Raw genomic sequence first — 57671 nt, forward strand, 5'->3', positions numbered from 1 at the left:
ACAACCATAAACGCTCGTTAAAAGCGTCATTCTATATCGCCATACAAGACGATTGCGTAAGGAAAAATCCCTTTGATTTCAAGTTAAGTGAAGTCCTAGAAAATGATACCAAAGAGAAAGTTGCATTGACAGAGGAACAGGAACAAGCCTTACTCTCATTCATCAAGACGGACAATGTGTATCACAAGTATTATGATGATGTGCTGATACTGTTAAAAACAGGACTTCGTATCTCGGAACTGTGCGGACTGACAGTAGCCGATATTGATTTCAAGAATGAAGTTGTGATTATCGATCACCAGTTACTAAAGAGCAAGGAACAAGGCTATTATATTGAAACGCCTAAGACGAAAAGCGGAATAAGGCAAGTACCATTAAGCAGAGAAACGATACAGGCATTTCAACGGGTTATGAAGAAACGCCCAAAGGCAGAACCATTTGTGATAGACGGACGGGGCAATTTCCTATTTGTCAATCATAAGGACAAGCCAAAAGTTGCGATTGATTACAACGCCTTATTTGTCCGTATGGTAAAGAAATACAACAAGCACCACAAGGACAATCCCTTGCCACATATCACACCGCATACGCTACGCCATACGTTCTGCACAAGGCTGGCAAGCAAGAACATGAACCCAAAAGATTTACAGTATATCATGGGGCATTCAAACATTAGTATCACAATGAATTGGTACGCTCATGCGTCCATAGATACCGCAAAATCAGAGGTTCAGCGTCTATTCGCATAAGAAGTATTTACCACGATTTTAACCACGCTTGATAGCGAAAATATAAGAAGATAGACCTAGATATGTGAGGTTTACCACAAAAGAAAAATGCCCGTAGAGCCGATAAAATAAGGCTTTGCGGACATTTAAGAAGATATAAAAAGATAGTCAAAAAGACATATATAATTTAAGAAAAATTATGGATTTCTTTAATCCTGTTCATCCTGTTTGGCACTGTCTTTTCAGAACGAAGTGATCTCATGCTGTACCGCATAAAACAAAAACGGAAACTTGCATATGCAAACATATTAATCAGTTTATTGAAGAAAACAACTTTGCTGCAGTATTTACTATTTCTGCCGGTATCCTGCCGCTTCCGGATCTATCACGGACCGGTTATGCAGAGATTATAAAGCGAACTGACTTTTCACTGACCATGGCTAAGCAGCATGGAAGAAACTGCTATTATATATTCCAGGAAGAAGAGTACCAAAATTTCTTACGTATCCGCGAGATCACAAATGAGCTTCATTCAGCAGTAAATCATGGTTTCCGTGGATTCTCAATAATCTTCCAGCCAGTCATGGATATCCGACAGGATAAACTGACCGGAGCAGAGGTGCTGATACGCTTTGCTTCTAAAAAATTTGGACCGATCTCACCTGCTGAGTTCATACCACTTTTAGAGACAAGCGGACTGATTATTCCAACCGGACGCTGGTTCATGCGAGAAGCAATAACCGCCTGCCGGAAAATCCGGATGCAAATTCCTGATTTCAAAGTTAATATTAATGTATCCCAGGTGCAGATCACAAAATCAGATATTATTACAGACCTTATCAGCGAGATGGACGCTTCTGGTCTTCCACCTGCTGCAATTGCAATCGAACTGACAGAAAGTATTCTGCTCGAAAAAAATGAAAAGGCGCAAAACTTCCTGAAAAAATTAAAACAGGCTGGCTTGCAGTTAGCATTGGATGACTTTGGAACCGGTTATTCCAACTTTCATTATCTGAGTGAACTTCACCCTGATATTGTTAAGATTGATCGTGGTTTTACTTCCAAGGCAATCACAGACAAAAAGGAATATTATCTGTTAAATCAGTTTAGTAACATGATTCATAATCTCGGTCTGAAACTTTGTATTGAAGGTATTGAGACAGAAGACGAATTACAGAAGATGAAACTTCTGAAACCGGATTACTGCCAGGGATTCTACTGGGGACGGCCGTGTTCTTATGATGAGTTCAGGAAATATTTTGTGGATGTGAAAAGATAATTACATCATTAAAAAAGAGAAGCCAATTCCCAATCATTTGGGAACCAGCTTCTCTTTTTTCACTATTAAATTGCCCCGGTATTCTGTATCCAGACATCTCTCCTAGAATTTTCCGCCACCGCCTCCGGCAGTACTTCCGGAAGATGTTGTATGCGTACTGCTTCCGCCGCCACCACTGTGAGAATCATTTTTCTCTTTTTTTGTTTTTGTCATTGTATTATACAGGAATATGTCTCTGCTCTCAGTAAGATTCATACTTCCAGCTTTCACATAATTATTAGCTGCTGCCTGGAAACGTACTGTTTTCAGCTTTGATTTCATAGTGCCAACAACAATCAATGAAAGGACGATACCAGCTACTAATGAAATCGGAATCCAGATCCATGACATTGGTTTTTGTGGTTCATTATCGATATCATAAGGTTCTCCGGTTTTTGCCTGCGTAATAAAATCATCACACTCATCAGCAAATGTATCAAATGCTGCCGCAAAATCACCATCAGACAAATCACCCGTCATCTCTTCTCCTATGTACTGGATACCTGCATCCGTAAATGCTGTAATAGCATATCCGTAAGTTGCCATATACCAGTCATGATCTTCCATGCTGATCAGAAGTATTGTTCCATCCTTGTCCGGTCCATAACCATAATTATGAGACTCATAGAATCGTTCCGCATAATCAGATACCGTCAGTCCATCCAGTGTATCGGTTGTGACAACCGTCACATCTACCTTCTGTCGCGTACTGATCTCATCTAACTTACTGGTTAACAGCTCCCTCTCATCTGCAGACAGAAGCTCCGCATTGTCGATGACACGAGGATATTCATTCGCGAATTCTTCTGTTTTCTCCGCAAAAGCCGGAACTGCAAGACCTAGACAGAGGATGAGGATCGTCATAAACGATAAAATTTTTTTCTTCATTTCCCCACCTCCCTAAAACAGCCCGATCAGGTGCAAAAGCCATGCAGCACCATACGTTACAACTGAGAATACAGCTGCCAGCATCACTGTCCAGCGTGCTGCTGCACCTTTATCTACCGGCAGATCACCGACAAACTTTCCTGTCTGTCCATTCATTGCAAAGGTGTATTTGTTTCCGTTCCATGTGGTATTCAGAAGCCATACCGGATACAGTGCATACTTTGCTTTTCCGCCATGAAATTGTACACTGCTATTGTCTGTTGTTACTGTAGCATAACCTTTTACTGTCTCAGCGAAGGCTTCCTCTGTAGAATGTTTTACACGTTTATTGGCACGTTCAATACTTTGTTCGGCAGTTACATCATACTTATCAGCCAGATATCCTGCAAGATAAGCAGTCTGGAAATCCACCGCATCTGAAATATTGAATGGCTCGATAGATTCCATCAGATCGTCTGCCATCTTTGTAGATCCATCTACCGGAACATTTTCAAAACCAATACTTCCACCCCGGTGAACCATAAAATGACTTGTCTCAGTATAATCATAATCACTGTCGCTCCACATTCGCACCTTTGTTGCCCGATAGCGGACTGTGGCATCTACATTTGTATCAAAAAGCCAAAATGGAACGTAAATACCTTTGATCTCATCAATATGATTCTGATCCTTGAAAATCTTTGGCAGAAGACGTTTTCCGGTCAGATGCTTCTTCAATCCTTCTTTTGCTGCCTTTTTATCTAATTTGAACGGAATCACCAGATCCGGTTTTAATGCTCCCGAAAATTGTCCCATCATTACGATCGGATTATCACAGAATGGGCAGGTTGTTGCTGCCATGTTGGCATCTCCGACAATCTCGCCTCCACAGGACTTACACACATACGTGCGCAAACAATCTGTTTCACCTTCCTGCCACTCACTGCCTGCGGAAGTATCCCACTCCATGTCATCTGTCTGTTCATTCTGCAGCTCTGCATCATAACCTTTGAGTTCATCCATCTCGAACTCAGTATCACAGTACGGACACTTCATCTTCTGAATCTTACTGTCAAAGGCGATTGCACCGCCACAGCAAGGACATTTAAATTCCTGCAAGCCTGCCATAACTCATTCTCCTTTCTTCCATGCCGGGCTTCCGGCAGTTATTTTCCAACCGCTGTTCATCCGTTACTGTCTGTCGTTCTCATCAAAAATATCTCCACACTCCGGACAGAATCTTGGCGGATTCTTCGGATCTTCCGGTTCCCATCCGCACTTATCACAACGGTAAAGCGGTGTGCCTGCCGGCTTCTTTGCTCCACAGTTCGTACAGAATTTGCCTTTGTTTACTGCGCCACAGGAACACGTCCAGCCTTCGTCCTCTGCCGGTCTCTTTGTTCCACAGTTCGGACAGAAATTACCTGTTACTGTAGTACCACATGCACATTTCCATCCGCCTGCTGCCGGAGCTGCCTGCGGTGCCGGTGTCGGCTGTGGTGTCGGAGCTGCCTGCTGCTGTGCTGCCTGCTGAGCCTGCTGTTGCTGTCCCATAGCAAAAAGATTCTGTGCATTCATTCCACCACCTGCAGCATTCATTGCCATACCCATGCCCATGAATCCTGTCATAGCTCCTGCCTCGTTGCCCGCTGCAGTCTTCATCGCATCTGCCTGAGCACCGACAAGTGTAGCTGCTGCCATTGTAGGATCACGCATGATAGCTGTACGCTGTGCCTGTTTAATCAGTTCTGCATCCTCGTCCGGAAGAATAACTGATCCAAGAGCAATACTTACAACCTTCAGTCCACGAAGAGTTCCCCATTTCTCTGAAAGTGCAGTATTCATGGCATTTTCAAGATCTGTATTGTGTGTTACGATCTGATTTGGACGAAGTTCCATCTCTGACAGACGGCCAAATGCCGGCTGCAGGGCTGAGATAAATTCTGTCTTAAGAGTACTGTCAAGTTCTTCACGGGAATATTCCTGTTCTACATTTCCACATACATTTGAATAGAACAACAGTGGATCAACAATCTTATAAGAATATACACCTGAACAACGGATTGATACGTCAATATCCAATCCAATCTTGGAGTCTACTACACGGAACGGAATCGGATTCGCTGTACCAAAACGGTTTTCCAGAATTTCCTTTGTATTAAAGTAATAAATTCTCTGATCCTTACCTGTATCTCCGCCATAAGTAAAACGCTTGGCTACGGTTTTAAATGTCTCTTTAATGCTCTCACCGAGATTTCCCGAGAAAATGGATGGTTCTGTTGAGGTATCATATGTAAATTCACCAGGCTCTGCACAAACTTCTACAACCTTGCCCTGTTCTACTATGATCATACACTGTCCATCAGCCACGGCAATACCGGAACCGTTAGAAATGATATTGTCATTTCCTTTTGTATTAGAAGAACGACCTGTCGTTCTCTTCTGTCCCTTTGTAACGAGCACTTCTTTCGGCATAGATTCGCAATAGAAAAACTCTTTCCATTGATCCGCTAATGTTCCACCGAGTGCACCCATACCTGCTTTAATAAGTCCCATATTGACTCCTCCTTTTCCAACTTAGAATCTGTCTGCATTTTTAAATTCCATAGACATATCCAATGTGTTCTTTCCTTTTATTGTATTATAACAAAAAAGAAAGAATCTGTCTGTCCTCAAAAAATAGATTAGCTGCTTTTTTACACAAAAAGCAGCTAGTCTATTTTCCAGACTAACTGCTCCTGTTGAATTCTTTTATTAGTTTTGTTCTGTCTCTGAGATCTCTAATTTCTTCTTCTGAAATTCCATATTAGACAGTAAAATGTTCATTGCAAAACCTACAAGCAAAGCCCATCCGGAACCTTTGAATGCAAGCACTGCTGCCATTACTCCGGCAATACTTTTATCTGTACTCGTCTTACAATAATCCATACCGATTCTTGCACATACATATGCCTGGAATAACAAAGTGATCGCAGAACCCACGCCCATGATTGGTTTCATGAATGACACAATCGGCACTAAAATAACACTGATGAATGTTGCCATACGGAAAGAACTCATTCCACCGATCAGCGATTTCATCGCTTTCTTTCCTTCTTTATAACGCATTGCAACAGATACGGTCATACCAATCCAAAGCGGACCTGCCAGTGGTGGGAACGGTGCAAAAATTGCAAGGATCAGGTTTCTAAGACCACTGATCAGGTTTGATCTGCTTGAATTAAAGTCAATATATTCGTCACTTCTGCTGTCCTGTGCTTCCTCTACCAACGTCTGTGATGTAACAAAATCTCCAAACGCAAGTACATAACAGATTAACGCCAACGGAATTGCACTTATAAATTTTGAAATCGGTGGAAATCCGACTGCAAAAATACTGACTGTGTGGAAAATATTACTAAAGTCAGGAATTCGGATGAATGTTCCAAGTTCGAGAACCGGTTTTGACAATTCTCCAAGCAATACTCCTGCTAACATAGCAATCAGATATGGGAATAAGTTTCCATATTTTGCCATGATATCCAATATTTTATATTTTTCTCTGTTCTTTTCACAGAACGGTGAAAAACTCAAAAACGCAAGTAACAATGTACCGGAAAGTGTTGCGATTGGCGCAGTCATCAGCTGGCTTCCATCTGAGAGCTGTCCTTGCAATACTGTAATCGGTGCTGCAATCAGAATACCGCCTTTTATTGAATTCGGCACACCATTCACGAATTTATCTGCAAGCTTGGTAATTCCCATAAATATAAATACAAATGCAACAAGCAGCTGCAATGCAATCATTGCCTGAATACGCTCCGGTCCTTTTGGGAATCCATTTAAATATGCCAGTGTAAATGGTAATGTCGGTGTGATCCATCCCGGGACAACCGGATCTCCTAACCATCCATGAAGCATGTACATAAATACTTCAATGATGACGCAGCTCCATGCAAGTTCATACGGAAGTCCAAGATTATCCGTCAGATACGGAATCGAACTTAACGCAGTAGCGCCAAGGATCAGACCTTGAAAAAATTCTACATATTCTAATTTATAATGAATTCCCGGAATACGCCACTGAAATGGGCCGAGTGGAATATAGGGAAGTTCGTTGGCTTTTCTTGTTCTTTTCGGACTCATCTTTTAAGCTTCTCCTTCATTTTTCGATTTACAAGTGTCTATTTTTTAACAATTTAATCTCAAAAAAAGGACTGCATTCTTTTTGATGATAACATCTTTTGGAACAACAGTCCATTTTTTTCGTATGAATTGAGATTGTTACTATGTTACTTCCTATAATGCACTTTTTCCGAAGATTTTTTTGTGCTGTGCTACTAAGTAGAGAGAACTTAAAATAGCAAGGATTGCAAATACTAACAGCATGATCATGAGGCTGTATACTGCACTGGCCTCGCCTGATGATTTTGTAAGCTGTGCTGCCACTACTGGAATCAGGTAGCTTGCCGCACCCATAAATGTGTAATAAATACCAGTATTTCTTCCCTTCGGTCCTGGGTTAAATAACTGAACAACTGCAAGACCAGTCTGAAGAGCACCTCCTGCTGCGAAGAATCCCAACATTGCGATAGCGATGTAAATGATTGCCACCTGATGGATAAACAGTACACCCGCAAGTGCAACTGCTGTACAGATAGAATCAATAAGTACAACCTTCAGCGGATTCCATTTTAATTTTGCCATCATGAACGCCCAGAAAAGTACTGCACAGATAGATCCGATCGTATAAATAGAAGTCATACCTGCTGCCTGAATCTCGGAAAGTCCACATACGGAAAGTCCAAATGCTTTTGTATACTGCTGTGCGCCATACATGATCGCCATGCAGAGGAACGCATAAAACATGACAAGAAATACGATAAACTTGTTTGGCTTTACAAGCATTGCAGCCTTCGCTGCATCAATCTCTGCCTGCACTGCATTGTCGGATTTGTCTTTCTTTCCTTCTGACGCTTTCTTCTGATCATCATAAGCAAACGGTGCAATAATTGCAAGTACAAGACAAACAATCGACATCACAAGCGGAATAATAACATTTAATTTCCAGTTTCCGCTGCTTGCGTTATGAACAACCAGGAATGGATAAATCATACCGGAAACAGAAACAAAAAATTTGATTCCGATCAGTGCAGATCCAGGTGCTGCCGGATAAGCTTCCTGTACAGCAGGATATCCTGATGCATCCCAGAAACCGGATGTTGCAACTCCAGTAACAAAATGTCAATAGTTTTTTAATCATTTTTCTCAAAAAGGCAAAAAAATAGAACGTATAGTTTATTTCCATACGCTCTATCTCACATTTCATATTAAATTTTGAATTCTACAAATTTTTTATATTTCGTTGTCAATATGTTTTCTACTCTAACGCCCCTTTTACTTTTTTGTGGGAAATGCACCGCTCCTCCCGATTGGCAAGTGCCTTCACCCTGCCTTCTAACAGAAGTTCCCTTCCTTTTTCATTTCTTGTATACACACAGTCATAATTTCCGATATACGGATGCATGCATTTTGCAAAACGTTCCGCATCCTCCTTCTTTTTCGAAAAACAATTTGGAATGGCATAGAAACCATTCAGTCCTTTGTGTCCCTTCTTTTTCACAAGTATGTAACGCTGGTTGTCGATCACATCAAAAAATTCATTGACACACTGTGCGAACAACGCTTTATCCCTGCCGCTTCCACCGGACAGATAAATAATATGGTTATCCGGTCCGTTTGATTCTGTCTCAACTTTACAGTGTGTTTCTTCCAGAAGCTGTTGCTCCTCTAATGCTTTGCGGATTCCATTTCCAAATGCCTTTAATCTTTTTAGCGGACTTCCCAACATGAAAATTTTCGGGAAACGTATCATAATTCCAGCCAGTCCGGCAGCAATGAAGAAGTAACAGGTTCCGGCCAGGATACCATTTTGGGACGCTGCAGCAACAATACCTGCCCCAATTGCCCCGATCAGACACAGAATTCCTGACAGGATCATTGTAAGAATCGCATCCCAGAAAACAACACTTGTGACAAATTTGTCTTTTACTTCTGTCTCATCCACAATATCCATTTTGTCATAGACTGCAAGTGCACTGTTCCAACGTTCTTTTAACGTATCGCGCTGCCCCGACATTTTCAGCATTTGTCTGTTAATCCTGTCAATATTCGTTTTATTAAATGGCGTTTTAATAACTGACAACCGTTTCATTCCATTTTCAATCGTATTTTCTGTATAATGCAGACCGAGAAAATGTTCCATCCTTCGCTCCAGCATACTGTAATCTTCACTGATCTGATTGTCATCTGCCTTTAGCACTTCGTTCCACGGTCTTAAACAGACTAAATGCCAGATGTTACTTGTTTTTTCCGGATGTTCTTTCATCACACGGATGGCACGCCCTCTCATCTGGTTGCTTAACATAAATGAGCCTACAAAGCTTGCAAGGATCAGGGAATTGATACAAGGAGAATCCCATCCTTCCCCTAACAGCGATTTTGTACCGATCAGCACCTGCATATAGCCTTTTGAGAAAATATCTGTTACCGCCCCTGTGAGAAAATGTGCATTTCCAACCGCTGTCACTTTAAGATAATCTGTTTCAGAAAGATTTCCGATCCTGCTGAATGTAACTTTTCCGCTCATTCCGATCGCCTGCTCTAATGCTTCTCTTGCCTCTGCCGGAATGATCACAATCGTTCCACAAAGCACCCCAAAACGGATTTGTTCGTTTTTCTTTTCATTGTCACGACGGAGCATCTCAAAAAACGGAAGCACTCCAAGTGAGTTAACATCATATTCTGTATTTCCAATTGCTTTTTCATATTCTTTCCGGATGTAATCTGTCAAAACAAGCAGCCTCAAATCCTGACCGGATGCCTCATATTCATGGAACACAATATCACGGATGCTGTTACATTTTCCAAGGGAATTTGTGAGCATTTTTTCCACTGCCGCACTTTTCGTCATGACGACTTTTTTCTTTTCTATCAGACCGTCGGATTTTAAATCAGCAATTAGCAATTCACGATATGTCTTGTCACACAGGTATGAATCCACATCATCATACAAGAATCCCTGTAACAGACGCTCCATCCATTGCACATTCATGTCCGGTAATTTTTTTGCCCCCAAAAGCCTCTGTAATCTGGACGGAATTGCAATATTTTTGCTCTGTAAATAAATCAACAGTGATGCCAGATATGCCGGATTATCCAGAAGCAGATCATCTGAGAGCTGTCCACTGAACCCCTTATGGCTTCTTACGTACGTAAGGAACTGAGTATCCCGCATGATTTTTTCTGTCATTGCTTTACTGCGTTCTTCAAAACGTCTGACTTCCTTCTCTTCTTCTTTTGTTGGATAGTTGAAGTAAACATAATCCTGATGCGGACAGAGGCTTCCCTCTTTTACGAGCTCCGGTATCGTAATCTCTTCATCGATCTCTCCACACATATTCATGTACCGCGTCCACATAGCCGGTGTGGAATCATATGGTGGTGTTGCTGTCAAAGCGATGATTTTAAGGTTATTCACCTGTTTTTTGAATTCTTCTAATGCTTTCCACCATTCACTTCGCAAGTGGTGGCATTCATCCAGACAGAGTACTTCGATCCCAGCCTCTTTCATCGTCCCAACCAGATCAAAACCGCTGTAATCTACTTCCTTTGTCTCTGTTTTCGCCGGGCACTCGTCTGTGCCTGTGCCACTATCCTCACCTGCATCTTCCTGTATTCCCTGAAATCTTGTCATGGCACTGTGTAATGCCTGATAGGTTGCAACCGTGATCGCCTTTGGCTGTTTTAAATTCTGTGAAAGATAATCTTCCCCCTGTATGCCCTCACATAAAAAAGCTTCCTCAATCCTTGCGATCCACTGCTCCCGGATCGTAATGGATGGTGCCAAAATCAGTGCTTTTCCGTTCATCCTGCGGATCAGTTCAATTCCCAATGTCGTTTTCCCGGATCCGGGTGCCGCTACAATATGTATTTTTCCATCTGCCATGTACCTGTCTGCGTGTTCCAAAACCCTTGCCTGATACCTTCTCCATGTTCCTTTAAACTCTAAAATACCTTCGTAATTCATAATCATCCATTTTTCTCTGCTTATTCCACTTTTTCTGTGGTCTGTAACTATTATATACAACTGCCAATTTTCTTACAAGAAAGATTCCGTGTCCAATAAGAAGTATGCCTATGTTGGGATATTTAAATCATTCTGCATCCTCAAAGCAAATGAATTTAAATAGAATTTCAGGTGTGCCTGTGATAAAATATTAATAAGTTTAACAACTGAAATTTGACTGTATCATTTTGTTCATCAAATTTATTATTCATAAGGTGTCTATTTTGATCCTAAGAAGAAATGAATTTTAGGTCTTGTATATTCATCAAACTGATCTTCTGTCTCTGTATCAAATGAACAAGACAAACTGATAGGCGCATCCTGATCATAGAAACGGAAACTCTTATAAAATGTCCCATTTAGAAATTCATCTTTAAATTGTTGTGGAATAGCCTGATAAGATAATATCTCAGGATTAGATACGGATACATTTAAATTCTCAAAAGACTTTTGTAATGTCGCAAAATCTTTTTCTGCCTGCATTAAATTCTCTTCTAAACTCTTATTAATATCCACACCTTCTGCATATGAGATATTGGTGATAGTACCACTATTATTGACTTGAACATGAACATAACAATCAGTAGCACCTGAATCTCTTAAATATCCCATAACAGTATAACTTGATCTACTACGTGATTCATTTGGATTGTCTGCATGTACTCTTACACATACAGGTTCTAATGCCTTTTTTACTATTTCTACTTGTTTTGCAGAAGCTGCAATTCTTTGATCCATTGCCTGCTTTCCTTTTATATATTGAGGTATATAAGTACCGACTACAATAAGTATTGGGATAACTGCAAAGGCAATGAGTTGTTTTTTTATATCAGGAATAGGGATTCTATAAGCATGTGCCATGTTCTCGGCATTACTTCCTGCTTCAGATAACATATCTATAGATGTAGAGACTGTACTTACTGCACCAGCCACCTGCATAGCACTTCCTATATTCTTTGCAGTATCATTATCACTTTCTTTAAGGAATCGACCAACAGCTTGTGACGCCAAAGCAGCAGATACCTCTTTAGAATAATCTGTTTCTGACTGTTTCACATTTAATCTACCTATAAGAGATTTCCATTTCTTACCGTTCATTCCAAACTTAGGGGCAAGTGCACAGAAACAGAATATAATAACATATATAATGACAAATCCTAATGCAGTAAACATCCCTGTAGGCTGAAAACCTTTGTTTTGGAATACTAAATCATCTATCATCTCTAATGGTACTATTAATGCACATTGTACAAATGAAAAGATGAGTGCAACCACTGCAATCTTTGGATATATACAATATCTTTGAATCATTTTTTTCTCTTTATTGTTAATCATGGATATCACCTCTGTTTCTAGTATAACTTATTTTTGAATGAAAAAAGAGCGATATTTTGCTCTTACTATATTTGTTTCTTAACTAAAAGGAAATTACGAATATTTTGATGTTTAATACCATACTCAAGTTTGATTGTATCATGGTTCATCCTTGACCCGTTAGAGGGCAACGCATTTAATCCGAACAGCTCATTTAAAATAATATTATTCCTTTATAATTCTACAAACTTGAATTTTGTCTGATTACCAATTATCTTTTGTAATTTATAGCTGCATCAAAAAGAATACCAATACACTCAAGAGTATCGTTACTATTCCCATTATGATAAACATCATGGAAGTAAAACTTTTTGAAATTGGTCTATCAACATAGCACTTTTTAGGATTGTTTGGATTATAATAAACTGTCATCTTACTGTTGATAGGCCACAACTGCTCTGCAAGTTGACGCAAATTTGCAATGGATCCAGTTTTTACATGTAGCCAGCCTTTTTCATCTTCATAGACTTCTGATTTCACCGGTACGGGTACTCCAGATATTTGCGTTGTTTTAATTCCACAAAATATTTTCTTTGTTTTATAACAAGTTCCATTCACAAAGTACTCCACGATTGGATACACCCTTCCATTTCCCGGAAACCCATATTGTTTAACAATACCGTCTGTCTGCTTTGTACACAATTGATTCTGTCTTTTTACAATGATATTGAAAGTAACTCCTAGTAAAACCAATATTAGACCAAGACCTCCAACTGTCATCAATTCTAACCATGCAATTTGTATTTCTGTCATAGTTTCATCACCTCAAATTCCAGTTTTCTTGATTCTGCAAACTTGAATTTGTAATTACATTCCATACATATTGGCATTCTTTACAATCACTCTATCTCCTTTTTCTAATTGTTCCTTAGAAACTCCTCTTAACCCAAGTCCAACATGTTCTGTTTTATATCCACAACCATTTGATTTTCGTTCTTTTGTATGTATATCGATGTTAGTAATTATAGTCTCTAATACACCTCCATTTGTTTTATAAACACACGCATTTTCTCCTTCTCTACACATTCCTGTTGATATGTTTCCTGTGACAACTGTTCCAACCCCCATAATTGTAAATACATCATCAATAATCAATTCAAAGTCTTCTTTTAAACATAATGGAACATCTAATCTGTTCATATACTCTTTTTCTCGCTCTTTTTTGCTTTTACCAAATAATCCCATAGTGTTTCTCCTTTATAACTTCTAATTTGTTGCTCAAATCATATCACATTTTCAAACATATCTCAATTCCAATTGTCTCTGCCCCCATCTATTGCATTGCCTTTCGGCTTGCTTCTGTAACCAGCATCCGGTTAATCTTTTCTTGCATGGTTTCCTTTGCATCTTCATTGAAATGATAGCGGACAACATATACTGTCTGCCCGATTTTCTTTGTAAATGTGTTTCCCTCTGTTTTTTTATTCATCATTTTTTCCATAATCATCTATTTCCTTTCTTTCCTGTGCCCGACAGAGAGAGGTTTGCTTCTGTCCCTGCCGGGAGTTTATCGGCACGCTGACAACGCAAGTGTCAACATAGGGTTTGAAACTTTTTTCGGGTAGTTATTTCTGTTTTCCAAAATACTATTGAAAAGTTTTTTGAATGTTCTTGTTGACACCTGTTAAAAAGTAGCTGAAACACCGGTAAATACAAAGGATTTTGGTGTCAACAAAAATGTCAACAAGCAGTAAATTTCCGGGTAATCAGTAGCCTTTCGGCATCAAAATCAGCCTTTCTCTCTGTCGGGCAGATCAAATGGCAGCTCCAACTGTTCTGCTTTCGTCAGCTTTGTAAATCCATCTTTATCCGGTTCGTTGCCACCCTCTTCTTCTGCTCCTTCCCTGATCCAGCTTCTCTGTCTGCCATATCCTTCCTTTGAAAATCTGTGGACTCCGGCTCTCTTCCAGCCAGTGATCTGCGTATCCATAATGGAACAGATCTCATTTGTCTCGAATTTTTTCGGCTCCCGGTCAAAATGGTCAAAGGCTTCTTTCCAGATCTGGACGGAACATACATGACTACCTTTATAAGCGTCCAGCCAGCCTTGTATCATTCCTGCCATCGTATCTTCCTGTGTGAACTGTTTTCGGTATTCACTGATCTCCTGCTCCATTTCCTTTGAGAACTTCAACAGGCTGCTCTTATTCTCCGTTGACCAGTAGATTTCCATTACTTCTGCCCACAACTGGTCAAAATAGGATCTGGCTTCTTTTTCATCATCGAGGATATGCTTCTCTGCCTTACTGCTGTCTATAGCAATCGGCAGGAACCGTCTTGCCCCGGTACGGTCAAAAGGAATGAACTGCCTTGTGTTCGTTGAACCTGCAAAGATACACTGACGCTTCCGGTCTTCCTCATATTTATCATAAGGGTTCCGGTAAGTGTCTTTCTGTCTGGTCAGGAATGACTTGATTTCCTCATTGCTCTTTGCACTGATTGCAGCAATCATCTCCGACATTTCCATAATCCAGTGTCCCCGGAGATGCTCGTATATCTTACTGTCATTCAACTGCTTCAGATCATCAGAAAACCAGTCATCGTTCAATGCAAGAAAACGGAAAAATGTGGATTTTCCGGCTCCCTGCTGACCTACCAGACAAAGCATTTCATCTGCTTTACAACCGGGGCGGTAGATTCTGCTTAATGCTTCCATCAGGAAGTGCTTCACAACCTCATAGACAAAATCCGAAGCATCTGCCCCCATATACCGTTGCAGAACATAACGGATTCTCTCCTGCCCGTCCCACTCCAGTTGTTCCAGATACTCACAGATCGGGTGATATGCCCGGCTGTTGGCTTCTATGCGAAGTGCCTTATCCATACATTTTTCACTTGTGAGTTTGTAATAGCGTTCAAAGAAATAGTAGAAATAAGTCCTGCCATCATCATCCAGCTTGCAGACTTCCTCATTCCACCAGAGTTTTTTTACAATATCAATCCTGCCTGTCAGCTTGTTGTATTTCATACTCTCACGCACAAGCGGATCATTTCTCAGCACAACCATATAATTTCCAACCGTTGCTTTCGCAGTTCCTTTCTGTGTATATTCCAGCATCTGTTTCACTTCATCGACTTTGCTTTTATCTACCATCCGGAACATTTCTTTCATGGCATCTTTCTGTTCTTTTGTGGCGATCTCCTTTATCTTCTCTTTCGCATTGCTCAATCCGCTCCACCTCCTTCCATTTTTCTTTTACAAGTGCTTCCTTATCTGCCCTGTCCCCAAAGAGCAGGATATCCAGATAATACTCAACAACTGACAACTCCCTGAGAGCAGTCATAAACTTTTCATGCCATTCTTCTGTCCGTGTTTTTGGTGCATACTGTTCTTTCCATTCCAGAAGCAGGCTCAGATAATCCAGATAGGCTCTCAGGCATCTCAGATGTTTTTTCTGCCAAAGTTCTTCTGGTGTCGGCTCTGGCTTTTTTGCTGAAACGCTTCTCCTGTTCTGCGGTGATCCCCTGTCCCTGCCGGAATAAGGAATCCCAAAATCATCTGCCAGCTTCATGGCTGCATCTTTCAATCCAATGTCAAACAGTTGTGCCGTAAAATCAATGGCATCTCCTGTACAGCCACACCCGAAACAATAATATCTCCGGTCAACTTTCATGCTGGGTGATTTGTCATTATGGAAAATGCAGCGGATCAGTCCGCTCCTGTTGGGCTTTAACCCATACCTCTCCGCAGCCTGCCGGACGGTCACATTCTGTTTTACTTCATCAAATAATCCCAATTCGTTTCCTCTCTTTCTTAAATCTGCTTCCCAAATCTGGGAAGCAAGTTTTCACAAAAAACAAAAAAGCACTTTGTCCTGTCCTTACGGAATCAACAAAATGCCCTTATAGTTCCAGATCACTGGAATGTGATCTTCCTTTATTCAGTTGTTTTCTCTCTGCCTCTTCTCTTTGAATCTTTGCTACGTTCAATGCAAGTTTTTCTCTGATTGACGGCTTCACTTCTTTTTTGATTTCTTCTACAACGGCTTTTTTCTTCTCTGGCTGTTTTAACTGACGGACAACCCTCACAACAGCTTTTTCCATCGCATATTCGATTTTTTTAATCAGACCGTCCAGCCTGTTTATCGCATATTCCTTTTCTTTTCGTGATGCCTTACGTTCCGGACTCTGAATCCATCTCTTAGAATCTTCCGCAAGACGAATGTCATCTTTTCTGGTAGCCCGCATTGTTTCCTCTGCGACTTTATCCACAGCCTTGTCATAGGCTTCACTGGATACTTCGTCAAGCAAGGTTTCCACATCTTCAATACGGAGGGTAAGCTGTTGCAGTTCCTCTCTCTGTTCTTCAATCAGCTCGCCCTGACTTAGAATCCGGTCAGAATTGGAAATGAAATTTTCTTTAAATTCTTTTTCCTGCTGTTCTATTTTTTCTTTCTGTGACTGGATAACCTTTTCATTTGCCCTGACATGGTTTGACTGCCTTGCAAGTTCCAGATGATTCGCATTGACCTTATCCCTCTGCTGATTGAGCATTTCCTGCTGAACCGCAATCTCTTCTTTCTGCTTCATTCGGATATAGTCCTGTTTCTCCAGATACTGCCTTCCTCCATAGGACGGTTCTTCGTCAATTTCCAGTCCATGACGTTTACAGATATCCAGGAACATTGTCCGGCAGGCAGAATCAAAAACAACCTTACGGTTATTTGTCTTTGATCTTTTCTTTTCCGGATTCGGAAGTTCAAAGCCAAGTTCTTCCAGTGCCGCTTCCTGTTTCGGTTCAATCTCCCCATACCGGTTCGTAGCATCGAATACATGACGCTCATGAATATGCGGAGTCGCTTCGTCCATGTGCAGTGACCAGTCAATGATATGCACATTAGAACCAAACCGCTCATCGAACTCTTTCTTGAATTCATCAAAAACCAAAACCAGCGTTTCCACAGAAGCGTGTTCATCTATCGTCCCAAGCTGATAGATACTTTCTTCCGGACAGGTCTTTTTATTTTTCAGAACATCTTCCACCCCTTTACATCTGTCGGGGTGTCTTGCTTTCTCATGACGTTTATTCTGGTTAATCACATAATCGCTGTAATGATCCACATAGTATGCCATCTCAATCTGGTTAAAAGAAAAATTATCCTCTTTTCCCCGGTCTGCCATTGTGGTATATCCCTGATAGCAGTCCCAGTAAATATTCTGACGGACACGTTCATTGTCAATATGCTCACTGTGTTCCGGGTCAAATCTCCGGTCATTGTGAAGCGGATTGTAAACACCGTCTTTCCCAGATCTGCCGTTATGCCTTGTGCCTTTCAATTCACATCTCTCCTTTTTTCAAGTTGTTTCCCCGGAGGGGATTGCAGCGAAGCTTCCAAAAGTCTCTGTCCCCGTTACAGACAGTACCCAGTACCATATGGCGAAACGCCATATCACTGGGCAATGGCTGCCGCCCTTAACCTGCTAAGGGCTTTGCCCCTTAACCCCAGCAAGATGCTGCCGCTCTTTGCAATCTGGGCACAAAGGACTTCCAGCCCTCTGTACTCCCAGCAGACAAAACGTAACTCCTGCCGCTGTCCCTTCAGCAGGATCTCCGTTCCGTCTGTTTTTCAAAAATCCTCTGCATCGGATTTTGTGAAAATATAAAAATGGGTAAAACAAAGGGCACTAACTTTTTACGGTTAATGCCCTTTCCTTTACTCATTCACTTTTCAGATAATTCCTGTATGTATCATTCTGATAATTGCTTCAGAACCATTTTAACATTCTTCCTAAGTTTCATTCCGTCCCTCAGTCCCAACCGGTAGAAAAATTCTTCTGTCTCTGCTCCACTGTTAAATATCTGGTCGCAATATTTTGTAATGGCCTCTTCCTGTTTCTGTGGAAGTGTGGCAATCACTTTTTTATATTCTTCCTCAACTTCATCTGGTTCTGTCACAGACGGCTGGCTCAGTTTCCAGTCTGCATACTCTTTTCCCATATGCTCCGTTATGGTCAGGTTGATAAATTCTTCAATCTCTTTTGTAATCTTCATTTAAGAATCCTATTCCTTTCTCCAGTGGTCTACTTCATCAATCTGATTTTGATTGTTTCCAGCCACACCACTGCCCAGCCAGAAAGCACAGCAGGATATAAAGTATAAAACCTGCCACAAGCATCCTGACCGCTTCTGTGCCTGTCTCCTGTCCGAATCCATACCCTAAAACTGCTGTAATGCAGATGATCCCCGACAGGATATGAAATACCGTTGCCGACAGCCATGTGAAGAACATAACCACCAGTTGTATCATTGTCAGGCATATACGCACTGGCAGTAATACGATTTTCACAATAATTCTTACAACAACCATGACTGTCCACCCCTTTCACTGTTTCAGATAACTACGATAGCTGTCTATCACAGAATCTGTCACACCGCTTTTGTAAATCTTTCGGATATCAACGATTTTTTCATCTTTCAAAAGTTTCAGCCAGTCCAGTAAATCTTTTCTGCTGTTTGCAAAATTACAACATCTTCCGTCTGCATATTCAATCCAGTATCTCATAAGTCCCTCCTACACATACACCAGTTCATTTAAAATAATTTCATCTACCCGGCTTCTTGCATTGTTTGCCCGGCGAACCCATTCCATCTGATCTCTGCTTTTCAATTCTTCCGTAATGCCTTCCTGCTCCATAATCTGTTCCATGAGGAAATCCCTGCGTTCCAAACACTGCTCATTCAGATCTGCGAGATACGTCCAGAGCTTACCACTCAATGTCAGATAGGAATACAAGCCACTCTTGTAATCTTTCAGATAGTTTCTGTGAAGACTTCCATAAAAACCAATCTCTCTTTTCTCTTCCGGCACAGCGATCAGCGGCAGATAGATTTCCCCGACAAGGATATAATCCAGACCATTGCTGTCATCGTGAACGATTCTTTCTAATTTACTCATGCTGATGCGACTCCTTTCTTCGGTTCTGCAGGTGGAAGCAGTGATACCGGAACGAACACACCCTTTGCAATATCTTCCTGACGGATTTCCTCTTTTTTTGCATCCATCTCAGCTTTCTTTTTTGCCTTTGTCCGTTCATAGTATTCTTGCTGCTTGCCATTTGCTTTCCTTTTCAAGTAATTCTGATGAAGCCTGTCTTTTCTGGCTTCCCGCTTCTTCATTTCTTCAATTTCTTCCGGTGTCATTTCCACCTCACCGAAATGTGGCGGTAAATATTTTCCAATAAAATTAAAATAGATTTCCACTTCCTGAGTTGTCTCAATGCTTCCTTTTCGGTCACGCTCATGAACCACAATCTTTTCTACAAATTCATTCAGCATGTAAGTGGTCAATTCCTCAAAGTTTTGGTATTTATCAACCAGCGCAATAAACTTCTCCGCTGATCTGCGACCTTCTTCATAACCTGATAATTCAGCTTCCATATCTGCAATTTCTGCCGACAAATCTTTCTGTTCTTTAGAATACTGTCCGTCAAGAATCGTATATCGTTCATCTGGCAGCTTGCCAAGAATATTGTCCTCATAGATTCTGCAGATCAGTTTTTCCAGTTCCTGCACACGCTTTTTTGCTTCTGCTAATCTGTTTTTCAATCTTGTGATCTCACTGGACTGCTGTGAAGTCTGTGCCTTTTTTACTGTCTCCAAAAATTCTTCACGATTCAACTGTGAATACTCCGCAACAGCCTTTAAAAGTTCCTTAATCAGCTCCATAACCACATCAGCATTAATTCTGTGCTGTGTCTGGCAGAGTGTTCCAACCGGAACTTTAGAATATGCCGAACAGGTATATTGTGGCACCCGCTTGCCATTATTTACCCGATGGACATACATTTTAGAACCGCAGTCTGCACAATACATCAGACCTGTCAGCGGATGGGCTTCTCCCCATCCATCTGGATACCTTCTCACATTGCTTCGGATTCTCTGCACATTGTCAAAAGTTTCCTGATCTATGATTGCTTCCTGCGTGTTCTCAAACACCGTCCAGTTATCCTCAGATACATAATGACTTTTCTTATCTTTGAAATGCTTTCTGGTCTTGAAGTTCACTGTATGACCAAGATACTCTCTTTTTTTCAGAATACCTGCAACAGTAGAAGAACCCCAGCCATAAGGATCTTTGATTTCTTCTACTCTGCCTTTCCATAATCCGGCATCTTTCTTTGCCATATGAACTGCTGGTATCTCAACTTTATCCTCTTTCAGTGCCCTGGCAATCTGATATGGTCCGTAACCGTCCATTGTCATGTGAAAGATTCTCCGTACAACTACAGCTGCTTCTTCATCAACAATCCATACATTCGGATCATCCTTGTCTTTCAGATACCCATACGGTGTTGTACTTGCCACATGCTTGCCGGATTTTCCTTTCGCCTTGAAAGTGGATTTTATCTTTTTGCTGGTATCCCTTGCATACCATTCATTCATGATATTTCGGAATGGAGTAAAATCATCATCCTCCCGGAAGCTATCTACATTCTCATTGACTGCAATCAGGCGGACATTCTTCTGTCGTAGCAACTCCATATATTGCCCGACTTTCAGATAATCTCTTCCCATTCGGCTCATATCTTTAATCAGAATCGTTCTGACTTTCCCTGACTCTACTTCTTTCATCATGGCAAGAAAGCCTGGACGATCAAATCTTGTACCGGAGATACCATCATCAGTAAAATGAACAAGATTGGTGAATCCATGTTCTTTTGCATATTGTTCCAGCAGTTTCTTTTGGTTCGAAATACTGTTGGATTCTCCGTTTAATTCATCATCACGACTAAGACGTTCATACAACGCTGTCATGAATCCCTGTTTCTCTGTCATAGTCAGATGTCCTCCTTCGTTTATTAAGTTCCTGTTCTCATCCCATATCCGTTCCTGTACCGGGTTCTAATGTTTCCGGGACGTATTAACCAGAAAAGACACGCTGAATGCCTATTCAGTTCTGGTATCACTACGGGCAGGCTGTTTCGTTTTCAAGGTTCGTGTAAGAAGTAAAAAAGTTCTTTACACTAAACGAAATGCTCAGAGGTCTTTTTACAGCCCCCTTACTGCATCTTTTTTGATTTCGTGTCATCTTTTTAAAGTTCCTTACACAATCTCTGTACTGACGAAACAAAATACGGACATGTTTTGAAATTGTTTTTTACAAAATACAATTTTGTTCTTTAAGGTAAAAAAATAAGCCTCAAGAGACTTTTTAATCATTTTGGAGCTCCAACTCTTTAAAATTGATTGATTAAGAAGTCTCTTCAAACTTACTACACCTGAAACAAATCCACATACAGAAGCAACTAATGCACTTTTTGTAAATAAGAATCCAAGGAAGCATAGAATATATAATGCTGCTCCACCGATCATTAATTTTTTACGTCCTACATGATCCGAAATCTCTCCACCGATCCAGACGCTGACGAATTTACCAAAGCCTGTCCATGCAACTGCTGTACTTACCGCTGCAAGACCTGCTGCATATGCTGCTGACTGTGGGTCTGTCATATTGAATCCCCACTGTTTTGCAAAGTTTACGTTGTTCTGACTTAAAATGATAGCCTGGATACCATGTGTTAAATAGCAAAAATATACACAAAGGATAGACCACAAATATTTCTTTGCTCTCATTCCATCATTCTCCTTTTGTGAATGTAATTATTTTGCCTGAGCCTTCTGAAATTCCTGATACTCAGCAAGTGGCATCTCTTTTCCAACAAACAGTTCGTAGTTAACTGCCCCCTGCTGCAGAAGCATTCCTGCGCCACCGATTGCTTTGCATCCTGCTTCTTCTGCTTCAAGGATCATCTTTGTCTTCTCTGGATTGTATACAGTATCTGCAACAACAAGATCCTTACGGAATAAAGATTTGTCAACCAGAGTTACATCCTCGTGTGGTTTCATTCCCATAATCGTTGTATTGATAAGAATATCACAAGTTTTGATCTCTTCTTCCAGTTTAGCCTTATCAGCAAGATCCTCTACAGTAACAACACAGTCCGGACACTTCTCTGCTAATTTAGCCTTTGTTCCTTCTGCTCTTTCGTAGAATTTATCTTTTATATTGAAAATGTTAACTTCTTTTGCTCCGTCCAATGCTAACTGAACCTGAATAGCTGTAGCGGCTCCACCGGCACCAAGGACAACAATCTTTTTATCTTTTACAGATACACCATTGATCTCGAGATTTTTAACAAATCCAACACCATCTGTAATGTATCCTGTGATCACACCATTATCATTTACAAATGCGTTACATGCTCCGATGATCTCTGCTGCCGGAGAAAGTTTGTCAACTAACTTTGCTGCAATATTTTTACATGGCATTGTAAAGTTACCAGCGCGCATGTTGAATAAACGAATTGCCTCAAATGCTTTTGGCATTTCTTCCTCTGTTACATCAAACGCCAGATATGCATAATCTAATCCGTCATGCTGGAAACTGAAGTTGTACATTGCCGGTGATCCTGAATGTCCAACCGGTGATCCAAATAATCCCATTAAGCCTGTGTGTCCAGAAATTCTTTTTTCCATGATTCTAATCCTCCTGATATAATTTCATTTATAAATTCAATGCAACCTCATATGCTTCTTTTGTGGCATCCAGTGCACGGCGTGCTCTTACTGCGTCACCTACCATGTGGACTTCTGGTACGATGTCTTTTAATTCTTCTGCAAAGTCATAAACTACGTTCTGTCCATCACGGTGTGTATAACGTGAGCTGAATCCCATAGAGAGAACAACTGTGTCGAATCCTCTTGCCTCGTAGATTGTCTCGTCTGATTTATCTGCTGCATTTTTGTAACTTACGCCATCTGAGAAGATCTCTGATACAGCTGCACTTGTAATCTGTTTGATGCCATATTTTTCAAATGCTTCCATAAGAAAAATTCTGTGCTCATGGATCACATCCGGTCCGATCGCGTCTCTCATTTCGATAATGGCTACTTCATGTCCCTGCTCTGCTAAGAAGTCTGCTGTCTCTGCACCTACCATACCGCCACCAACAACTAAGACATTATGTCCTACCGGGCGTGTTCCTTCCAGGCAGTCAACACCATAGACGATATCCGGATTTTCAATACCTTTGATAAATGGAAGTACTAAAGTCTCAGCTCCTGTTGCAAGGATCACTGCATCCGGTGTATCTTCTTTCAACATCTGTGCAGTTACTTTTGTATTCATCTTGATATTAACTCCGGCTTTTTCACATTTTACAATGTAACTTCTGATCATACCTGTGATATCACCTTTTCCTGGTGGATATGCAGCCAGTCTCATATTACCGCCAAGCTTATCTGTAGCTTCAAATAATGTTACATCATGTCCGCGTCTCTTCGCTGTAAATGCAGCACACATACCTGCCACACCACCACCGATCACGTAAACTTTTTTCGCCTTTTCAGCCTTCGGAAGTCTTTCTTTTTCATGTCCGAGTACTGGATTTACAAGACAACAGATTGGTTTACCTGCATACATATTGGCAACACAGCCCTGAAGACAGGCGATACATGGTGTAAGATCTTCCAGTCTTTCTTCCATTGCTTTCTGTGGTGTGTGCGGATCTGCAAGTGACTGACGTCCAAATGCTACTAAATCTGCATTTCCCATTTTAATGATCTGTTCTGCAAACTGTGGTTCTGTATATCTTCCGACTGTAATAACCGGAATAGAAACACATTTCTTGATATTTGCAACAAGCTCTGCTGAGAATCCGCCGTGAATTCCTGTCGGAGCCCACATATACTCATCTTTTAAATGTACTGCACGGGATACATGAAGACCATCAATTCCGCAATCTTCTAAATAAGAAGCAACTGCACACATATCGTGATTATCAAGTCCTCCAAACATGTCTTCTGTACTGTTAATACGTGCAAGAACAGCAATCTTTCCTTCTGTTTTCTTCTTTACTTCTTCAATAATGAGACGTGAAAATCTCATTCTGTTCTCAAAGTTTCCGCCAAATTCATCGACACGCTTATTTGTTCTTGGTGACATAAATGAATTTACAAGATAGCCGTGCGCCATATGGATCTCTACTGCATCTGCTCCACCTTTCATTGCACGTTCTGCTGCTTCACCATATCCTTTTACAAGCTCATACACTTTTTCTGTAGATACTTCTTCAGGAATGTCTCTTCCATCTGCTGATGCGATTGCTGTAGCAGCCTGGATCGGTGCTCCTGCATTCTTTGCATTTCCTTCCGTTCCTGCATTCTGAAGCTGGATAGATACCTTTGCACCTTCTTCATGGCAGGCATCTGTAATTTTCTTTAGGCTTTCAATGCTGTTGTCATCATAAAGGCATGGTTTCTTAGGACCGCCCTTCGCTCCTTTATGTACTACAGTCGCTTCAATTGTGATCAGACCAAACTGACCTTTCGCACGCTCACCATAGTAAGCCACAGATTCGTCACTCCATGTTCCGTCTGAATTTGCGAAATTATTTCCCATCGGTGGAACCACAAAACGATTTTTAACTGTCATAGGTCCAATCTGAATCGGAGAAAACATATTTTTGAATTTCATCATTTTACCTCTCTCTTTGGCATCATCTGTTTTTTCAAATTAGTCTACCAACTCTGGCCAAACTTCTTTTAATACTTTCTCTGTATTTTCATATGTATAAGCAGCTGCTTCTTTCAGTCCTTTTCCAAGAATTGCATCAGAAATAACTTCTACACCAACAACCTTCGGATCAACTCCTGCGTCTTTGATCATCTTAACAAATCCTGCTGTATCTTTTGCTCCTGTTCCCGGTGCAAGACGATCGTGCATAGACTCATCTCTTAAAATAGATGCTGCATATGGTCTTTCATAAGCATCATTGATCTGGATAGAAATAACTTTCTTGGCAATCTCCGGTGTAAGGATATCGTATGGCTGATCTGCTCTTACCCAGTGCCATGTATCAAGAATGAGCATTGCGTTGTCGCATCCAGAAGCTTTTACAACTTCCCATCCTTTCTTAAGATCCGGAATTCCGCTGTATGGCATCGGCTCAACACCAATGATGTATTTTCCTGCTCTCTGGCAAAGTTCTTTTAATTTCTGTGCTGTGTACTCAACAGAATAATTTTCCATCAGTCCACAGTTGATGTGGCCTACTCCAAAGAGTTCGCACATATGGAAACACATCTGCTCTTTGTATTTCTGCTCATAAGAACGATGTTCCTCACACCACTGAACAATGTACTCTACCTCTGTTACTTTCATATCATGTTTGTCAAGAATTGCAAGAATGTCTTCATCATGAAGTCCTTCATTCAATGCATCAACATAAGTCTCTGCGCGAAGACCGATTCCTTCATATCCTGCTTCCTTTGCAGCGATTACACGATCTTCAAATTTGCACTGATCTCCAAGTGTCCATGAACTTACTGTGATTGGGTTTTTCTTTGACATAATTCTTCCTCCATTGTAAAAATTGAATATAATCCATTGGATTTTCCTGTTCAATCTTGTTATTTTTTTCTGGTTTTATTATATCTGCTTGTTAAATAAATGACAAATTAGTAATTCTATCACAATCCATGCATTTTGTTTATAGATTTTATTTACACTTCGTGTTACGATATTATTATCAATAAGCATTATTGCGTATTTATCCCTCAAATAGAGTAACTGTTCAGAGCCAACCTCCAAAATGCTACGCATTTCGTCGGTGTGGCGTATCCGCCAAATAAAATTTCAAAAACAGTCTTAAAAATGCAAGCATTTTACATCTGTTTTATGAAATTTTGCTTGGCTCTGAACAGTTACCAAATAGATATAAAATGAACCAGATTAAATGGGAAGATACAAATTTTTATAAGGAAGGTATCAGACTTTATGAATCTCTATCATCTTAGATATTTTGTTACTCTCGCTCATTTAGAACACTACACAAAGGCTGCGGAGATCCTTTCTATCACTCAGCCAAGCTTAAGTCATGCAATCTCATCTCTGGAAAGTGAGCTCGGAGTAAAACTCTTTGAAAAAGATGGACGTAACGTTGTACTCACAAAATGTGGACAGGCTTTTCTTGTCGATGTGGAGCAGGCTTTGGATATGCTGGATTCAAGTATCAATAAACTGCAGATGACCGGATTTGGAGAAGGTCGCATCGATATTGTTCAACTCCGTACGCTCAGCAGTGCAGTTGTTCCGAACTTTGTGAAAGGTTTTTTAGATTCCACCCCTAACAAAAAGATTGATTTTCATTTTCACAGTTCGACCGGACTTACTTCCGACATGATCCAGGGATTAAAAGAGCGAAAATATGACATCGCATTTTGTTCCAAGATGGACAACGAACCTCTCGTTGAGTTTGTTCCGGTTGCAAAACAAGAGCTTGTACTGATCGTACCGGAAGGACATCCTTTGGACGGAAAAACTTCGATTAATCTAAAAGAATCGCTTACGTATCCACATATCGTTTTTTCTAAACGAAGCGGTTTAAGACATGTAATTGACAAGTTGTTTGAAAATTGTGGCGGATACCCACAGATTGCTTACTCGATGGAAGAAGATCAGGGGGTTGCCGGATTAGTCAGTGCCGGATTCGGCATCGCAGTTGTACCACGAATGCCGATTCTTTCCTCCTTGCCGGTTTCAATCATAGAGATTGCCACTCCGTCCTGGGAGAGACTCTTCTACATGGCAACTTTGAAGAATGTTTATCAGGCACCTGTTATTACGAACTTTAAGAATTATGTATTGGAACATGCTGAAATATAGAATGATAAGTTTTCTTCTATTTTACAGCATCGGTACGATCATATTTACCCAGAACCAGCTCACCGGCATCACAAGCACCATGGCCGGGATCATGTCTGCGACTGGGAAATCGTGAATCTTTGCGATCCGAAAACCAGTTGCAAGAAGCAGGAAGCCTCCGCATGCCTTGAAATCGGCAATCATATCCGGCGTGGTCAGCGGAAAGATAAGTTTTGCTGCTGCAAATATGATCAGAAAAATCACGCACTGCGGAATCGCAACTGCTACAATCACCATACCTAATGTTCCTCCAAAAATCATTGCAGTAAAGAAATCCAGAATCGACTTTGAAATCAAAATTGTATGATCTCCACTCATTCCGGAATCCAGTGAACCGTAAATTCCTGTCCCACTGGCACAAAACAATACGATGATCGTCACGAGCATTGACATATACTCTTCTCTGGACATAGATTTGTTCTTATTTGGGAAGAGTTTTCCCACTGGTTTCTCCATGCAGGTCGCTGCGCTATTAATCATTCCGCCCAGATTGACTGCCAGACCAATGGCAGTTCCAATGATTACTGCGAAAATAACAGCAGGCATATTCTTCATAAGCCCAATGGAACTGACACCCATTCCCATTGCGCAGACTCCAAAAATCTTAGTAAGCTCTGCATTAAACTTCACGGGCAATTTGTGCCCGAATAATGCCCCGATCACACCGCCGGCTGCAACCGACAAGGTATTGATAATAACTCCTATTGGCATATTCATTCCTCTACTTTCTAAAACACAGATGCGGTGTAAGGAATCTCCTACACCGCAAATTTTCAGTTTGATATTCAGTTTATCATAATACTTTTTATAATGTAAAGCTTTTATTTTCTGAAACGCCTTTCGTTTGACTTAACTGTTTGTAAACATCACGTCCATTGAAAAGTCCTTTATAATTCAAAAATCTGATTGTCCACCAGTGTATAATTACCACCATCCATGTTTTTACGAACAAATGGTACACCTTTTCTCACATAAAAAGTATTCTCTTTGATCAGTGCATCCGGATTTTCTGCCGGACTGATTGTTCCCCCAAGGTCATCAAAACTCACATTATTGCGGAACGTATTATGAATTGCTTCCTGCAGGCAGAACATCACGCATCCACCTTCATTCTGTCTGCTGTAATTATATTCATAAACTGTTCCGTCACCGGAATCTGCATCATATGCCATACCATCCTGATTCAGTCGTGTATCGGCACCTTCATTATATCGGAACAATGCATCCTTACATTTCCAAGGCCAGATAGCCGCTGCCACCTTTCCTAATCGATCCGCCGGTTCACTATAGATCCTGTCATTGATCTCGCAGGCAATGGAATCTGTCATATTATGTTCCACAAGCGGACGAAGTGCATACATGGCTGTAATACCGTCACCACCTGCCGCCTTTACATAATTATCGCAAATTCGTATATTCTCATGTCCATATTTCAGGAAGATTGCCTCATCCAGTTCTGCTCCCTGGAACTTCTCATGTGCATAAGTGTATCCGACAGCAATTCCCCAACGACTCACCTGATACACAAAGCACCCCTCAACTGTGACATCTTTATAACGGGCAACTCCTGTAACCTCTTCACATTCCGGACGAAGTGCCGTCATATAGATACCACCGTTATTCATATGCTTATCGTACACATTTCCATTCACATCATGAATCAGCAGATTGCGAAGTGTGATCCCGTGCCGTACTCCTTTATCCTTTGCAACAACAGCAACACCTGTACGGTTCATTTTATCTCCAAGTGAATAATACTCTCCGATAATTTCATCCGCTTCATTTGTAATCTCCAGATCTTCTATAATGATATACTCTGCATCATACAGCAGAACTGCGGAAGATACATATCCATGATACACATGGGTCGGTGAATCCAGTGGAGCCCCATAATTCTGATACCAGATTCCCTGTCCGCAAGCCTCAATACGCGGTGCATCTCCCTCTCCATAAGCTCCGATCACGATCGGTGCCTCTTCGCTTCCGCTATCAGTCACATGAAGATACTGTCCATAGAAAACACTTCCGCGTTCAAGCAATATCTGATCTCCCGGCTGCAGACTTCTATGGTTGATTGCAAAAAGACTGGCGAATGCGCTCTCGCTTGTCAGTCCATCGTTCAAATCATTCCCCATCTTCGAACTCACGTAATACGTCTTCGATAAGCTTGTCATATGCATCCTCCCGTAATCTTTTTTCGATGATCTGTTCTACTTCTTCATAAGTAAAGAAATCTCCAAAATATCTGCCAAACAGATCCATGTTTTGCTCGTAAAAAACTTTCTTCTCCTGCTCTGTAAAATTTGGACATAATCCAGTCTTCTGAACTGCCTCACCAGGCTGGACAAAATCCAGTTTCAGTCGTGTCAGTTCATACTGCAAATACGCCGGTGCTGAAAAGTAACGTGGTCCATAGAACAGTTTCTTCTCCTGCTCCATCGTTTTCAGCTTTTCATTATGGTTCTGTCTTCTTGCTTCAAGTCCTTCCATAGAAGGATCATCAAGCAATCCCATTTTATGTGCTAAAAGGAAGGCACCCTGCGCCTTCCTTAAACATTCCTGTTTTATACAATATTTCTGCTGCATTATTTTACCGCTCCTGTAATTCCGTTTGCAAAACTCTTCTGTAAGCACAAGAAGATGATTGCTGTTGGAAGTGTACAAATCAATACACCAAGCATGAGCATACCATAGTCAACGCTGTAACCACTCTTCAGGTTTGCTACGAGCATAGGCATTGTGATTGCCTTGCTGTCCTGTAAAATGATTGTTGGCCATAAGTAATTGTTCCATGCACTCATAAATGTTACTGTCATAGCTGCTCCATAAGTAGATTTCATGACAGGGATAAACATCTTAAAGAAGATCTGAACTTCGCTTAATCCCTCAAGTCTTGCCGCTTCGATAATATCATGCGGGAATGAACGAGCTGCCTGTCTGAACAGCATGATCATAAACGGAGTGGAAATTGTCGGAAGCGCAAGTGCGATCCATGTATTAACCAGTCCCCATGAAGTAAACATCTTAAACAGCGGAATCATAATCGCTACGAAAGGAAGCATCATTGCAAGAAGAAGAATACTCATTAAAGTATCTTTTCCTTTATCATGATAAATCTCGAATCCATATCCGGCAATTGAACACACAAGCAGTGCTACAAATGTAATAATGATTGCATTTCGGAATGAGTTATACATTGCAAGTCCAAGATTCTGCATACCTACCAATGTCTTAAAATTCTCTATCAGGTGAGTACCCGGATACAGTTTACCTCTTACAACATCGATACTTGCATTCGTTGCTCCGCAAAGCATGTAGTACAGAGGAAATGCGGACAGAAAACTTGCAATAATTAAAACTGCATAAGAAACTATTGATTTCAATTTAGTCACGTTTGTCACCTACTTTCATCTGAATTGCAGACAGAATTGCTACCATTATAAGAATACATACAGACAATGCTGCTGCATAATTAAATTTCGGTGTCTCTACAAAGGAAATATTGTAGATGTAGTGTGCCAATGTCATTGTTGACTTACCAGGTCCACCTGCTGTCAGGTTCATAGACTCGTCGAACAGCTGCAGTGTTCCTGAAGTTGACATAATCGCTGTCATAAGGATCGTTGGCTTCAGAAGCGGTATTGTGATCTTTATGAACTGTTTAAATGGTGTTGCTCCGTCAATGTAGCTTGCCTCATATACGGAATAATCGATATTCTGTAATCCTGCAAGATAGAATACCATATTGTATCCTGTCCATCTCCAGATCAGGGCAATAACGATTACCCAGCGAGCCGGCCATGTACTCTGGAACCAGTCAACAGAAGATAATCCAATTCCTGTAAGCACTCTGTTCACAACTCCGTCCGGCGCAAACAAAGACTTAAAGATCATGGAGTAAGATACAAGTGATGTTGCACACGGAAGGAAGATCAAAGTACGGAAAATACCTTTTCCTCTAATCTTCGGACTATTTAAAAGCTGTGCTAAGATCAGTGCTAAAACAAGCATGATCGGCACCTGGATCAAAAAGTAAAAGAAGGTATTAAACAAGCACTGCTGAAATGTTTTATCCTGGAAAACTCGGGTATAATTGGATAACCCTGTAAATGCTCCTCCTGTCTTTTTAAAGGAAAGTATAATTGCCTGTGCCATTGGATAAAAACAAAATACAAATATTAAAATCGCTGCAGGAAGAAGGAACGCCCATCCGGTAAGATTATACTTTTTTTCCAAAGTCAATTTTGTTTTCTTTTTTCCCATATTTTTCTCCTAAAACAGAACCGGGAACGCAATACTGCACTCCCGGTACGTCCTGTTTTTAATCTTTGATGATTACTCACCAATATTAAATTCTACTGTATCCTGAGCGTTCTTGATCTCGCTGTCAATGTCAGCGCCATTCTGAACAACATTTGTGATTGCATCTGTTAATGCACTTCTGACATCTGAGTAGTATGCACCATAATCGATTCCAGGAACCTTTCCGGCGAAGTCTACGATGTCTTTGTATACAGCCTGTCCAGCGTAGAAATCAGATGTCTCATTGTAAACATCAGACTCAGCTGCCGGTAAGTAACTTGCGATTGCTCCAGCGTTTGGAAGAAGATCATCATATAACTCTACGCTTCCGCCGAATGTTGTCTTAAGGAAGTCATATGCAAGGTCTGTGTTCTTGCAGTTAGAAGATACTGCCCAGCTTGCTCCACCACAGTTTGCGTAGTTTGTAGCACCATCAACATCATCAAGTTTAGGCATGTTTACGATTGACCATTTTCCGGCCTGATCGTCAGCTGCCTGAATAGAAGACATGATCCAGCATCCCTGGATAACACCAGCTGCTGTTCCCTTGTTCATAGAAGCAATGTACTGATCCCAGTCAGTATAATCAACCATGATTCCTTCATCGATGAGCTGTTTGTATGTCTCGATTGCTTTCTTAAGAGCTTTGTTATTAACTAAGTCAACTTTTCCGTCTACCATCGGAGAAGCACCTGCTGACTGAAGCATCTCAATAATGATCTCAGATCCGCCTGAGCTTGTAAGCATTGGAACATTGTTTGTCTCAACTACTTTTTTAGCTTTTTCAATGAAATCTGACCATGTTGTGTCTTTGAAATCATCTACTGTAAGTCCGGCTGCCTCAACCATATCTTTACGGATTGCCATGATTGTAGCACCGTTATCAAATGGTACACCATAGTTCTTTCCATCTACTGTAGAGTCAGCTAACTTTCCTGCAGAGAAGTCTGAGAAAGCGATTCCTGAATCTGTCAGGTCTGTAAAGATTCCCGGGTAATTTGTAACGTTTTTGTGGAAGGAATAATCCTGCATCAGGAAGATGTCCGGTAATGTGCTGTAATCATCAGCCTCAGCTGCTGTAATCAGAGCAGTCTCAATATCAGAGTAAACCTTCTCCTGGATATCCAGTTTGAAATCCGGATGGTCTTTCTGGTAGATTGCCTCTGCCTGTTTCATTGCGTAAACATTGAAGTTCGGGTCCCAGCACCATACGCTCAATGTTTCTTCCTGTGATGCGTCATTCTTTGCATCTGTGTTGCTGTCAGTCTTGCTTCCACATCCTGCAAGTACAGATACTGACATTGCTGCTACTAAAAGCGCGCTCAATACTTTCTTTTTCATAACTTTTACCTCCTTATACCTTAAAGTACTGCTTTATAAAATATGAAATGCATACCCTGCCTTTCATAAGTTACCTATATAATTACTACTCCACATCTTCTACCCAGCGCATCTCGCCTGGCTCAAGATCCAGTTCATATACACAATCCCCATTGATATATACATCTGTGTGTTGCGCTTCTGATGAGTTATTAATAACTGCGATCTTTTTGCTTTTTGGGAATACCGTTACTTCTGTATCAACATTTGTTACATAGTAACGCTTCATCTCTTTTTCCATACCTGCTGCATAGTAAATAGCACGAAGAAGAATTCTGCAGTTCTGTGGTGAATACGGAAGGCCTGCGAAGTATACGCTGTGTCCTTTACCATATTCATTCACAACCAGCTGGCTGTATTCTCCATCCATTGCAAGGATCTGATAGTTTTTACCCTGTGCATAGATACGGCTTGTTCCCTCGCCAAAATCTATTTTTCCCTCAATATCCTCTAAGATAAAGTGATCTGCATCCATCTCATTATACTTATCTGTATTGAGTGAGAAGCACATCTCACGATCTACACCAAGTACATCAGATAACTGGAAGAATCTTCCCTGATGCTGATATGCTGTTGGCTCACCGACTCCGATGAATCCGCCTCCCTCATCAACAAAACGGCGAATATTGGTTACAACAGCTTCATCGATCCAGTTTTCTGCTCCGCTGAATGCTGTATATGCATCACCTACATTAATGATTACTCCGATATCTTCCGGGATACCATTCTTCACATCATCAAAGGAAATGAATTCCACTTCGAACGGCATACCGCTTAAACACTCGAGCACACCCTCTGCTGAATAAGTCTCTCTGTGCCAGATTGCGTGATGTACCTGATTGGACATCCACTTTCTCTGACCTCCCCAGCAGTTAAGGATTGCAACCTTAAATGGTGCTACATAGGAAGGTGTTCCCTGCATATTTTCATGGATCTGACGGAACTCTGTGACAACATTCTGGATCTCATCAATAAATCCAGGCCAGTTGCTTGCGAGTTTTAAGTATCCGCCGTATCCGATTCTATCTAATGGTGAACGAAGAAGCGCACGTCTTGCCTTTCTCCAGTTGTCTCTTGCTTCCCCGATCGGATCTCCGCCTTCGCAGAACACATCCGGGAAGAAGTATGGTAAAAGACGTCCTTCTGTGTAATCAACACCCTTAATATCAGAGATCATACGAAGTGTTACACCACTTCCGACAGAACCTACAACTGCATCCAGTCCGATGCCTGCAAAGTACTTGCCATAAGGCTCTGTTCCGATCCAGTGATCTCCAAGGAACATCATTGCTTCCTTGCCATAAGAATGAACAATATCAACCAGTTCTTTAGCTAATGCACAAACTTCAATCTGCTGGAATTCAATAAAGTCGCGGAACTCTTTACTCGGCACACGGAACATACTGTTATGATATCCCTGATCTACGATATATTCCGGACGGAATTTATATCCTGCCCACTTTTCAAACTTCTCTAAAATATATGGACTTACGCTTGCGCTGTATCCAAACCACTCAACGTATTTCTCTCTCTTCTGATCATCAAAAGTTAATGTAAACTGATGGAAAAATGTTGTGAATCGAACAACATCGATATCCGGATTCTCTTCACACCATCTTTTTAGTTTTTCCTTTACGTACTTCTGTGTCTTTGGCTGTCTTACGTCATATGTCAGCTGATGCGGTGTATCCTGCCAATCATTTGTAATGAAGTTATACATGTGTACCGGATCCCAGATAAGGAATGCCAGGAAACTTACTGTATATTCATGATACGGTTTTGTCTGAATCTCAACCTCACCTGAAACTTCATCAAACTCCCATTTATCTGTAGGAACGATCTCTCCTGTTGTTCGATCAATGACTTCCCACCAACGTTTTGGATCATCCAATGTATTTACTTTCAGCTGCTCTGTGTGAAATCCTTCCATTAAGCGAATACGAAGTGTTTCACTTCTTGCTGTCACACGATTACTGATCAAATATTCCTGCTGAATCTCTTCCGGATTCGCACTTGCCCACTCATTATCTTTTCTTGTTGTATAATAAGTTGCATATTTCTTAACCGGTTCTGACAGAAGTGCTTCCGGCATCTCTGTACCATCACAGTCTCTCAAAGCATCTGCACCTAAAAGATTTTTCAATCGTATTGTCTCGTCAATGACATCTGCATCCGTCGGCAGAGTCAATCTTCCCGTCATCAATATGATCCCCCCCAAATAACTTTTATATTGTCTTCTGTTTGATGGCTAAAGTATAACAATTTCGACAAACGCTATCAATTTCTTTGTTGCTCGGTTTGTTATGTTTTTTGCTTTTTTATTACTAAAATACTGTTTCCTCTCGATTTTTTATGTATAATATGTTTAAGCAAGCTCTTTATTTTATCATATTTTCGTCTTTTTTACGAATCATTTTTAAAATTATTGTTGTTTTATGTTTTTTATATAAAATTCAATTAATTTCAGAAACTTGCGTAAGACACTAACATTTTTTTATGAGGTTATTTACTTATGAGTAATGAATTTATCAATCTTGGCTCTGCCAATAACGACAAGACAGACTTTCAGCTTCGCTATATTTCCATCTCCAAATATGAAGGCGACTGGCACTCCCTTCCGCATACGCACCAATTTTCAGAGCTTTTCTATGTTCTGCGCGGTGAAGGTGTCTTTTATATAGAAGATGAGAAAGTTTCCGTAAAAACGGATGATTTAATGATCATCAATCCCTATGTGGAACACACTGAGAAGACACTTTCGAATAACCCAATGGAATATATTGTTTTCGGTGTCGAAGGACTTGCCTTTTCTTTTATTCATCCGGATCAGGAGAATCCGAAAGGATACAGCTACTACAGCTACGGATCCGACAAAAATCAGTTTATCAATTTCGCGCAGCTGATGATGCATGAATTTCAGGATAAAAAACCAGGTTTCGAAAAAGTCTGTCATGGATTGTTGGAAGTTCTTCTGGTATATATTTCCAGAAAGCAAAATCTGTCCGTTATCACAAACTCTTCCTTTCAGCTTTCTAAAGAATGTGCACTTGCCAAACGCTATATTGATATAAATTATTCCAAAAATATTACTTTGGACTCTTTAGCCGAGATCACACATATCAATAAATTTTATCTGGCACATTCCTTTACAGAATGTATTGGGCAGTCTCCGATCAACTATCTGACAGACAGAAGGATCGAAGCGTGCAAAGAACTTTTAACGACCTCCAATTTCTCTGTTACACAGATTGCCTCCAGTGCAGGTTTTTCTTCACAGTCTTATTTTTCGCAGATTTTCAATAAGAAGGTGGGAATGTCGCCACGACAATATCGGAAATTATATTCAAACAAAAAGGAGCTGGAGTAATGACACTCCAGCTTTTCTGTTCAGATGTTTGTTCAACCTTGCTTTTTTTAATTTACAGTAACGCCTCTTTGTATGACTGAACATGAGGCTTCACTTCTCCGTCTATGTAACTATCAAGAAATTCTTTCATACAGTTACGGCTATAGCGATTACTATGAATAATCTGTGCAAAACGACTCAAAGTATTTGAAATCGTATCATTGACCAAAATATAATCATAACTATTGGCACATGAAATCTCTTCTTCTGCTATTTCCATTAAAGCATTCACTTCTTCTTCGGTATAAATTCCAGTACTAGACAGCCGGCTCTTTAATTCATCCCAAGATGGCGGCAAAATGTAAATCAGTGTAGCATCCGGACAAAGTGCACGAATCTTCATTGCTCCGATTGTATCCACGTCTAGAATTACATTTTTCCCTCTTGCACGCGCTTCCTCTACACTTTTCTTCGTTGTTCCGTAAGCATTACCATTCACGTATGTATATTCCAACATCTCACCCATACGAACCATTCGCTCAAATTCCGGTACAGACACAAACCAATAGTCTTTTCCGTCTATTTCATGCTTTCTCTGTCTTCTCGTTGTCACAGATACACTGACACACGCCTGTTCATGATCCTGCAAATACTCTCTCAAAACCGTCTTATTCCCCACACCAGACGGTCCCGAAACAACAATCAACTGTCCATATTCTGCAATCTTGTCCAAATATTCCTTTTTCATCGCCGTTTCTTCCTTCCTCTCAACCATATTTTCGTATGATTCATACTTTTTTATTATAAATTCAGACAATATATTGCGTCAAGCATATTTTTCATACAAATGAACGCAGTTTTACTTGTTGTCCTGTGATTTGTATTTCTGTTTCCATAACAAAAAAGAAGAGAACTCTCATTTTACTGGAGTTCTCTTCTTTTAGTCATTTACTATTTTTCTTTGATTTACTCACTCTCTTTTCCAAAATTCACAGCAAGTACGATCATATTGATTCCCTGCATTAAAACAGCAAATGCGATCATATATCCAACTGAGAACATAGTCAATACCGGATGAGTAAAGGCTATAATACTTACAATAATGGATAACACACCACAAACAATTGCTAAAATTGCTTTTCCCTTAGAATCTTTAAACTTCTTCACTCCGGCTACGATCTGGAAGATACCATAAACCAGGACGCTGGCCCCAACCAGATAAGTTGCCATGATATCTGTAAGAAATCTCTGTACGCCACTGAACAATAAAATGATACCGCCAAGTCCTTCCAGGACTCCAAGAATACATCCTCCGATATCTTTCTTCTCTTTTGACAATGAAAGTATCACAAGTTCAATACCATTCACGAAGAGAAGCATTCCAAGAATCCATCCGATTGCTAAAAAAGTCCTCATAGGTCGAACTACTGCATAAAAACCTAACAGCACTGTCAGGATTCCTGTGATTAATGTGATAATTTTAATTGTTTTATTCTCCTTCATTTTTGCTGCCCCTTTCATTTTTACATTTCTTTTTTTCTATGATAACACAATTTTTTATTTACTTGTTACCTTTTTATATTTTATTTCACAACCAAATACAAGCATTGAGAATATCAATATCGCAATCCAAATTCTTGCATTGCTCTCGTCTCCTGTTTTCGCATTTGTTGTGCTTTCGTCTTGTAAATGTTCCTCATCTTCAGGATGGTTCTCCTGCTCATTTTCGGAATTTCCTGTCACTTATGCTTTTACGCTGGTACTTCCCGCATAAGTTGCAGAATCTGTTGTCTCCTGAGCCAGAGATTTCCTTGGAACTGATAAAGTACAAATACATACAAGAACGAGCGACATAAAAAAGATTTTTAACAAGCTTTTTCTTGTATTACTCCACTCTTTTTTAATTTGCATGTACATCTACAATCTTTGTATAGAAATTAAGTGTACCGGTGTACTGTCCACCCCAGACAGAAAGATCTTTATTATATAACTGATTACGGTTCAGTCTTAATTTGTCAGTTGCTTCTTGACCTGCTCCCGTAAATAGATTAAATAAAAATCCATTTGCATACCATGTCCCATTTTGAATACTCTCATCGTTGTTATTCATAATCTCATAATTCAGAACACAATCTGAATGTGTATTATGTGTCAGGCAAAACGGATCAGTACTTTGAGTTGCTGTCGCATCTTTTACTAAAACAGCGATTCCACTTCCTGCCGCCAGATTATCTGCTTGTATACAAGATACTGTGATATCTTTGGTTGAATATGCATTTCCTTCTGTCCCAGGCTGCTGTATTTTTCCAAAATCAACCTTATCCGGAATTTCTATAACATAAGCTGCTTTATTTTCATTTTCCTCCACTGTTGCAGTCACTTGCGTATCTCCCGCTTTGTTAGTCTCACTATCCGGATTAAGCTCTTTTGCAAAAACACCTGTTGACATAACAGATACCATCATCGTTGCTGCCATAAATCCTGCTACTACTTTCTTTTTCATCATTCTACCTCCACGTTTTATTCTTTTACATATAATTTAAACTCTGCGCTTCCGCCGTTTAACGGACTTTTATCTTCTAATGAATAACACTTATATTCTATAACTGCCTGATACTCTCCGGCTTCCAGCTCCTGGTCAAGCGTAATATTCTCCAGACCTTCTCCCGGTTTTAACTCTTGTGATTCGAACAGTTTTGTTCCGTCTTCCAGTTTCAATACAATTACAAAAATGCAATCATTATCTGCCGGATTACCAATGCTTACTGTCTGCTCCTTTGTATTCGCCTTCATTACCATACTTGTATATCCCGGAATCAGGATTCCTTTTTCCTCGGAAGGTTCTTCCTCCTCGATATCCACATCCCAGGCTACTACTTCTGCAGACGAATTTCCGGTTTTCTGATTCTTTTGGTTCATAACATACCAGGTAATTCCTGCGGCTGCTATCACAGCCGCAATCAGAATTCCGATTATAATCTTTGTCTTTTTTTTCATCTTATTTTTTTGCTTTCTTTTTTCTCCAGTAAATAACTCCACCTGCTACACTACCTGCCACAACAACAATACAAAACAAAAGAATCACACTGCTGTTATCTCCTGTTTTTACTGTATCCTTAATATGATCAACTGCTTTGGAGATCTCACTCTTTTCAGCCAGTACAGCAAACGGAACCATCTCTTCTACATCTTTTGAGGCGATCATCTGTTTATCAATTTCAAGCTCTTCGATCTGATTATTTCGATAAACAAGAACCTTATATCCTTTTCCTCGATACTTTGACAAATCCAGTTTTACATTCAGATTTCCTTCGTATGCAGACGGCTGTCCATCTTCATATACCAACGTCGGTTCTGCTGAATAAAGAACCTGCTTATCTGTCTTCTGTGCATATTTCTTAAATGCCTGATAAATGTCATTCTTCTTGTCAAGCTCGTTCAACTGAAGTTTCGTATCTTTATGCATCATACCTTTTACGGTAAGTCCTCTTGATGCGTTCACTAATTCAACTTCCGTAATAAGCGAAGATAAGATTCTTGGATACCCCTGATTCTTTGTTGAATTCCATGTCCAACTACACAATTCTTCATTGCCTGCTACCAGAGTATTCAATTCCTCTTTAAAAGCATTGCTCTTCATCTCAGCCGCTGTTTTCGCTGTTCCCTGTTCTTCGTTTCCTGATAAGGTATCCTGGTAATATGTGTTATTTACAGCTCCTGCTGTTTCTTCTTTTGCGCCAAATACTGCTCCGGTTGTCCCACCTTCTATCGCAGTTTGTGCACTATATGCAATTTGAATGGAACCATTTTTATCCAGCTTTCCAACAATTCCTCCGGCAATTCCATTTTCCTTTGTTGACAGAGTGCCTATACTCATACAGTTCTCAATCGTTCCGCTGTTTACTACTGCAATTCCTCCAACAATTCCATCTGATGCACTTGCTGTTGCCTTTGCATAGTTCGCAGTATTTCGAATCACACCTTTATTCTCAACTGCAACGCCTCCTGCCATTGATGTGCCCTTAACAAATGTAGTTGTCTCCGTCAAATTTTTAGGCTCCTTCGTAAGTTGATCAGTAAATGAACCGCTGAGATTTGATCCACTGATACACTCATCAATCAATCCATAATTGACAATCGCAAGACCTGCTGCTTTCTCTCCTTCAATGTTTTGATAAAAAGCTCCGAAATTCTTTACACTTCCCCGTGCACCGATCGTATCAAAAAGTGCTGCATTTCCATCGGATGATTTGATATCGAATCGGTAGACATAATATCCTTGTCCGTCAAATGTACCATTATACGGATTGTCTGCTGAACCGATTGATTCTGTCATTGTTTCACCGTCTCCGAAAATTGTGTTCATCAGTTTGAAGTTTGCACGATTGTTCTTCTTAACAATTTCCGGAATTTCTTTAAATTCTTTAAATGTACGAATCTCGTAAGTTTCTTCTACAGGTTCTTTCTCATAATTCGAATAGGTTCCATCTTCCCAACGATAGACTGTGCCATGTGTATCATCCAGAACCGGATAAGCATCCGGAGTTTCTCCATTATCAATATTCTGATACCATACTTGAGAGCCGTCTGTCACCTCGTTATTTAAAAGATATGCCTCTTCACCACTCTTGAACTGTTCTGCTGTCTTTGCCTTTGCCAGTTCTTCATCATTCGCAATCTCAGCTTCTCCTAGGAAACCTTTTACCGGAAGTGTATCGAGATAATAATTATTCTTGATTCCATCTTTCTTCGCCGCACAGTATCCGGAAATTGCACCATAGATTTCCTTCCACTCTTCAGCAAGCACACTGCCATAATTGTAACAATCAGAAAGAATGAAATCCTCTTCACCCAATGCAACCTGTCCGGTGATTCCACCGCTGTAACCACGTCCTCCGTGATTTTCCACTTTATAATATGTGATCAATCCGTAATTTGCACAATCCTTGATTTTTGTGCTGCCTGCATATGTATCATCATCAGTTACAAAACCTACAATTCCACCGACTCCGTAGAAACTATAATCCAGTACGATCTTACCTGAATATGTACTCTCCTCTATAGAAGTTGCTGCATTGATCTCTCCGACAATTCCGCCGATATAGTATATCAATCCACTTCCAATATTTACATTTGAATTCACCCGCCTGATCACACTGTCGGAAGTTGTTCCTACAACACCACCTACTGCACTTGCCGCCTCTGCTGTTGTAACGATTGTTCCATTCAGTGTAAAGTTCTTAAGCGTCGCTTTCTTTGCCTCGTCTGTCTCGTTCGGGTCACTCATAAGGTTCTGGAAAAAGCCTATTGACTGATCATTTACTTTCGTCATACTGAAATCAGAAATCGTATGATTCTGTCCGTCGAAAATTCCTTTGAATTCTCCGATTGGTTTCCATTCATAGTTTTCATCCGCCGGATTCTTAAGTGAAATGTCAGATACCAGCGCTCCATGTGCATCTGGCTTTGCTTCCTGAATCTGTGTATGTTCACCGTCCCCATTTACAAGAGCGGCAAACCAAAACATCTGTCCACCATTACCAATCTCATAACTGCCTGTAGATTCATTATAATCTGCCGGCTGATATCCACCACATTTCGTACAGAATCCATTGTCATAGGAATGTTCCTTGCAGACTGCATTATAGTATAATGTAATATCCTTCTTCATCCGGACTCAATGTCGCGATCTGGTCTTTTGTCAACAACGTTTCTTCCGAAGTTACTTCTGATGGATTTTCTGTATTGTTATGTCTCTGCAATGTAAGGGATTCCAGAACAGTTGTACCTTCCGCCTTAAACCGAAGTGTTACCTCTTTTCCTGAAGGAACAATATTTCCCTGACATGTTGTCCCATCTTCCTGAACCATTTCTAACTCTGTATCTCCGACTCCATTCGTAGCAACATCAACTTTCGTCTTATAATAACCATCTTCTTGTGGGCGGTTCTTTAATATAACGGTATATGCCGAATATGCCCCCGCTGATTTATCCGGTTGAATTTTTTCTGCACTTAAAGTAGAACTTTCAAGACTGCTTCCCGGATACTGTCCTGTTGTATCAACCACATGGAAAATCGTATAGCTTGTCGCCCATGCATCATGATAATCAAAATCATAATCCGATAAAGCAATATATGTTTTTGTATCTTTTTTTGTAAGCAGGTATTCACTCAGATAATCACCAGGTATACTTGATAATGCACTGAATAGTCCTGTAGCGAATAAGCTCTGAAATTCCGCCGTATTTTTCGCGCAACTAAATTGATTCTGCCCATCGCTATAATTTTCTTTTGTTAAATTAATAAAATCACAAGATGGAATATGTTGATCTCTCGCCAAAGTAAGATCTATTTTCTCTTCAAATTGATAAAACCGCAAATTTTCAGGAACAGAATCGTCTGAATTCCAAGCCCAATCCTCTTCCGCATCGTGTGGCTGTGATGTATCGAAAATATAATAAATATCTATTCCCGATGGATTCTCCTCCGTTTTAGGTGTCGGCACAGCAATTCTGTGAAAATTAACAAACGGCGTAATTACATCAGCATTGGATTTCCAACCATACTCCTCAATAAGGTAAAGATAACCTTCGTTAAACGCATCGATAATCGGTTGCTCATTCTCATAGAACTCGCCTGTTAATTTCTCATGGTAATTTTCATTTTTCATACGTACAGATACCATGTCTTCTGGCTTTACAAATTCATCCAATTTCATCCGAATCGAACCAACCGTTGAATCCGAAACTAATATTTCTCTGTCAAGCATAGTATCCATAGCTTTGGCAACATCTTCATTCAACTTATTTAAATCATTCGTCCATGCAGCATAGCTCTCCCATTTACTTTCATCATCTGGATATTTCTCTTCAAAATAATCACCACGCTGTGCAATAAATTCCTGATACATCATCTCCATCTTAATGATTTCCATAAATTGTTTATCAATACTTGAAACTATGTAATTATATTGATCACCAGAAAATCCATAAGCCCTATATGCAAATTGTGCCGCAGCATCCGCATAATTTTTCTCATCACTTGGCTTATTCAACGCATTGATCATACTCCAAATCGATCTTTTGAATACACCATCTATCGTGTCATTACAAAATATAGCGTCCTTTTTTTTCTCATCGGTTGGATTTTCAAAGCTATTTCCAGCCGCTTTATAAACCTCAATAAAATTGTCATAAAGCTTTTGCTTACTCTTTTCGACAGCATTTATATCCGTCTTACCATCCATATACAGTTGCGCGGCTTTCATATAATCTTCGTAGGCGCTCAATGTATTTCCTACATTTCCGGCAGTTTCATATACATCTATATCTTTAGACCATTGCTGATTCAGCTCATTTTTCGCTTCTGTGTACTGTATTTTCTGAAGTGTATTCTCTATTTCTGCATCATACTCTTTAAGATGTTGATCAACGATCTTAACTTCATTAAGTATCTCATTACAAAGAGCCTGAATTTCTGCCAGTGTCTGTCCAGTGTTATTGCCTCCACAAATCCATTTATTAACAAATGAAGCTACTTTCTGAAATCCTTCACTCTCTGTCGCTCCGGCAATTCTGACAAGTGCTGATCCACAAGTAGTCAACCCTACTGTGTAAATACGATTGACAAATGTTTTCCGGTACTCACCCATAGATTATTTTGTTTAACTGCCGGTGCAGCAGTCTCTGCTTCTGCACTTACCGATAAAGGCATAATCGAAAATGCTACGCAAAGGCTTATTCCAATTGCAATAATCCTTTTCGAAATTCTTCTTTTCATCCGCATCCCGCTCCTTCCTTATTCCTGTCTCTGCCTGATGATTCGTTTTGTATCATTATTTATACCTTTTTATAATACCGCTCACACGGTTAATCAGCAATCTTTTTTGCTCAAATCTGCGCTTTTATTTAATGTTTCTTAGATAAATTGTTGTGAAGCTCAATTAAAGTGCATTTTATTTTCATTGATTATTGCATTTTAATTATTTCTATTGTATTTTCAAAACAACTATAGTAATATAAAATTATCACAATAAAGGAAGGTCTCATATGCGTTATAATGTTCCACTATATTTCGAACGAAAGAATATCAAAAGTTCAGATATTTTTTACCTTACCAGACAGAATCCTCACACAATCATTACGCTTTCCTCGGGAGAAAGCATTACGACTACAATCCCGATAAAAGAACTTATGCTTTACTTGCCGGAAGAAGATTTTCTAAATATCTCAAAGGGCATTGTTCTTCGAAAAAATCAAATTGTTCATATATCTGACGAAGGACTTTATACAATGACGGATGGTGCTGTCTTTCAAGGGAGAAAACGTAATCTGAGTCAGCACAAACAGATCCGTAAGGAACTTGGTTTAAATACGCAGAACCTTTCGGAGGTTTCAGAAGACAGCTCTCTTCAATTATTTGATCACTGTAGCTTTCTCAATGATATGCCACTTGCTTTTTGTATTATTGAACTTGTATTTGATGCGGAGGGACATGGTGTAGACTTTGTATTCCGTTACTGTAATGATGAAATGACTGTTGTTGAGGGCGTTCCCGTTTCAGAAATGTTGAATCGTTCTTTTTATGAAGTCTTTGAAAACGGGGATAAAAAATGGCTTGTCACTTATGCAGATGTAGCGTTAAACGGCAATAAACATATCCTGCATGATTATAGTCCGGAAATCGACAAGACTCTGACCATCTACTGTTTTCAACCAGCTCCGGGATATTGTGCATGTGTGTTGATTCCGTCTTAGCTTTCTGCTATTTGGCGCATACGATTACAAAACTATTTTTCTGTAAAGAAAAAGGCTGTGATTTCAAAATGTATTCTTTACATCCTGAAATCACAGTCTCTGATATGCAATTTTTTTGACTTTAGAGAAAAATTATGTATTATCGTTCAAATTGTAGCACAGGTACAACATATCTATAATTTTTTGTTTATCCGTCCCTCTAATGCCTAATGATTTTAAATCCACTGTTTCATCAGCTATTTCAGATAAGAACTTTTTCATATCCTCTGCTATTTCCGAACTGAGAACTTGCCTTGTATTGACTGTGATTAACTGTGCTAATCGGAACACATCGTTTTTATGTTTCTTTATATTTTTGCTGTCAACCTGCTCTCCATTCAACTTGCGTTCTTTTAAATCCAGCCACGCTTTCGCCTTAAATGGTATCAGGCAAGTCGGACTTAATACCGGAATGCCTTCAACCATCATTTGTCCAGTTTTTAGCAATTCATAATACGCTTCATTTAGAAGGATTGCCGACAAGCTGGAGATTTCATCGTCTATCGGAAGCGGTGTGAGAACTGCATCATCTTCCAATATAATAAAATCTGGATTTTTGGAAAATATTTCTATCATATATGGATATTCTTTGCTTTTCGGAGATGTGAAACGATAAAACTGTGCATTTCCGGTACTTTTATTCAAATGCTCATATCCTGCTTCTTTGACATACTCCCAAAACTGCCTGCCAAACTCCGCTGTTATGGATTCAACAATCAGTACAATATCTACATCTTTTGTAGCACGAAACGGTAATTCTTCGTTTTCCATAATCAAATCACACGCTGTCCCACCGATGATGACATATTGATTTTCAAAGCCCTGAAATCTTTCCTTAAATTTTGTAAATCCGCTGACCATTACTCCTTCAACCTTCTTTCCTGTAATTCATCTACTGCCTCTTCAATTCTCTCATCGTTTGTATCTGCAAAAGACAAAACAATGGAAATATCATCAGCACTGTTATCCTCTGAAAATTGTTTCGGGTTGTATGCCCATAATTCAAGTCTTATCTGTTTATCCGGGTCTATCAATTCATCAGTCAGCAAGGTTTTATCATAATCTTTCTCACTAATTGCATAGGTAACAACTCGACTTGGATTTAGCATTGTTTTTTCAGAAAGTGCCGTTTCCCCTGCAAAGACCATATTTTCTGTAACTTGCGTCTTATCTATATATCCTGTTTTTCGAACAGGAGTCGTCAAATATACTTTTGCTTTTTTAAATAATTCATCTCGCTTATATTTTGACTCAATAAACTTATTGACACCGTCTTTTGCTACAAGAAATAAATCCGTCGCTTCCAACTGTTTTACTGCTCTGGTCAGGGTCATTGCTGTAAATGGAAGCACTTTTCCGGCTTCTGAAATATACAATCGTTTTTTCTTACTGTACAGATAAAATAAAAACAACTGCTGCGTGGAGTAAACAAACTTACCCGTCAGCTTTTGGGGTTCTTTTTCATCAGAAAGCATTGTCCCAATGAAAGGAAGAAAGACTTGCTTATCAGTAATAAACGGTATATTATTTTCTATAAGGCTTTTTCTTCGATAATTTGATACCGTTGTAAGTTCAAATACAACTGGCACATTATCAATCTGCTGTATTTTTACAATTTGTTTTTTCAATGCCGGAAGTGTGGCAAGTTCTTCTGTTGGAGCAAGCATTATACAGCGTCTGTTTCCAATATATGCTGTATGAAAATCATAACTCCCTGCAATATAAACAGGCAAAGAATCCTGATGATTCCATGCTTCATATTTTATAGAAATCCCGAATACGCTTGTAAACATATTTCTCGTTCTCCTTTTAACTCATTTTCTTTCATTTTAACTTTGACAATGTTAAAAGTCAAGTTTTTGAGTTATTTTGATTTTTCTAAAATTCTTTTCTCTCACACCCTGTATTTTCCCCCTCCATCTTTTGTATATGTAAGAGGGTTCGTAGATTAGAGCAAGATCCACCCAGGTATTACCGTATCGCCATTTTATGGCTACGGCATACCTCCGGGTAAGTCTCTTGATGGGGATTCCGATTCCCCATACCCTCGTACAGACATCAAAGATATCTGTAGGCTCTCTATCAAAGATAGTGGCAGCACTTTATATAACTATAACTGGAAGGGACAGCCGGTTAAAAAGTGTAATCGCATATCCAGGATGTCTTATCAAAAAGGAAGGAGGACTATGGCACCAAAGAAGTACTGAAACTGGCAGGTGGTATGAATGGCAATCGTAAAACACATTAAAAGCAGAAATGCAAATTACTCAGCTGCTATCAATTATCTTCTGTTTGAACACAATGAAAAAACCGGGAAAAAGATTGTAGATGAATCCGGTCGAAGCATCCTGCGAAAAGAGTTTTACATGGATGGGTTTCATAGCAGCTCCTCCTTTAATCGTTCATGTATTCATAGTAATCGGATTCACTAGCAAACAAGATATATTTACCATCTACCAATCCCATGTAACCATCAACAGTGTTAAAACCTTTCATTGCCAACTCCTCCATTTCTTTGAATTTTATGATTTAATCTTCTTTGATGGTTACAGTGTATATCAATAGATGGGGTATAAAAACCCCTGCTATCTTTGGGTTTATGCAACACTTTTAAATATACGTTTTTGCGTCTTTAAATATCTCTGTAAATTCAGAATTGAATTGTCAGAAGATTTTTTCTCATCATCAGTTAATTCTACTGCATTATCACTGGCTAATTTAACAGTGTATTCATAAATACGATTTACCAGTACATCCAATTCTTCGGTAGTCAATTCAATCTTCAACATTTCATATCTTTTATCTTGTTTCAGCTCTTCTAAAGCATCCATTAGGCGATTGATAGATTTCATACTTAGTTCACCATTTCGAATATCTTCAATATAGGATCTTAAAGCTGCATGATATCTCTTCATTACCTTCGGTTCTCTGTTTTTAATTTTTTGATGAACAAAATTTCCTGCTACAATTGTCCCTGCAACAGCTGTTCCGATAATAATCACTTTCCTATTTTTCTTTGAAAATTCAATCACCTTAGTTACAACATTTTTGTTTTGTGCTACTTGTTCAATTTTTATTGGATCCAAGTGCTTTACAATCTGCCCTTTATTTGGACCAATTGCAACTCGAACAACTCCACCGAGTCTGCGATATTCTCCAGTTGCCAATTTTGTCATGATATCCATTGGAATATCAAATGCTTCTGTTACTACTGCCATAATCAAATTCTCCTCCTCTTTCATTTCATAATAGATTCCACATTTTGCGAGGTCTAATATCTCTTGTTGTTTACTGATGCTTCAAGTATAATAAAATTCATAGAGGAAATACACGCACAGCATGTGGACTTAACACCTGATAATCCTCATGTTCGGCGATATACGGGGAGGTTATTCTCATGGGGAAACAATCTACAAGAGAAAATAAGACAATTTATCAGATTTGTCGGGAAGAAGCCGGTCTTACCAGATCAGAAGCCAGCGAAAAAATGACTGCTGTTTCTGATTCTAAAATTGAAAAATTTGAATATGAAATGCAGGAACCTACACCTTACGATATTATCCAGATGGCAGACGCTTACGGGCGACCAGATCTCTGCAATTATTACTGCTCTCATAAATGCGAAATCGGTCATCGTTATGTCCCGGAAGTCGAAGTTTCTGACTTATCCAATATAATCCTGGAAACCATTGCCAGTCTGAATGAGATTAATCCTCTTACCACACGTCTGATCCAGATTGCCCGTGACGGTAAGATCAGCGATGATGAGATCAAGGATTTTGCTTTTATCAGTAACAAACTGGATGAGATTTCTCTGGCAATAGATTCTCTGAATCTCTGGGTTGATAAAACAGCCGGAGAGCAGGGACTAAACATCGAATTGCTCAGAGAAGAAAAAAAGAAACAAAAATAAGTATGAAAAAACAAGGCAGCGAACCTATTTATGGTCCACTGCCTCTTTCCTTTACATATGCTGTAACTGGTTTATGATGTATTCCGTTCTGCGGATAGCTTCTTCCACCTGATGTCTGGCATTATTGATTCGATCCTGCACCATCCAATCCACAACAAATCCATCAAAGAAGTAATCTGCAAAGGATAAGAAGTCTCCAGTATTGATGTTCAAATTACAAGCCATGTTCACATCATTTAATTCCCTACTAAAATTACGAAGATCATATTTCGCCTGTTCCATATTTTGTCTGGCCTGATCCATCTTGGAGTGTTTCAACATCGTAGAAAAGAATCCACCGCCAAACATATCCACCAAGCCCCAATTTTTTGCACTGTTCAGGTTTTCTTTTGCTATCCGAAGACTACTTAACGCTCGTTGTCCTGCTTCAATCGCTTCTCGTTTTTCTTTTTCTATATCATATCCCATAATATCCCCTCCGAATTTTTATGAATTAGATGTTATAAGTGCAATGATTCCACCTACGATCAATAGCGGAAATGCAATATAAATCAGTCCACCAACAACCATTCCTATCAAAATCACCGGGAAAAATACAACTGTACAGAGCAGCTTTAAGATTCCCCAGGATGCTTTTACACCAAATATAAAAAATTTTCCAATAAACCAGATTATGCATATAGCAAATAGTAACGATAACATATTCTACTCCTTCTGACTCCTGTTATGATTTGAATCATTCATTTTTTTGATTGTTTACTTGATATAAACTCAGATGTATTTCTCACACCGATTTTACTACTGAATTCTGGGTTCTTCTCTATTTTTTCAATCATCCGAATTAACCTTATTCGCTGTGCTGTATCCATCTGCTCACCTCATTCTAACAGTTCTGCCTTTTGATATTGTCAGTATAACCGGATAACTTTTCAAAATATATACCTAATACAAAGAATTAAACATATGTAATTCTCAATTTTCGAGGGTAGAGTAGGCGGATGAGAAATTTCATCCGCCCCTCATCAAACCTGCATGAGGTTCTCCCTCACACGGCTTTCCAACATTCTTCTTTCTACAGCATTACGTCATGCTCTAGCCATTTTCTTTAATCCTTTTTCGTAAATGCTATTTCTAACAAATCCCATTCTTGACATATGTTTACGCCTTTGGTGTTTCTTGTTATACCATCTTGTAAAGGTACAGATAATGTACCAGTCCAATGCCTGCATCCATTTTTCATTTGTTTTGGTGGAATAATAATTCTTCCAACCTGTGATTTTCGGATTTAGATTCTTTATTAAATCCTCTTCCTTTGCAATCAGCAGACTTCGACTGTTTACATTTCTTTTAATTTCTACTTTCATTTTCCTCATAGCTTTCCTGCTCGGATACTGATAAGTTTCTTTATACAATTGTCCTTTGCTTGTTTCCGTTGTCATTCTTCTGTGGTGCATTCCAAGAAAGTCAAATTCCTCTTTTCCGTTCCACATGCTGACAATCTTTGTTTTTACTGGGTGTAGCTTTAAATCCAGTTTTGTCATGATGTACTGCAATAAGTTCAGTGCGTGATTTGCACTTTTCTTATTCTTGCAGATGATTACTGTATCATCTGCGTACCTTACAAGAATACCGTGAGTAAGTCCATACTTTTCCCACAGTCTGTCCAGTGTATTTAAGTAGATGTTTGCCAATAACGGAGATATAACTGAACCTTGGCTTGTTCCCGGTTCAGAGATTGTCAGTACATTTCCGTATAATACTCCTGATACTAACCATTGTCTTATCAGCTTCAATATCTTCGATTCTGATTCCCTCTACACCACTGGAACCTTTGTTAGCTTTTACCCGTTTCCATGCCTCGAAAAGTACATCATCCCGATACACCTTATCGTACAGTGCATGAAATCTTCGGCTGTCACATTTCTTGGCTGTCAGATATAGTTTGTTTTGAAGTTGTCGAACTTTTTCTTTGGAGTTATTAGTCTGCATGACATTCTCTCACTCTTACCCTCTCTACAAACTTGAATGAAGTAAGGAACCTTCCCATAAACTGCGTTTTCTTGCACAGTCATTATCGGTACTATGTTCCTCTCCGACTCCCTCCCATCAGAAATACGATTTCGCCAAGCTTATACGCTTTCTTTTTACCTTTTGGTGATGGGTAGGGTCTCTCCAGTTCCGAACCACACTTTTCATACATACCGCTTCCTCTATACCGAGAGATTCTTCCGTGCTGCTTTCCAGTTTCTTCACACGTTCCATGATTTTCGCCCATATACCCAGGGCTCAACTTCTCTTTGCTCTCCTATCAGAGACCTTTTTAGCGATACGGCAGAATTCACTTAATGTTACGGCCTGCATGATTGCTCGCTCCTCTTGTCGAGGTTACTTTATCCACTCGCTTAGCACCCTGTATTACTACAACGCACCGAGTTTAGCTACACGGCTCACTGGCGATTACCGTGACCGGACTTTCACCGGCAAGTGTGGTCCAGCTTCGCTGGACACACGAAATAGAAAAAGCCCTTTGAGAAAAGGATTTCTCCTCTCTCAAAGGGCAAATTGAAAAACTTGAATTTATCGATTTCTTTATTATCTAATCTGTTAATAATCTATCCAACAGCATCTGCCTATTATTTATAAACATTTCTGTTACCTGGTAACTCTCTGTATCCTCATATTCGCACAGATGTATGCGTCCATTATCAAAACAATAGATATCTGCATCTGGTATTCCTAACAAAATTGGCGAATGCGTAACTATAATAAACTGTGCTCCCTCTTTTGCACATCTGTATATTTGCATCAACAATGTAAGCTGTCTCTGCGGCGATAATGCAGCTTCCGGCTCGTCAAAAAGATACAATCCATTTGGATTCATATTATTCTGTGCTAATGCAAGAAAACTCTCTCCATGTGATTTTTCATGATATTTAGCGGAAGGATGTGTAATATCTGCATATTCTTCTTCCTGCGTTGCAACATTATAAAAGCTTTCTGCCCTAAGAAAATATCCCCACTTTTCCTTCCGATAACCTTTGACAATTCTTATCGCATCACACAACTCTGAATGTGTATCATGCGTAGAAAAAACATAATTCTTCGTTCCACCCTCAGGATTAAAACCATGTGCTACGGCAAGTGCTTCCAATAAAGTTGATTTACCGCTGCCATTTTCCCCTACAAAAAAAGTAATTGGTTTGTTAAAATCAAGTTTTTCAATCCCCTTAAAAGCCTCGATTCTCTTTAAATAACTATCGTTATCAATTCTATTCCAATCGAATATTACCCCTTGTAAGAATTGATCATTCATCTAATCACCTTCCTGTAAAAGACACTTTCTAATCCACCAATCCTTCGTTCTAAAGAACTCGGTCAACTGGAATTTCTGGATGCGTATAATATGCGAAAAAAACTTAACTCCATCTTAAATATAGTGCTGAGTTTCACTGCCATTCTTTAACACCATTTTCACCACACCAAGCAATGCTGCAAACAAAACACCAGCAACCGGCCATACAATCCATGTAATATCCCAGCTCATCGTCCAGAAGCTCCATGCAAGGTAAATCGCTGTAGTCAAGCACCAATATACACCAGAAAACGTGTCAGTCTTTTTCTTAAACAGTTTTTCTTCTTTTGTATATTCGCCTTCCTGAAGAAGGGTATCGTAACTGCTTTTTACCATCCCAACACGAACCAACAGATTCACTCCTATTGCAAGTATGAATAGCAGCAATCCAACGGAAAGGCCACAGTAATAGTCAGACGCTTCCATGGATCCGGCAATAATTGTCGGAATCACTGCCAGTATACAAAGCACTACCCCAACAGCTGTTCCTCTGATAAAAATCGGTTCATAGGAATCTTTTTTTCTCGTACTATTCCAGATACACCATACTCTGTTTCAAAGCATTCTTTTTCAAAATGTTCCATATGTGATTCTCGCATTCCATATGTAATAAACAAAAAGACGGCTGCCGCAACCATTCCAAGCAAAAAAACACATCCAAATACTGTTGCCAGAGATTCCGAAACATGAAATACGCCATCTTCTGCCATTGTCACAAGAACAATCAATAATATTGGACTTGAGATACACATACTTGTTGCGTTTGCCACTACTTTGGATCCATTTCTTTTCATGTCAAGAAATTCATTTGCATTCTCCATAGTTACTTTTTTCAACGGTTCTGCATAGCTTTCAGTACTTTCGTGATAAGTGATATTTTCTGCTTTCATTTTATCTTTTAATAGGTAATCTGTACTAACACAAAATAGCTCCGACATCTGTAAAATTCTTTGCAAATCTGGAACAGCTCCTGCACTTTCCCACTTAGATACTGCCTGTCTGGATACGCCCAACTGATTGGCTAGTTCTTCCTGTGACCATCCATTCTTTTTTCTTTCCTCTGTAATCTTATCAGCTAAAACCATTTTTTTCTCCTTTTGCAGATTTTATGAGCTCAATATAACAGTTTTGCTGTTTGCATTCCACCATTTCAAGCTGTAAATCTGTCAACCAGCAGTTGCAAATCACAAAAGAACTCTATGAATTCCGATTGAGATTTCACCTGTTTTAAGAAATTTAATAACTGTTATATTTTGTTATTAAATTCTCCGCAAACCATTGAAAACACTGGATTGGTCGCAGGTGAGCTTTCCCTTATTGTTTCCCTTGTGTTATATCGTCCCACCAGTGTTTACGAACTCTGATAAGGGCAAATACAAGGGCACAAGAGGTCCGGTGGACCTCTGCTCTGTGCCGACCGAAGCGGCAGCGGAGACCAAAAAAATTATATAAAACAGTATAACACAAAATAAAAGTGACATGGTGAACTGATTGAAATGCTTCTGATTTTTGTAGCAAATAATTGATTGAACGATAAGGAGATAAGAAACGCTGAGAATAATTTCTTCTCAGCGTTTCCGACAACTATTTTCTTTCCTTTGACACCTTCTCACTTATTCTCTGATAGATTTCCTTTGTCTCTGCGTCATTTTCCCCATTTACAACTAATATTTTTCCATCTATGTTCATGACAACATATGAATGGCAGGAGGCATGAGTGTAGCGGATATAATCTCCGAAGATATCGTTTTTGAAGTTTCCCATAGCATACTTCAGGTTTCCAAGACCATTAGTTCTGTAACCATTATCGTTCTGCAATACATTTTCTTCATAAGAAATGCTGTCAATTTGCGAATACTCCACTGTATAATCATTCCATCCTTTTGCTTCAATGTTAAAATCACGATCATTACAACGAATCTGAATGCTTCCACAAAACAAAGTCCATATAGTAAACACAATAGTTGAAATTGCGATGATCAGATATATCACACTTTTTTTTGTATTATACTGAATTTTTAAGCCTTCTCCGGTTGCCAGCTTTTTCTTATAAAAAAGGTAGGAGTAGAGAATGCTAATGATTGCAGCTGCCATAATGCTTATAATATACACAACCAGTGCAGCCATGCTTTCCCCAAAAAGTCCACAAAGCATACATAAAATACCTGATGCCATCCATAATTTGCCGCTGAATCTATGTGTTGCATTCCAGTTTTCTTCATCCATTAAAGACCATACAACTCTTATTCCTATGGTATTATTCTGTTTCACTTTTGGCAAATAATTTCCAATAACCATAAACAGCAGTCCAGTTCCATAGTAAATTACTGCCATAAACAGATTTTCCATATCTGCACCCATATTGACCAGTCTTGTAATACCATTATAGAGTAATGTTATAATTGGTATAATCCACATCGTCATTCCTATAATCTTGCGGCTCTGCTGTCTGTTCCGGTTATCATAAAATATTATTGCCACCAGCGCACAATCCGTCACTACAAAAAACACATTTGCCCACATGCTCTGTGTACTAGTGAATCCTACTAAAACCCCGATGAGCATTACCAGAACAGAACAAATTAATGAACCTCTATATTTTTTTATCATTTCCTTCATCGTCCGATACTCCTTTCAAATCTATAATCCACAACATGACATCTTCCAATACGGAAGTGTTTAATTCATAATAAATAAATTTTCCCTCTCTTTTATTTCGGATTAAATCAGCCTCCTTCAATATTGCCAGATGTCTGGATATAGAAGCTCCCGTTACTGAAAAATGTTCACATATCTCTCCAGCAGAAAGCCGTCCATTCTTCAATAAATTTAAAATCTCACGTCGTATTGGATCTGCCAGTGCTTTTAATGTATCTTGTATACCCAAGAATTCATCACGCTCCTCATTTAACATTTAACCTAATTGTTAAATGTATTATAATGCAAGATATGTTATCTGTCAACGACTAAATTTTTCTAAAAGAACGTGCTTTGTTCATTAAGGGCAGAGAGGCTTTTTGTCCCTCTGCCCTTAATAACAGATAAAGCACTGATTTCTTATATCACGAGAGATATGAGCTTTATCATACAATGCCTGTTCTTCTTTAGAAAATGAATTAAATCCTGAAACAAATTTTGCTGTTTTTTTTAGTTTTTGATAAATGCTTGACTGTAAACCTTGTTTATAGCTTATTATTAAGTAAAATAGAGTTGCTCGAAAGGAGGGCATAATATGACTATAAAAGACGTAGAAGAGCAAACAGGTTTATCCCGTTCTAATATCCGTTTTTATGAAAAGGAAAAACTTATTGAGCCTTCGAGAAATGAAAGTAATGGTTATAGAGATTATTCTGAAAATGATGTGGAAAATATAAAGAAGATTGCATATCTACGTACATTGGGAATTTCTATTGAAGATATACGAAGTATTATATCCGAAAAAGTAACATTGCAGGAAATGCTTGAGAAGCAAAAGGAAGTATTAAAAAATCAGATTACTGATTTGAATAAGGCGAAACTCATGTGTGAAAAAATGCTGGATGAAGAAAGTATTAGTTATGAAAAATTACAGGTAGAACAATATGTAACAGATTTGCATGACTATTGGAAAGATAATCGAACTGTTTTCAAACTGGATTCCGTCAGCTTTTTGTATATATGGGGAAGTATGCTTACCTGGACTATGATTACCGCACTATGCTTGATTATTGGGGCTTTGTCTTATTCTAAGTTGCCGACAGAAATTCCAGTACAATGGAGTAAAGGAGTGGCAACATCCCTAGTTAATAAAAACTGGATTTCTATTTGTCCTGTTATATGTATCATAATCCGTTATTTATTAAAACCTTTTATCTATGCGAAATTGCAGATGAACAATTATTATGGAGAAATTATAACAGAGTATTTGACAAATTATATGTGTTTTATTGTGTTGTCAGTGGAAATCTTCTCCATACTTTTTACTTTCGGAGTGGTAAAAAGTGTTGTTGTACTGCTATTTGTGGACACGGCAATTTTTATTGGATTGTTAGTAGTTGGTTTGGTAAAAATGGATTTGAGAGGGAAAGAAGTTTTATGATTCAAATTTTATATTTCAGAAATAACAATAAGATACTATTTTTCTCACGCCTACTATGAGAACGGCGGCTATGAGATAGAAATTGCATATACTGGCGAATAAAAGAACCGCTGTTGCATGGTTTATTGGCTTCCATGTAGCTGGTATTCGGCTGAGGTATTGAAAAAGATAATTTTCAATAATTTTTCAAAAATCAGAATCGACAATTCATGACAAATCAACCCTGAATCGGGGAACGTTTCTCATAGAAAAGAACTACAAAAAATAAGAAAATAAAAACGGAAAACCATTGTCTGTAGTATAAGTATTTGTTATTATGAAGTAAATAGCGGATATTTTACAAAGTAAAGCTTAATCTAGAGAATCTGCCAGTGGCAGGCCTCTGTAGATACCAAGGTATACAAAAGGAGAATGAAAAAATGAAAAAAGAAGACATGTCCTGTATCGACTGCGCAGTAAAAAACTGCAACAAAATGGATAAAACCTATCCGGATTTCTGTCTGACAACACACATGGATGAAGAAGTTCTAAATGAAGCTATGGAATGCTACAATGAAGACGAGAACCGCAAAGTAACAATCGCTGCAGCTGAAGTAGAGTATGAGAATTACTGCAAACATACCCGTGTCGAAGAAATCATGGATTTTGCAAAGAAGATTAATGCGAAAAAGATCGGGATCGCAACCTGTGTCGGATTGTTGAAAGAAAGCCGTATCCTGGCAGATATCCTGCGCAGACATGGCTTTGAGGTGTATGGTGTCGGCTGTAAAGCCGGAACACAGAAGAAGACATCGGTCGGCATCCCGGAATGCTGCGAAGGTGTCGGTGTGAATATGTGTAATCCGATCCTGCAGGCAAAGCTTCTGAACAAGGCGAAGACGGACCTGAATGTTGTGGTCGGACTTTGTGTGGGGCATGACAGTCTGTTTTACAAATATTCCGAGGCACTGACTACGACAGCAGTGACGAAAGACCGTGTATTGGGGCATAATCCGGTAGCGGCGCTTTATACTGCGGATAGTTATTATTCGAAGTTGAAGAAGAGTGAAGAAGAGTAATATTTCTAATTTGGGCGTTTAAAGATACATAAAGATATCCCATTCAAGCATTTCTCTTTTTATCCAATCGAGTAGGAGGCTAACCATTAGTTGATTAGCCGACCTCTCACACCACCGTGCGTACCGTTCGGTACACGGCGGTTCTTTAGTTTTCGTAGACTACTAGATAGTAGTCAAGCATGGATGTATATCCTAACTTGGCTATTATTTTATTCGAAAAGATTTGGTTCAAGACTTTCGCCATTCTCCAATAGCCTTTTCTACTGTTGGCTAATTCCTTGGCTTTCCAATCCTCTAATCCTAGTGCTTTCAGCATTCGGCACTTTGTTTTGATTTTCTTCCACTGT

At 39.5% G+C, this 57671-nt stretch carries 57 protein-coding genes and 2 pseudogenes (1 of these 59 running past the window's edge); 9 read left to right on the forward strand and 50 right to left on the reverse strand.

Annotated elements, in window-relative coordinates; translation table 11 throughout:
• Together LI162_RS05130 and LI162_RS05135 are read left to right on the forward strand one after the other, a co-directional pair.
• A partial coding sequence (locus LI162_RS05130; RefSeq protein ID WP_227155906.1) for a site-specific integrase occupies nucleotides 1-749 on the forward strand: 749 nt, incomplete at its 5' end.
• Nucleotides 750-1164: 415 nt separating this feature from the next.
• Entirely contained in the window at nucleotides 1165-2007 is an 843-nt protein-coding gene (locus LI162_RS05135) for an EAL domain-containing protein (RefSeq protein WP_227155908.1), read from the forward strand.
• 102 nt (nucleotides 2008-2109) lie between these two features.
• Here the strand turns inward: LI162_RS05135 and LI162_RS05140 are convergent, their stop codons facing one another.
• The 22 genes and pseudogenes from LI162_RS05140 to LI162_RS05245 all read right to left on the reverse strand — a co-directional run bounded on the left by LI162_RS05140 (nucleotide 2110) and on the right by LI162_RS05245 (nucleotide 25746).
• Nucleotides 2110-2934, reverse strand: coding sequence for a TPM domain-containing protein (locus tag LI162_RS05140; RefSeq protein WP_227155910.1), 825 nt, complete (start codon nucleotides 2932-2934; stop codon nucleotides 2110-2112).
• Nucleotides 2935-2946: 12 nt separating this feature from the next.
• Nucleotides 2947-4041 carry a DUF2089 domain-containing protein gene (locus tag LI162_RS05145; protein ID WP_227155912.1) on the reverse strand — a complete coding sequence of 365 codons (1095 nt, stop codon included), beginning with the start codon at nucleotides 4039-4041 and terminating at the stop codon, nucleotides 2947-2949.
• Nucleotides 4042-4104: 63 nt separating this feature from the next.
• Nucleotides 4105-5469: an SPFH domain-containing protein gene (locus tag LI162_RS05150; RefSeq protein ID WP_117569921.1), complete on the reverse strand. Its 1365-nt coding sequence runs from the start codon at nucleotides 5467-5469 to the stop codon at nucleotides 4105-4107.
• 198 nt (nucleotides 5470-5667) lie between these two features.
• Nucleotides 5668-7038 (reverse strand): hypothetical protein, encoded by a 1371-nt coding sequence (locus LI162_RS05155; RefSeq protein ID WP_227155914.1) that lies wholly within the window; start codon nucleotides 7036-7038, stop codon nucleotides 5668-5670.
• A gap of 153 nt (nucleotides 7039-7191) precedes the next feature.
• Nucleotides 7192-8121, reverse strand: a pseudogene (locus LI162_RS16055) (MFS transporter); the annotation flags it as partial.
• A gap of 151 nt (nucleotides 8122-8272) precedes the next feature.
• On the reverse strand, nucleotides 8273-10987 hold the full coding sequence (locus LI162_RS05165) for a DEAD/DEAH box helicase family protein (RefSeq protein ID WP_021738878.1): 2715 nt from the start codon (nucleotides 10985-10987) through the stop codon (nucleotides 8273-8275).
• 252 nt (nucleotides 10988-11239) lie between these two features.
• The gene (locus LI162_RS05170; RefSeq protein WP_227155915.1) at nucleotides 11240-12355 is read right to left on the reverse strand and encodes a hypothetical protein; all 1116 of its coding nucleotides are present in this window, start codon (nucleotides 12353-12355) and stop codon (nucleotides 11240-11242) included.
• 264 nt (nucleotides 12356-12619) lie between these two features.
• On the reverse strand, nucleotides 12620-13147 hold the full coding sequence (locus tag LI162_RS05175) for a DUF3592 domain-containing protein (protein ID WP_227155917.1): 528 nt from the start codon (nucleotides 13145-13147) through the stop codon (nucleotides 12620-12622).
• 54 nt (nucleotides 13148-13201) lie between these two features.
• A complete protein-coding gene (locus LI162_RS05180) occupies nucleotides 13202-13579 on the reverse strand; it encodes a hypothetical protein (protein WP_055169795.1) in 378 nt (125 codons plus the stop codon).
• Nucleotides 13580-13667: 88 nt separating this feature from the next.
• Complete coding sequence (locus LI162_RS05185; RefSeq protein WP_081695227.1) at nucleotides 13668-13835, reverse strand: transposon-encoded TnpW family protein; 168 nt, start codon at nucleotides 13833-13835, stop codon at nucleotides 13668-13670.
• Between the two features lie 288 nt (nucleotides 13836-14123).
• Nucleotides 14124-15563: a virulence-associated E family protein gene (locus tag LI162_RS05190; protein ID WP_227097757.1), complete on the reverse strand. Its 1440-nt coding sequence runs from the start codon at nucleotides 15561-15563 to the stop codon at nucleotides 14124-14126.
• Nucleotides 15478-16131 carry a CHC2 zinc finger domain-containing protein gene (locus LI162_RS05195; protein WP_021738884.1) on the reverse strand — a complete coding sequence of 218 codons (654 nt, stop codon included), beginning with the start codon at nucleotides 16129-16131 and terminating at the stop codon, nucleotides 15478-15480. The genes LI162_RS05190 and LI162_RS05195 overlap by 86 nt, the downstream gene beginning before the upstream one ends.
• A gap of 106 nt (nucleotides 16132-16237) precedes the next feature.
• Complete coding sequence (locus tag LI162_RS05200) at nucleotides 16238-17671, reverse strand: hypothetical protein (RefSeq protein ID WP_021738885.1); 1434 nt, start codon at nucleotides 17669-17671, stop codon at nucleotides 16238-16240.
• Between the two features lie 412 nt (nucleotides 17672-18083).
• Nucleotides 18084-18386 carry a hypothetical protein gene (locus LI162_RS05205; protein WP_021738887.1) on the reverse strand — a complete coding sequence of 101 codons (303 nt, stop codon included), beginning with the start codon at nucleotides 18384-18386 and terminating at the stop codon, nucleotides 18084-18086.
• A 37-nt stretch (nucleotides 18387-18423) separates the two neighbouring features.
• On the reverse strand, nucleotides 18424-18702 hold the full coding sequence (locus LI162_RS05210; RefSeq protein WP_044963260.1) for a hypothetical protein: 279 nt from the start codon (nucleotides 18700-18702) through the stop codon (nucleotides 18424-18426).
• 15 nt (nucleotides 18703-18717) lie between these two features.
• Nucleotides 18718-18897 (reverse strand): hypothetical protein, encoded by a 180-nt coding sequence (locus LI162_RS05215; protein ID WP_021738889.1) that lies wholly within the window; start codon nucleotides 18895-18897, stop codon nucleotides 18718-18720.
• Between the two features lie 9 nt (nucleotides 18898-18906).
• Entirely contained in the window at nucleotides 18907-19290 is a 384-nt protein-coding gene (locus tag LI162_RS05220) for a TnpV protein (protein WP_118393060.1), read from the reverse strand.
• Complete coding sequence (locus LI162_RS05225; protein WP_055156495.1) at nucleotides 19287-21170, reverse strand: recombinase family protein; 1884 nt, start codon at nucleotides 21168-21170, stop codon at nucleotides 19287-19289. Before LI162_RS05225 ends, LI162_RS05220 begins: the two co-directional genes overlap by 4 nt.
• A 267-nt stretch (nucleotides 21171-21437) precedes the next feature.
• A complete protein-coding gene (locus LI162_RS05230) occupies nucleotides 21438-21968 on the reverse strand; it encodes a hypothetical protein (protein ID WP_227155919.1) in 531 nt (176 codons plus the stop codon).
• Between the two features lie 27 nt (nucleotides 21969-21995).
• On the reverse strand, nucleotides 21996-22871 hold the full coding sequence (locus LI162_RS05235) for a shikimate dehydrogenase (RefSeq protein WP_054753027.1): 876 nt from the start codon (nucleotides 22869-22871) through the stop codon (nucleotides 21996-21998).
• Nucleotides 22872-22899: 28 nt separating this feature from the next.
• Nucleotides 22900-24870, reverse strand: coding sequence for an FAD-dependent oxidoreductase (locus LI162_RS05240; RefSeq protein ID WP_227155959.1), 1971 nt, complete (start codon nucleotides 24868-24870; stop codon nucleotides 22900-22902).
• Between the two features lie 39 nt (nucleotides 24871-24909).
• On the reverse strand, nucleotides 24910-25746 hold the full coding sequence (locus LI162_RS05245) for a sugar phosphate isomerase/epimerase family protein (protein WP_117826845.1): 837 nt from the start codon (nucleotides 25744-25746) through the stop codon (nucleotides 24910-24912).
• A 426-nt stretch (nucleotides 25747-26172) separates the two neighbouring features.
• Between LI162_RS05245 and LI162_RS05250 the strand changes: the two genes are divergently transcribed.
• Nucleotides 26173-27060, forward strand: a complete 888-nt coding sequence (locus tag LI162_RS05250) for a LysR family transcriptional regulator (protein WP_227155921.1) — start codon at nucleotides 26173-26175, stop codon at nucleotides 27058-27060.
• Nucleotides 27061-27081: 21 nt separating this feature from the next.
• Here LI162_RS05250 and LI162_RS05255 read toward each other — a convergent pair whose 3' ends face one another.
• The 7 genes from LI162_RS05255 to gnpA form a co-directional block, all read right to left on the reverse strand.
• Nucleotides 27082-27810 carry a DUF554 domain-containing protein gene (locus LI162_RS05255; protein WP_117826867.1) on the reverse strand — a complete coding sequence of 243 codons (729 nt, stop codon included), beginning with the start codon at nucleotides 27808-27810 and terminating at the stop codon, nucleotides 27082-27084.
• Nucleotides 27811-27986: 176 nt separating this feature from the next.
• Nucleotides 27987-29273, reverse strand: coding sequence for a polyhydroxyalkanoate depolymerase (locus tag LI162_RS05260; RefSeq protein WP_227155923.1), 1287 nt, complete (start codon nucleotides 29271-29273; stop codon nucleotides 27987-27989).
• Nucleotides 29224-29685: a hypothetical protein gene (locus LI162_RS05265; RefSeq protein ID WP_227155925.1), complete on the reverse strand. Its 462-nt coding sequence runs from the start codon at nucleotides 29683-29685 to the stop codon at nucleotides 29224-29226. Before LI162_RS05265 ends, LI162_RS05260 begins: the two co-directional genes overlap by 50 nt.
• Complete coding sequence (locus LI162_RS05270) at nucleotides 29685-30413, reverse strand: carbohydrate ABC transporter permease (protein WP_255615993.1); 729 nt, start codon at nucleotides 30411-30413, stop codon at nucleotides 29685-29687. The genes LI162_RS05265 and LI162_RS05270 overlap by 1 nt, the downstream gene beginning before the upstream one ends.
• 70 nt (nucleotides 30414-30483) lie before the next feature.
• A complete protein-coding gene (locus tag LI162_RS05275; RefSeq protein WP_227155928.1) occupies nucleotides 30484-31362 on the reverse strand; it encodes a carbohydrate ABC transporter permease in 879 nt (292 codons plus the stop codon).
• Between the two features lie 72 nt (nucleotides 31363-31434).
• Entirely contained in the window at nucleotides 31435-32742 is a 1308-nt protein-coding gene (locus LI162_RS05280; RefSeq protein WP_227155930.1) for an ABC transporter substrate-binding protein, read from the reverse strand.
• An 85-nt stretch (nucleotides 32743-32827) separates the two neighbouring features.
• Nucleotides 32828-34981, reverse strand: a complete 2154-nt coding sequence (gnpA, locus tag LI162_RS05285; protein WP_255615988.1) for a 1,3-beta-galactosyl-N-acetylhexosamine phosphorylase — start codon at nucleotides 34979-34981, stop codon at nucleotides 32828-32830.
• Nucleotides 34982-35293: 312 nt separating this feature from the next.
• Between gnpA and LI162_RS05290 the strand changes: the two genes are divergently transcribed.
• Nucleotides 35294-36148: a helix-turn-helix domain-containing protein gene (locus tag LI162_RS05290; RefSeq protein ID WP_227155932.1), complete on the forward strand. Its 855-nt coding sequence runs from the start codon at nucleotides 35294-35296 to the stop codon at nucleotides 36146-36148.
• 52 nt (nucleotides 36149-36200) lie between these two features.
• Here LI162_RS05290 and gmk read toward each other — a convergent pair whose 3' ends face one another.
• The 7 genes from gmk to LI162_RS05325 form a co-directional block, all read right to left on the reverse strand.
• Nucleotides 36201-36875, reverse strand: a complete 675-nt coding sequence (gmk, locus tag LI162_RS05295) for a guanylate kinase (RefSeq protein ID WP_020436313.1) — start codon at nucleotides 36873-36875, stop codon at nucleotides 36201-36203.
• Nucleotides 36876-37093: 218 nt separating this feature from the next.
• Entirely contained in the window at nucleotides 37094-37630 is a 537-nt protein-coding gene (locus tag LI162_RS05300) for an HdeD family acid-resistance protein (protein ID WP_226865844.1), read from the reverse strand.
• A gap of 397 nt (nucleotides 37631-38027) precedes the next feature.
• Complete coding sequence (locus tag LI162_RS05305; protein WP_227155934.1) at nucleotides 38028-38633, reverse strand: hypothetical protein; 606 nt, start codon at nucleotides 38631-38633, stop codon at nucleotides 38028-38030.
• A 14-nt stretch (nucleotides 38634-38647) separates the two neighbouring features.
• Complete coding sequence (locus tag LI162_RS05310) at nucleotides 38648-39124, reverse strand: hypothetical protein (RefSeq protein ID WP_147322152.1); 477 nt, start codon at nucleotides 39122-39124, stop codon at nucleotides 38648-38650.
• A 1-nt stretch (nucleotide 39125) separates the two neighbouring features.
• Nucleotides 39126-41798 carry a hypothetical protein gene (locus tag LI162_RS05315; RefSeq protein WP_227155936.1) on the reverse strand — a complete coding sequence of 891 codons (2673 nt, stop codon included), beginning with the start codon at nucleotides 41796-41798 and terminating at the stop codon, nucleotides 39126-39128.
• The gene (locus LI162_RS05320; protein ID WP_227155938.1) at nucleotides 41770-43779 is read right to left on the reverse strand and encodes a hypothetical protein; all 2010 of its coding nucleotides are present in this window, start codon (nucleotides 43777-43779) and stop codon (nucleotides 41770-41772) included. The genes LI162_RS05315 and LI162_RS05320 overlap by 29 nt, the downstream gene beginning before the upstream one ends.
• On the reverse strand, nucleotides 43734-43907 hold the full coding sequence (locus LI162_RS05325) for a hypothetical protein (protein WP_227155940.1): 174 nt from the start codon (nucleotides 43905-43907) through the stop codon (nucleotides 43734-43736). The genes LI162_RS05320 and LI162_RS05325 overlap by 46 nt, the downstream gene beginning before the upstream one ends.
• Nucleotides 43908-44176: 269 nt before the next feature.
• Here LI162_RS05325 and LI162_RS05330 point away from each other — a divergent pair, with 269 nt between their 5' ends.
• A complete protein-coding gene (locus LI162_RS05330) occupies nucleotides 44177-44884 on the forward strand; it encodes a LytTR family transcriptional regulator DNA-binding domain-containing protein (protein WP_226901320.1) in 708 nt (235 codons plus the stop codon).
• 132 nt (nucleotides 44885-45016) lie between these two features.
• Here the strand turns inward: LI162_RS05330 and LI162_RS05335 are convergent, their stop codons facing one another.
• Both LI162_RS05335 and LI162_RS05340 read right to left on the reverse strand, forming a co-directional pair.
• Nucleotides 45017-45784 (reverse strand): hypothetical protein, encoded by a 768-nt coding sequence (locus LI162_RS05335; RefSeq protein ID WP_055157811.1) that lies wholly within the window; start codon nucleotides 45782-45784, stop codon nucleotides 45017-45019.
• The gene (locus tag LI162_RS05340) at nucleotides 45784-46551 is read right to left on the reverse strand and encodes a MarR family transcriptional regulator (RefSeq protein WP_227155943.1); all 768 of its coding nucleotides are present in this window, start codon (nucleotides 46549-46551) and stop codon (nucleotides 45784-45786) included. The genes LI162_RS05335 and LI162_RS05340 overlap by 1 nt, the downstream gene beginning before the upstream one ends.
• A gap of 597 nt (nucleotides 46552-47148) precedes the next feature.
• Here LI162_RS05340 and LI162_RS05345 point away from each other — a divergent pair.
• Nucleotides 47149-47355, forward strand: a complete 207-nt coding sequence (locus tag LI162_RS05345; protein ID WP_155204534.1) for a hypothetical protein — start codon at nucleotides 47149-47151, stop codon at nucleotides 47353-47355.
• A 165-nt stretch (nucleotides 47356-47520) separates the two neighbouring features.
• Here LI162_RS05345 and LI162_RS05350 read toward each other — a convergent pair whose 3' ends face one another.
• Nucleotides 47521-48141: a hypothetical protein gene (locus LI162_RS05350; RefSeq protein ID WP_155204536.1), complete on the reverse strand. Its 621-nt coding sequence runs from the start codon at nucleotides 48139-48141 to the stop codon at nucleotides 47521-47523.
• Nucleotides 48142-48320: 179 nt separating this feature from the next.
• Here LI162_RS05350 and LI162_RS05355 point away from each other — a divergent pair, with 179 nt between their 5' ends.
• The gene (locus tag LI162_RS05355; RefSeq protein WP_044920599.1) at nucleotides 48321-48836 is read left to right on the forward strand and encodes a helix-turn-helix domain-containing protein; all 516 of its coding nucleotides are present in this window, start codon (nucleotides 48321-48323) and stop codon (nucleotides 48834-48836) included.
• A 51-nt stretch (nucleotides 48837-48887) separates the two neighbouring features.
• On the opposite strand, the gene LI162_RS05360 is transcribed toward LI162_RS05355, so the two are convergent.
• The 10 genes and pseudogenes from LI162_RS05360 to LI162_RS15905 all read right to left on the reverse strand — a co-directional run bounded on the left by LI162_RS05360 (nucleotide 48888) and on the right by LI162_RS15905 (nucleotide 55417).
• Nucleotides 48888-49304 carry a hypothetical protein gene (locus tag LI162_RS05360; RefSeq protein ID WP_055157819.1) on the reverse strand — a complete coding sequence of 139 codons (417 nt, stop codon included), beginning with the start codon at nucleotides 49302-49304 and terminating at the stop codon, nucleotides 48888-48890.
• An 18-nt stretch (nucleotides 49305-49322) separates the two neighbouring features.
• Nucleotides 49323-49538, reverse strand: coding sequence for a hypothetical protein (locus tag LI162_RS05365; protein WP_055157821.1), 216 nt, complete (start codon nucleotides 49536-49538; stop codon nucleotides 49323-49325).
• Nucleotides 49539-49921: 383 nt separating this feature from the next.
• Nucleotides 49922-50629, reverse strand: coding sequence for a reverse transcriptase domain-containing protein (locus LI162_RS05370; RefSeq protein WP_226875927.1), 708 nt, complete (start codon nucleotides 50627-50629; stop codon nucleotides 49922-49924).
• A complete protein-coding gene (locus LI162_RS05375) occupies nucleotides 50565-50825 on the reverse strand; it encodes a hypothetical protein (protein ID WP_070103783.1) in 261 nt (86 codons plus the stop codon). Before LI162_RS05375 ends, LI162_RS05370 begins: the two co-directional genes overlap by 65 nt.
• A gap of 91 nt (nucleotides 50826-50916) precedes the next feature.
• A complete protein-coding gene (locus LI162_RS05380; RefSeq protein WP_226875928.1) occupies nucleotides 50917-51126 on the reverse strand; it encodes a hypothetical protein in 210 nt (69 codons plus the stop codon).
• A 306-nt stretch (nucleotides 51127-51432) separates the two neighbouring features.
• Nucleotides 51433-52149, reverse strand: a complete 717-nt coding sequence (locus LI162_RS05385; protein ID WP_055148034.1) for an AAA family ATPase — start codon at nucleotides 52147-52149, stop codon at nucleotides 51433-51435.
• Nucleotides 52150-52263: 114 nt separating this feature from the next.
• Nucleotides 52264-53273: pseudogene (locus LI162_RS15900) on the reverse strand (helix-turn-helix domain-containing protein).
• Between the two features lie 499 nt (nucleotides 53274-53772).
• Nucleotides 53773-54807: an SdpI family protein gene (locus tag LI162_RS05400; protein ID WP_055148040.1), complete on the reverse strand. Its 1035-nt coding sequence runs from the start codon at nucleotides 54805-54807 to the stop codon at nucleotides 53773-53775.
• Nucleotides 54782-55102 carry an autorepressor SdpR family transcription factor gene (locus LI162_RS05405; RefSeq protein WP_117498834.1) on the reverse strand — a complete coding sequence of 107 codons (321 nt, stop codon included), beginning with the start codon at nucleotides 55100-55102 and terminating at the stop codon, nucleotides 54782-54784. Before LI162_RS05405 ends, LI162_RS05400 begins: the two co-directional genes overlap by 26 nt.
• 117 nt (nucleotides 55103-55219) lie before the next feature.
• Nucleotides 55220-55417 carry a DUF3784 domain-containing protein gene (locus tag LI162_RS15905; RefSeq protein WP_081016888.1) on the reverse strand — a complete coding sequence of 66 codons (198 nt, stop codon included), beginning with the start codon at nucleotides 55415-55417 and terminating at the stop codon, nucleotides 55220-55222.
• Between the two features lie 3 nt (nucleotides 55418-55420).
• Here LI162_RS15905 and LI162_RS05415 point away from each other — a divergent pair, with 3 nt between their 5' ends.
• Nucleotides 55421-56266, forward strand: coding sequence for a MerR family transcriptional regulator (locus tag LI162_RS05415; RefSeq protein WP_226875862.1), 846 nt, complete (start codon nucleotides 55421-55423; stop codon nucleotides 56264-56266).
• 419 nt (nucleotides 56267-56685) lie between these two features.
• Nucleotides 56686-57324: a DUF1847 domain-containing protein gene (locus LI162_RS05420; RefSeq protein ID WP_008705300.1), complete on the forward strand. Its 639-nt coding sequence runs from the start codon at nucleotides 56686-56688 to the stop codon at nucleotides 57322-57324.
• A gap of 145 nt (nucleotides 57325-57469) precedes the next feature.
• On the opposite strand, the gene ltrA is transcribed toward LI162_RS05420, so the two are convergent.
• Nucleotides 57470-57671 carry the end of a group II intron reverse transcriptase/maturase gene (ltrA, locus tag LI162_RS05425; RefSeq protein ID WP_227155945.1) on the reverse strand. Its footprint extends 1211 nt past the window's final position, so only the last 202 of its 1413 coding nucleotides appear in the window; the start codon falls outside the window, past its right edge; its stop codon occupies nucleotides 57470-57472.

Source organism: Mediterraneibacter sp. 210702-DFI.3.120 (assembly GCF_020561005.1).
In the GTDB taxonomy this organism is placed as follows: domain Bacteria; phylum Bacillota; class Clostridia; order Lachnospirales; family Lachnospiraceae; genus Mediterraneibacter; species Mediterraneibacter faecis.

Excerpts from the sequence above, each read along its gene's own strand:
- LI162_RS05135 (WP_227155908.1), top strand. The coding sequence starts at position 1,165 with ATGGCTAAGCAGCATGGAAGAAACTGCTATTATATATTCCAGGAAGAA.
- LI162_RS05140 (WP_227155910.1), bottom strand. The coding sequence starts at position 2,934 with ATGAAGAAAAAAATTTTATCGTTTATGACGATCCTCATCCTCTGTCTA.
- LI162_RS05145 (WP_227155912.1), bottom strand. The coding sequence starts at position 4,041 with ATGGCAGGCTTGCAGGAATTTAAATGTCCTTGCTGTGGCGGTGCAATC.
- LI162_RS05150 (WP_117569921.1), bottom strand. The coding sequence starts at position 5,469 with ATGGGACTTATTAAAGCAGGTATGGGTGCACTCGGTGGAACATTAGCG.
- LI162_RS05155 (WP_227155914.1), bottom strand. The coding sequence starts at position 7,038 with ATGAGTCCGAAAAGAACAAGAAAAGCCAACGAACTTCCCTATATTCCA.
- LI162_RS05165 (WP_021738878.1), bottom strand. The coding sequence starts at position 10,987 with ATGATTATGAATTACGAAGGTATTTTAGAGTTTAAAGGAACATGGAGA.
- LI162_RS05170 (WP_227155915.1), bottom strand. The coding sequence starts at position 12,355 with ATGATTAACAATAAAGAGAAAAAAATGATTCAAAGATATTGTATATAT.
- LI162_RS05175 (WP_227155917.1), bottom strand. The coding sequence starts at position 13,147 with ATGACAGAAATACAAATTGCATGGTTAGAATTGATGACAGTTGGAGGT.
- LI162_RS05180 (WP_055169795.1), bottom strand. The coding sequence starts at position 13,579 with ATGGGATTATTTGGTAAAAGCAAAAAAGAGCGAGAAAAAGAGTATATG.
- LI162_RS05185 (WP_081695227.1), bottom strand. The coding sequence starts at position 13,835 with ATGGAAAAAATGATGAATAAAAAAACAGAGGGAAACACATTTACAAAG.
- LI162_RS05205 (WP_021738887.1), bottom strand. The coding sequence starts at position 18,386 with ATGAAGATTACAAAAGAGATTGAAGAATTTATCAACCTGACCATAACG.
- LI162_RS05210 (WP_044963260.1), bottom strand. The coding sequence starts at position 18,702 with ATGGTTGTTGTAAGAATTATTGTGAAAATCGTATTACTGCCAGTGCGT.
- LI162_RS05215 (WP_021738889.1), bottom strand. The coding sequence starts at position 18,897 with ATGAGATACTGGATTGAATATGCAGACGGAAGATGTTGTAATTTTGCA.
- LI162_RS05220 (WP_118393060.1), bottom strand. The coding sequence starts at position 19,290 with ATGAGTAAATTAGAAAGAATCGTTCACGATGACAGCAATGGTCTGGAT.
- LI162_RS05225 (WP_055156495.1), bottom strand. The coding sequence starts at position 21,170 with ATGACAGAGAAACAGGGATTCATGACAGCGTTGTATGAACGTCTTAGT.
- LI162_RS05230 (WP_227155919.1), bottom strand. The coding sequence starts at position 21,968 with ATGAGAGCAAAGAAATATTTGTGGTCTATCCTTTGTGTATATTTTTGC.
- LI162_RS05235 (WP_054753027.1), bottom strand. The coding sequence starts at position 22,871 with ATGGAAAAAAGAATTTCTGGACACACAGGCTTAATGGGATTATTTGGA.
- LI162_RS05240 (WP_227155959.1), bottom strand. The coding sequence starts at position 24,870 with ATGAAATTCAAAAATATGTTTTCTCCGATTCAGATTGGACCTATGACA.
- LI162_RS05245 (WP_117826845.1), bottom strand. The coding sequence starts at position 25,746 with ATGTCAAAGAAAAACCCAATCACAGTAAGTTCATGGACACTTGGAGAT.
- LI162_RS05250 (WP_227155921.1), top strand. The coding sequence starts at position 26,173 with ATGAATCTCTATCATCTTAGATATTTTGTTACTCTCGCTCATTTAGAA.
- LI162_RS05255 (WP_117826867.1), bottom strand. The coding sequence starts at position 27,810 with ATGCCAATAGGAGTTATTATCAATACCTTGTCGGTTGCAGCCGGCGGT.
- LI162_RS05260 (WP_227155923.1), bottom strand. The coding sequence starts at position 29,273 with ATGACAAGCTTATCGAAGACGTATTACGTGAGTTCGAAGATGGGGAAT.
- LI162_RS05265 (WP_227155925.1), bottom strand. The coding sequence starts at position 29,685 with ATGCAGCAGAAATATTGTATAAAACAGGAATGTTTAAGGAAGGCGCAG.
- LI162_RS05270 (WP_255615993.1), bottom strand. The coding sequence starts at position 30,413 with ATGCTTTGCGGAGCAACGAATGCAAGTATCGATGTTGTAAGAGGTAAA.
- LI162_RS05275 (WP_227155928.1), bottom strand. The coding sequence starts at position 31,362 with ATGGGAAAAAAGAAAACAAAATTGACTTTGGAAAAAAAGTATAATCTT.
- LI162_RS05280 (WP_227155930.1), bottom strand. The coding sequence starts at position 32,742 with ATGAAAAAGAAAGTATTGAGCGCGCTTTTAGTAGCAGCAATGTCAGTA.
- gnpA (WP_255615988.1), bottom strand. The coding sequence starts at position 34,981 with ATGACGGGAAGATTGACTCTGCCGACGGATGCAGATGTCATTGACGAG.
- LI162_RS05290 (WP_227155932.1), top strand. The coding sequence starts at position 35,294 with ATGAGTAATGAATTTATCAATCTTGGCTCTGCCAATAACGACAAGACA.
- gmk (WP_020436313.1), bottom strand. The coding sequence starts at position 36,875 with ATGAAAAAGGAATATTTGGACAAGATTGCAGAATATGGACAGTTGATT.
- LI162_RS05300 (WP_226865844.1), bottom strand. The coding sequence starts at position 37,630 with ATGAAGGAGAATAAAACAATTAAAATTATCACATTAATCACAGGAATC.
- LI162_RS05305 (WP_227155934.1), bottom strand. The coding sequence starts at position 38,633 with ATGATGAAAAAGAAAGTAGTAGCAGGATTTATGGCAGCAACGATGATG.
- LI162_RS05310 (WP_147322152.1), bottom strand. The coding sequence starts at position 39,124 with ATGAAAAAAAAGACAAAGATTATAATCGGAATTCTGATTGCGGCTGTG.
- LI162_RS05315 (WP_227155936.1), bottom strand. The coding sequence starts at position 41,798 with ATGAAGAAGGATATTACATTATACTATAATGCAGTCTGCAAGGAACAT.
- LI162_RS05320 (WP_227155938.1), bottom strand. The coding sequence starts at position 43,779 with ATGGGTGAGTACCGGAAAACATTTGTCAATCGTATTTACACAGTAGGG.
- LI162_RS05325 (WP_227155940.1), bottom strand. The coding sequence starts at position 43,907 with ATGAAAAGAAGAATTTCGAAAAGGATTATTGCAATTGGAATAAGCCTT.
- LI162_RS05330 (WP_226901320.1), top strand. The coding sequence starts at position 44,177 with ATGCGTTATAATGTTCCACTATATTTCGAACGAAAGAATATCAAAAGT.
- LI162_RS05335 (WP_055157811.1), bottom strand. The coding sequence starts at position 45,784 with ATGGTCAGCGGATTTACAAAATTTAAGGAAAGATTTCAGGGCTTTGAA.
- LI162_RS05345 (WP_155204534.1), top strand. The coding sequence starts at position 47,149 with ATGGCAATCGTAAAACACATTAAAAGCAGAAATGCAAATTACTCAGCT.
- LI162_RS05350 (WP_155204536.1), bottom strand. The coding sequence starts at position 48,141 with ATGGCAGTAGTAACAGAAGCATTTGATATTCCAATGGATATCATGACA.
- LI162_RS05355 (WP_044920599.1), top strand. The coding sequence starts at position 48,321 with ATGGGGAAACAATCTACAAGAGAAAATAAGACAATTTATCAGATTTGT.
- LI162_RS05360 (WP_055157819.1), bottom strand. The coding sequence starts at position 49,304 with ATGGGATATGATATAGAAAAAGAAAAACGAGAAGCGATTGAAGCAGGA.
- LI162_RS05365 (WP_055157821.1), bottom strand. The coding sequence starts at position 49,538 with ATGTTATCGTTACTATTTGCTATATGCATAATCTGGTTTATTGGAAAA.
- LI162_RS05375 (WP_070103783.1), bottom strand. The coding sequence starts at position 50,825 with ATGCAGACTAATAACTCCAAAGAAAAAGTTCGACAACTTCAAAACAAA.
- LI162_RS05385 (WP_055148034.1), bottom strand. The coding sequence starts at position 52,149 with ATGAATGATCAATTCTTACAAGGGGTAATATTCGATTGGAATAGAATT.
- LI162_RS05400 (WP_055148040.1), bottom strand. The coding sequence starts at position 54,807 with ATGAAGGAAATGATAAAAAAATATAGAGGTTCATTAATTTGTTCTGTT.
- LI162_RS05405 (WP_117498834.1), bottom strand. The coding sequence starts at position 55,102 with ATGTTAAATGAGGAGCGTGATGAATTCTTGGGTATACAAGATACATTA.
- LI162_RS15905 (WP_081016888.1), bottom strand. The coding sequence starts at position 55,417 with ATGCCCTCCTTTCGAGCAACTCTATTTTACTTAATAATAAGCTATAAA.
- LI162_RS05415 (WP_226875862.1), top strand. The coding sequence starts at position 55,421 with ATGACTATAAAAGACGTAGAAGAGCAAACAGGTTTATCCCGTTCTAAT.
- LI162_RS05420 (WP_008705300.1), top strand. The coding sequence starts at position 56,686 with ATGAAAAAAGAAGACATGTCCTGTATCGACTGCGCAGTAAAAAACTGC.